The organism is Bradyrhizobium sp. USDA 4353 (assembly GCF_054063215.1).
The window spans coordinates 5,480,328-5,535,695 of the sequence record NZ_JBSSGB010000001.1; the positions used below are offsets into that span (position 1 = coordinate 5,480,328).

50 protein-coding genes (1 of these 50 cut by a window edge) are annotated in these 55,368 nt (G+C 65.7%); 25 read left to right on the forward strand and 25 right to left on the reverse strand.

Going from position 1 to position 55,368, the window contains the following annotated elements:
* Nucleotides 1-54 precede the first annotated feature (54 nt).
* From glmS to ACVILH_RS24810, 3 genes are all read left to right on the forward strand, one after another.
* The gene (glmS, locus tag ACVILH_RS24800; protein WP_456715225.1) at nucleotides 55-1,881 is read left to right on the forward strand and encodes a glutamine--fructose-6-phosphate transaminase (isomerizing); all 1,827 of its coding nucleotides are present in this window, start codon (nucleotides 55-57) and stop codon (nucleotides 1,879-1,881) included.
* Between the two features lie 410 nt (nucleotides 1,882-2,291).
* On the forward strand, nucleotides 2,292-2,906 hold the full coding sequence (locus ACVILH_RS24805; RefSeq protein ID WP_456715226.1) for a LysE family translocator: 615 nt from the start codon (nucleotides 2,292-2,294) through the stop codon (nucleotides 2,904-2,906).
* Nucleotides 2,907-3,060: 154 nt separating this feature from the next.
* Nucleotides 3,061-3,858: a DUF502 domain-containing protein gene (locus tag ACVILH_RS24810; RefSeq protein WP_456715227.1), complete on the forward strand. Its 798-nt coding sequence runs from the start codon at nucleotides 3,061-3,063 to the stop codon at nucleotides 3,856-3,858.
* A 36-nt stretch (nucleotides 3,859-3,894) separates the two neighbouring features.
* Here ACVILH_RS24810 and ACVILH_RS24815 read toward each other — a convergent pair whose 3' ends face one another.
* Entirely contained in the window at nucleotides 3,895-4,269 is a 375-nt protein-coding gene (locus tag ACVILH_RS24815; protein ID WP_456715228.1) for a VOC family protein, read from the reverse strand.
* 262 nt (nucleotides 4,270-4,531) lie between these two features.
* Between ACVILH_RS24815 and ACVILH_RS24820 the strand changes: the two genes are divergently transcribed.
* Both ACVILH_RS24820 and ACVILH_RS24825 read left to right on the forward strand, forming a co-directional pair.
* Nucleotides 4,532-6,412 carry an autotransporter domain-containing protein gene (locus ACVILH_RS24820; protein WP_456715229.1) on the forward strand — a complete coding sequence of 627 codons (1,881 nt, stop codon included), beginning with the start codon at nucleotides 4,532-4,534 and terminating at the stop codon, nucleotides 6,410-6,412.
* Nucleotides 6,413-6,567: 155 nt separating this feature from the next.
* Nucleotides 6,568-7,419, forward strand: coding sequence for a DUF1932 domain-containing protein (locus ACVILH_RS24825; RefSeq protein ID WP_456715230.1), 852 nt, complete (start codon nucleotides 6,568-6,570; stop codon nucleotides 7,417-7,419).
* Nucleotides 7,420-7,567: 148 nt separating this feature from the next.
* Here ACVILH_RS24825 and recG read toward each other — a convergent pair whose 3' ends face one another.
* Nucleotides 7,568-9,670 (reverse strand): ATP-dependent DNA helicase RecG, encoded by a 2,103-nt coding sequence (gene recG / locus ACVILH_RS24830; protein ID WP_456715231.1) that lies wholly within the window; start codon nucleotides 9,668-9,670, stop codon nucleotides 7,568-7,570.
* Nucleotides 9,671-9,867: 197 nt separating this feature from the next.
* Between recG and ACVILH_RS24835 the strand changes: the two genes are divergently transcribed.
* Genes ACVILH_RS24835 through ACVILH_RS24845 form a run of 3 tightly spaced genes read left to right on the forward strand, consistent with a single transcriptional unit; the run spans nucleotide 9,868 to nucleotide 14,076 of the window.
* Nucleotides 9,868-10,155: a succinate dehydrogenase assembly factor 2 gene (locus ACVILH_RS24835; RefSeq protein ID WP_456715232.1), complete on the forward strand. Its 288-nt coding sequence runs from the start codon at nucleotides 9,868-9,870 to the stop codon at nucleotides 10,153-10,155.
* Nucleotides 10,155-13,670 carry a transcription-repair coupling factor gene (gene mfd, locus ACVILH_RS24840; protein WP_456715233.1) on the forward strand — a complete coding sequence of 1,172 codons (3,516 nt, stop codon included), beginning with the start codon at nucleotides 10,155-10,157 and terminating at the stop codon, nucleotides 13,668-13,670. The genes ACVILH_RS24835 and mfd overlap by 1 nt, the downstream gene beginning before the upstream one ends.
* 22 nt (nucleotides 13,671-13,692) lie before the next feature.
* On the forward strand, nucleotides 13,693-14,076 hold the full coding sequence (locus tag ACVILH_RS24845) for a DUF2750 domain-containing protein (protein WP_456715234.1): 384 nt from the start codon (nucleotides 13,693-13,695) through the stop codon (nucleotides 14,074-14,076).
* Between the two features lie 538 nt (nucleotides 14,077-14,614).
* On the opposite strand, the gene ACVILH_RS24850 is transcribed toward ACVILH_RS24845, so the two are convergent.
* The 3 genes from ACVILH_RS24850 to ACVILH_RS24860 form a co-directional block, all read right to left on the reverse strand.
* On the reverse strand, nucleotides 14,615-15,847 hold the full coding sequence (locus tag ACVILH_RS24850; protein ID WP_456715235.1) for a GGDEF domain-containing protein: 1,233 nt from the start codon (nucleotides 15,845-15,847) through the stop codon (nucleotides 14,615-14,617).
* A gap of 115 nt (nucleotides 15,848-15,962) precedes the next feature.
* Nucleotides 15,963-17,471: an AMP-binding protein gene (locus ACVILH_RS24855; RefSeq protein ID WP_456715236.1), complete on the reverse strand. Its 1,509-nt coding sequence runs from the start codon at nucleotides 17,469-17,471 to the stop codon at nucleotides 15,963-15,965.
* 49 nt (nucleotides 17,472-17,520) lie between these two features.
* A complete protein-coding gene (locus ACVILH_RS24860; RefSeq protein ID WP_456717069.1) occupies nucleotides 17,521-19,344 on the reverse strand; it encodes an extracellular solute-binding protein in 1,824 nt (607 codons plus the stop codon).
* A 261-nt stretch (nucleotides 19,345-19,605) separates the two neighbouring features.
* Between ACVILH_RS24860 and ACVILH_RS24865 the strand changes: the two genes are divergently transcribed.
* Nucleotides 19,606-20,394 carry an invasion associated locus B family protein gene (locus ACVILH_RS24865; RefSeq protein ID WP_456715237.1) on the forward strand — a complete coding sequence of 263 codons (789 nt, stop codon included), beginning with the start codon at nucleotides 19,606-19,608 and terminating at the stop codon, nucleotides 20,392-20,394.
* 130 nt (nucleotides 20,395-20,524) lie between these two features.
* Here the strand turns inward: ACVILH_RS24865 and hspQ are convergent, their stop codons facing one another.
* Nucleotides 20,525-20,857, reverse strand: a complete 333-nt coding sequence (gene hspQ / locus ACVILH_RS24870; protein ID WP_456715238.1) for a heat shock protein HspQ — start codon at nucleotides 20,855-20,857, stop codon at nucleotides 20,525-20,527.
* A 130-nt stretch (nucleotides 20,858-20,987) separates the two neighbouring features.
* On the opposite strand from hspQ, the gene ACVILH_RS24875 reads away from it, so the two are divergent.
* Nucleotides 20,988-21,941, forward strand: a complete 954-nt coding sequence (locus ACVILH_RS24875) for an AEC family transporter (RefSeq protein ID WP_456715239.1) — start codon at nucleotides 20,988-20,990, stop codon at nucleotides 21,939-21,941.
* 18 nt (nucleotides 21,942-21,959) lie between these two features.
* Here ACVILH_RS24875 and ACVILH_RS24880 read toward each other — a convergent pair whose 3' ends face one another.
* Nucleotides 21,960-23,174: a UbiH/UbiF family hydroxylase gene (locus ACVILH_RS24880; protein ID WP_456715240.1), complete on the reverse strand. Its 1,215-nt coding sequence runs from the start codon at nucleotides 23,172-23,174 to the stop codon at nucleotides 21,960-21,962.
* Between the two features lie 117 nt (nucleotides 23,175-23,291).
* Here ACVILH_RS24880 and pcsA point away from each other — a divergent pair, with 117 nt between their 5' ends.
* From pcsA to ACVILH_RS24895, 3 genes are all read left to right on the forward strand, one after another.
* Complete coding sequence (gene pcsA, locus ACVILH_RS24885; RefSeq protein WP_456715241.1) at nucleotides 23,292-24,026, forward strand: phosphatidylcholine synthase; 735 nt, start codon at nucleotides 23,292-23,294, stop codon at nucleotides 24,024-24,026.
* A complete protein-coding gene (locus ACVILH_RS24890) occupies nucleotides 24,023-24,748 on the forward strand; it encodes a TerC family protein (protein ID WP_456715242.1) in 726 nt (241 codons plus the stop codon). The genes pcsA and ACVILH_RS24890 overlap by 4 nt, the downstream gene beginning before the upstream one ends.
* Before the next feature lie 163 nt (nucleotides 24,749-24,911).
* Complete coding sequence (locus tag ACVILH_RS24895) at nucleotides 24,912-25,886, forward strand: quinone oxidoreductase family protein (protein WP_456715243.1); 975 nt, start codon at nucleotides 24,912-24,914, stop codon at nucleotides 25,884-25,886.
* A gap of 6 nt (nucleotides 25,887-25,892) precedes the next feature.
* On the opposite strand, the gene ACVILH_RS24900 is transcribed toward ACVILH_RS24895, so the two are convergent.
* The 3 genes from ACVILH_RS24900 to ACVILH_RS24910 all read right to left on the reverse strand — a co-directional run bounded on the left by ACVILH_RS24900 (nucleotide 25,893) and on the right by ACVILH_RS24910 (nucleotide 28,556).
* Complete coding sequence (locus tag ACVILH_RS24900) at nucleotides 25,893-26,645, reverse strand: YkgJ family cysteine cluster protein (protein ID WP_456715244.1); 753 nt, start codon at nucleotides 26,643-26,645, stop codon at nucleotides 25,893-25,895.
* Nucleotides 26,646-26,764: 119 nt separating this feature from the next.
* Nucleotides 26,765-26,965 (reverse strand): hypothetical protein, encoded by a 201-nt coding sequence (locus tag ACVILH_RS24905; RefSeq protein ID WP_456715245.1) that lies wholly within the window; start codon nucleotides 26,963-26,965, stop codon nucleotides 26,765-26,767.
* Nucleotides 26,966-27,359: 394 nt separating this feature from the next.
* Nucleotides 27,360-28,556 (reverse strand): acetylornithine transaminase, encoded by a 1,197-nt coding sequence (locus ACVILH_RS24910; protein WP_456715246.1) that lies wholly within the window; start codon nucleotides 28,554-28,556, stop codon nucleotides 27,360-27,362.
* Between the two features lie 389 nt (nucleotides 28,557-28,945).
* Here ACVILH_RS24910 and ACVILH_RS24915 point away from each other — a divergent pair, with 389 nt between their 5' ends.
* Entirely contained in the window at nucleotides 28,946-30,073 is a 1,128-nt protein-coding gene (locus ACVILH_RS24915; protein WP_456715247.1) for a DUF2336 domain-containing protein, read from the forward strand.
* A gap of 12 nt (nucleotides 30,074-30,085) precedes the next feature.
* Here the strand turns inward: ACVILH_RS24915 and rimO are convergent, their stop codons facing one another.
* Nucleotides 30,086-31,411 (reverse strand): 30S ribosomal protein S12 methylthiotransferase RimO, encoded by a 1,326-nt coding sequence (gene rimO, locus ACVILH_RS24920; RefSeq protein ID WP_456715248.1) that lies wholly within the window; start codon nucleotides 31,409-31,411, stop codon nucleotides 30,086-30,088.
* Between the two features lie 112 nt (nucleotides 31,412-31,523).
* Here rimO and ACVILH_RS24925 point away from each other — a divergent pair, with 112 nt between their 5' ends.
* The 5 genes from ACVILH_RS24925 to ACVILH_RS24945 all read left to right on the forward strand — a co-directional run bounded on the left by ACVILH_RS24925 (nucleotide 31,524) and on the right by ACVILH_RS24945 (nucleotide 37,327).
* Nucleotides 31,524-32,114 carry an ANTAR domain-containing response regulator gene (locus ACVILH_RS24925; protein WP_008965342.1) on the forward strand — a complete coding sequence of 197 codons (591 nt, stop codon included), beginning with the start codon at nucleotides 31,524-31,526 and terminating at the stop codon, nucleotides 32,112-32,114.
* Complete coding sequence (locus ACVILH_RS24930) at nucleotides 32,111-33,265, forward strand: CmpA/NrtA family ABC transporter substrate-binding protein (RefSeq protein ID WP_456715249.1); 1,155 nt, start codon at nucleotides 32,111-32,113, stop codon at nucleotides 33,263-33,265. Before ACVILH_RS24925 ends, ACVILH_RS24930 begins: the two co-directional genes overlap by 4 nt.
* Nucleotides 33,266-33,609: 344 nt before the next feature.
* Nucleotides 33,610-35,403 (forward strand): NirA family protein, encoded by a 1,794-nt coding sequence (locus ACVILH_RS24935; protein ID WP_456715250.1) that lies wholly within the window; start codon nucleotides 33,610-33,612, stop codon nucleotides 35,401-35,403.
* Nucleotides 35,400-37,004, forward strand: a complete 1,605-nt coding sequence (locus ACVILH_RS24940; RefSeq protein ID WP_456715251.1) for a sulfite reductase subunit alpha — start codon at nucleotides 35,400-35,402, stop codon at nucleotides 37,002-37,004. Before ACVILH_RS24935 ends, ACVILH_RS24940 begins: the two co-directional genes overlap by 4 nt.
* A 173-nt stretch (nucleotides 37,005-37,177) precedes the next feature.
* Nucleotides 37,178-37,327: a hypothetical protein gene (locus ACVILH_RS24945; RefSeq protein ID WP_456715252.1), complete on the forward strand. Its 150-nt coding sequence runs from the start codon at nucleotides 37,178-37,180 to the stop codon at nucleotides 37,325-37,327.
* 14 nt (nucleotides 37,328-37,341) lie between these two features.
* On the opposite strand, the gene ACVILH_RS24950 is transcribed toward ACVILH_RS24945, so the two are convergent.
* The 3 genes from ACVILH_RS24950 to pxpB are packed head-to-tail and all read right to left on the reverse strand — an operon-like array spanning nucleotide 37,342 to nucleotide 39,929.
* On the reverse strand, nucleotides 37,342-38,115 hold the full coding sequence (locus tag ACVILH_RS24950; RefSeq protein ID WP_456715253.1) for a LamB/YcsF family protein: 774 nt from the start codon (nucleotides 38,113-38,115) through the stop codon (nucleotides 37,342-37,344).
* A 51-nt stretch (nucleotides 38,116-38,166) separates the two neighbouring features.
* Entirely contained in the window at nucleotides 38,167-39,201 is a 1,035-nt protein-coding gene (locus tag ACVILH_RS24955) for a 5-oxoprolinase subunit C family protein (RefSeq protein ID WP_456715254.1), read from the reverse strand.
* A complete protein-coding gene (gene pxpB, locus ACVILH_RS24960) occupies nucleotides 39,198-39,929 on the reverse strand; it encodes a 5-oxoprolinase subunit PxpB (protein ID WP_456715255.1) in 732 nt (243 codons plus the stop codon). Before pxpB ends, ACVILH_RS24955 begins: the two co-directional genes overlap by 4 nt.
* 248 nt (nucleotides 39,930-40,177) lie before the next feature.
* On the opposite strand from pxpB, the gene ACVILH_RS24965 reads away from it, so the two are divergent.
* Together ACVILH_RS24965 and ACVILH_RS24970 are read left to right on the forward strand one after the other, a co-directional pair.
* A complete protein-coding gene (locus ACVILH_RS24965) occupies nucleotides 40,178-40,876 on the forward strand; it encodes a ribonuclease activity regulator RraA (protein ID WP_456715256.1) in 699 nt (232 codons plus the stop codon).
* Between the two features lie 27 nt (nucleotides 40,877-40,903).
* The gene (locus ACVILH_RS24970; protein WP_456715257.1) at nucleotides 40,904-41,308 is read left to right on the forward strand and encodes a (R)-mandelonitrile lyase; all 405 of its coding nucleotides are present in this window, start codon (nucleotides 40,904-40,906) and stop codon (nucleotides 41,306-41,308) included.
* Nucleotides 41,309-41,376: 68 nt separating this feature from the next.
* Here ACVILH_RS24970 and ACVILH_RS24975 read toward each other — a convergent pair whose 3' ends face one another.
* Both ACVILH_RS24975 and ACVILH_RS24980 read right to left on the reverse strand, forming a co-directional pair.
* Entirely contained in the window at nucleotides 41,377-42,252 is an 876-nt protein-coding gene (locus ACVILH_RS24975; protein ID WP_456715258.1) for a DUF2147 domain-containing protein, read from the reverse strand.
* Nucleotides 42,253-42,343: 91 nt separating this feature from the next.
* On the reverse strand, nucleotides 42,344-42,820 hold the full coding sequence (locus ACVILH_RS24980) for an Lrp/AsnC family transcriptional regulator (protein WP_456715259.1): 477 nt from the start codon (nucleotides 42,818-42,820) through the stop codon (nucleotides 42,344-42,346).
* Nucleotides 42,821-42,964: 144 nt separating this feature from the next.
* Between ACVILH_RS24980 and ACVILH_RS24985 the strand changes: the two genes are divergently transcribed.
* A complete protein-coding gene (locus ACVILH_RS24985; protein ID WP_456715260.1) occupies nucleotides 42,965-43,984 on the forward strand; it encodes a 1-aminocyclopropane-1-carboxylate deaminase in 1,020 nt (339 codons plus the stop codon).
* Between the two features lie 806 nt (nucleotides 43,985-44,790).
* On the forward strand, nucleotides 44,791-45,759 hold the full coding sequence (locus tag ACVILH_RS24990) for an IS110 family RNA-guided transposase (protein ID WP_456715261.1): 969 nt from the start codon (nucleotides 44,791-44,793) through the stop codon (nucleotides 45,757-45,759).
* Between the two features lie 283 nt (nucleotides 45,760-46,042).
* On the opposite strand, the gene ACVILH_RS24995 is transcribed toward ACVILH_RS24990, so the two are convergent.
* Nucleotides 46,043-46,393: a hypothetical protein gene (locus ACVILH_RS24995; RefSeq protein ID WP_456715262.1), complete on the reverse strand. Its 351-nt coding sequence runs from the start codon at nucleotides 46,391-46,393 to the stop codon at nucleotides 46,043-46,045.
* A gap of 164 nt (nucleotides 46,394-46,557) precedes the next feature.
* A complete protein-coding gene (locus ACVILH_RS25000) occupies nucleotides 46,558-47,349 on the reverse strand; it encodes a transporter substrate-binding domain-containing protein (RefSeq protein WP_456715263.1) in 792 nt (263 codons plus the stop codon).
* An 84-nt stretch (nucleotides 47,350-47,433) separates the two neighbouring features.
* Here ACVILH_RS25000 and ACVILH_RS25005 point away from each other — a divergent pair, with 84 nt between their 5' ends.
* Entirely contained in the window at nucleotides 47,434-47,949 is a 516-nt protein-coding gene (locus ACVILH_RS25005; protein ID WP_456715264.1) for a DUF1993 domain-containing protein, read from the forward strand.
* A gap of 119 nt (nucleotides 47,950-48,068) precedes the next feature.
* On the opposite strand, the gene ACVILH_RS25010 is transcribed toward ACVILH_RS25005, so the two are convergent.
* The 6 genes from ACVILH_RS25010 to ACVILH_RS25035 form a co-directional block, all read right to left on the reverse strand.
* Nucleotides 48,069-48,458 (reverse strand): hypothetical protein, encoded by a 390-nt coding sequence (locus ACVILH_RS25010; protein WP_456715265.1) that lies wholly within the window; start codon nucleotides 48,456-48,458, stop codon nucleotides 48,069-48,071.
* A gap of 216 nt (nucleotides 48,459-48,674) precedes the next feature.
* Complete coding sequence (locus ACVILH_RS25015; protein ID WP_456715266.1) at nucleotides 48,675-49,673, reverse strand: hydroxyacid dehydrogenase; 999 nt, start codon at nucleotides 49,671-49,673, stop codon at nucleotides 48,675-48,677.
* Between the two features lie 28 nt (nucleotides 49,674-49,701).
* Nucleotides 49,702-50,802: an ABC transporter ATP-binding protein gene (locus ACVILH_RS25020; protein WP_456715267.1), complete on the reverse strand. Its 1,101-nt coding sequence runs from the start codon at nucleotides 50,800-50,802 to the stop codon at nucleotides 49,702-49,704.
* A 32-nt stretch (nucleotides 50,803-50,834) separates the two neighbouring features.
* Nucleotides 50,835-51,746 (reverse strand): carbohydrate ABC transporter permease, encoded by a 912-nt coding sequence (locus tag ACVILH_RS25025; RefSeq protein WP_456715268.1) that lies wholly within the window; start codon nucleotides 51,744-51,746, stop codon nucleotides 50,835-50,837.
* Entirely contained in the window at nucleotides 51,746-52,684 is a 939-nt protein-coding gene (locus ACVILH_RS25030; RefSeq protein WP_456715269.1) for a carbohydrate ABC transporter permease, read from the reverse strand. The genes ACVILH_RS25025 and ACVILH_RS25030 overlap by 1 nt, the downstream gene beginning before the upstream one ends.
* Nucleotides 52,685-52,798: 114 nt before the next feature.
* Nucleotides 52,799-54,139 carry an ABC transporter substrate-binding protein gene (locus ACVILH_RS25035; protein WP_456715270.1) on the reverse strand — a complete coding sequence of 447 codons (1,341 nt, stop codon included), beginning with the start codon at nucleotides 54,137-54,139 and terminating at the stop codon, nucleotides 52,799-52,801.
* Nucleotides 54,140-54,556: 417 nt separating this feature from the next.
* Between ACVILH_RS25035 and ACVILH_RS25040 the strand changes: the two genes are divergently transcribed.
* Complete coding sequence (locus ACVILH_RS25040; RefSeq protein WP_456715271.1) at nucleotides 54,557-55,267, forward strand: Spy/CpxP family protein refolding chaperone; 711 nt, start codon at nucleotides 54,557-54,559, stop codon at nucleotides 55,265-55,267.
* Here the strand turns inward: ACVILH_RS25040 and ACVILH_RS25045 are convergent.
* Nucleotides 55,264-55,368, reverse strand: the 3' end of a protein-coding gene (locus tag ACVILH_RS25045) for a TetR family transcriptional regulator (RefSeq protein ID WP_456717070.1). 126 nt of this gene lie beyond the right edge of the window; the window shows 105 of its 231 coding nt (coding positions 127-231); the start codon falls outside the window, past its right edge; the stop codon is at nucleotides 55,264-55,266. The two genes, ACVILH_RS25040 and ACVILH_RS25045, sit on opposite strands and share 4 nt — an antisense overlap.

Consider the following 55,368-nt stretch of genomic DNA (forward strand, 5'->3'; position numbering starts at 1 on the left):
TTAAGACAAAGCCACGCATTTGAATCTCTCTCGACGATTTGGGGACTAGCGCTGATGTGCGGAATCATCGGGATCCTGGGACGCGGGCCGGTCGCCGAGCATCTCGTCGATTCCCTGAAGCGTCTCGAATATCGCGGCTATGACTCCGCCGGTGTCGCCACGCTCGAAGGCGATCATCTCGAGCGACGGCGCGCCGAGGGCAAGCTCAAGAACCTGGAGAAACGGCTCGAGCGCGAGCCGCTGAAAGGACACGCCGGCATCGGTCACACCCGCTGGGCCACGCACGGCAAGCCGACCGAGAGCAACGCGCATCCGCATGCGACGGCCAGCGTTGCAGTCGTGCATAACGGCATCATCGAGAACTTCCGCGAGCTGCGCGCCGAGCTGGAGAAGCAGGGAGCCGAGTTCGAGTCCGAGACCGACACCGAGACAGTCGTCCATCTCGTCAACTCATATCTCTTGAAGGGCCACACGCCGCAGCAAGCGGTCGCTGCGTCGTTGCCGCAGCTAAAGGGCGCCTTCGCGCTGGCTTTCCTGTTCAAGGGCCACGGCAATCTGCTGATCGGCGCGCGCAAGGGCTCGCCGCTCGCGCTGGGTTATGGCGACGGCGAAATGTTCCTCGGCTCGGATGCGATTGCGCTGGCGCCGTTCACCGACACGATCAGCTATCTCGATGATGGCGACTGGGTCGAGATCACCCGTGACTCCGGCATCATCCATGATGCTTCGGGCGCGGTGGTGAAGCGCGACGTGCTGAAGTCGGGCGCATCGTCGTTCCTGGTCGACAAGGCCAACTACCGCCATTTCATGGCGAAGGAGATCCACGAGCAGCCCGAGGTCGTCGGCCACACGCTGGCGCGTTATGTCGACATGGGCACCGAGCGCGTCGCGTTGCCGGCGCGGCTGCCGTTCGACTTCAAGGATATCCAGCGCATCTCGATCACCGCCTGCGGCACGGCGAGCTATGCCGGTTTCGTCGCCAAATACTGGTTCGAGCGCTTTGCGCGCGTGCCGGTCGAGCTCGATGTCGCCTCGGAGTTCCGCTACCGCGAGGCGCCGCTGCGCAAGGGCGATCTCGCCATCTTCATCTCGCAGTCCGGCGAGACGGCCGACACCCTGGCGGCGCTGCGCTATGCGAAGTCGCAGGGCGTGCACACGCTGTCGGTCGTCAACGTGCCGACCTCGACCATCGCGCGCGAGAGCGAGATCGTGATGCCGACGCTCGCCGGTCCGGAGATCGGCGTCGCTTCCACCAAGGCCTTCACCTGTCAGCTGATGGTGCTGGCGGCGCTGGCGATCGCGGCCGGCCGCGGTCGCGGCGAATTGTCGGAGGCTGACGAGACCAAGTTGGTGCATGGCCTCGTCGAGGTGCCGCGCCTGATCGCAGCAGCGCTGACGACGGAGCTGCAGATCGAGAAGCTCGCCCGCGAGATCGCCAAGTCGAAGGACGTGCTGTATCTCGGCCGCGGCACCTCCTATCCGCTCGCGCTCGAAGGCGCGCTGAAGCTGAAGGAGATCTCCTACATCCACGCCGAGGGCTATGCCGCGGGCGAGCTCAAGCATGGCCCGATCGCGCTGATCGACGAAACCATGCCGGTCGTCGTCATCGCGCCCTACGATAAGGTGTTCGAGAAGACGGTGTCGAACATGCAGGAGGTCGCCGCGCGCGGCGGCAACATCATCCTGATGACCGATGCCAAGGGGGCTGAGGAGGCGACCGTGGAGTCGCTGGTGACGATCACCATGCCCGACATGGCCGCGACCTTCACGCCGATCGTCTATGCCATTCCGGTGCAGCTCTTGGCGTATCACACCGCGGTGGTGATGGGCACGGACGTCGACCAGCCGCGCAATCTCGCGAAGTCGGTGACGGTGGAGTAGAGGCGCCGCTTGCCCCCGTCCAAGGCGATGCTCTCGCATCGCCTTGAAAACAGTTCGCGTGAGTTGCGATGTGGCGTCCACAAATGAGCGTCATCCCGGCGAACGCCGGGATCCATAACCACTGTGCTTATGGCTGGAAGCGCTGGCAGCTCCAGCCTGCCTCAAACCGCCTCCTCGGAGTATGGGTCCCGGATCGGCGGCCGCCAACGCTGTCGCGTTGTCGGGCTTGTCCGGGACGACACCGGTTTTTGTTCGCGCTCATCCTTCACCTGGGCACGAGCGTGCGATCCCTGAATGATCCGGCAGCGGGGGCAAACGCGGCAGCACTTGTCATCTGATCCGTAATCCGACATCAGCGTCTGACGACGCCGCTGCAATGGTCGGCGTCCACTGCATCACGGGACCTCTCGATGGCGCTCGACACCTGGCTCTTGTTCCTGCTCACCAGCATCGGCATCTCGCTCACGCCGGGGCCGAACGGGCTTCTGGCGCTGACGCACGGGGCGCTGCATGGCGGGCGCAAGACGCTGTTCACGATCGCGGGCGGCTTGATCGGCTTCGTCCTGATCATGGCGCTGTGCATGTTCGGCATCGGCGCGCTGGTGCAATCCTCGATCACCTGGCTCGTGGTCCTGAAATGGGTCGGCGGGCTCTATCTTGCCTGGCTCGGCATCAAGCTGTGGCGATCGCCGCCGGTCGCGGTCGAGGTCGGCAGCGAGCCCGTCACCGCGAGCGGGCTGGTGCTGTTTCGCCAGGGATTCCTGACCGCGGCGACCAATCCCAAATGCCTGCTGTTCTTCAGCGCGCTGCTGCCGCAATTCATCGACCCCGCGCGCAGCCTGGCCGTGCAGTTCGCGATCGTCGCCACGACTTATACGGTCACGGAGTTCGTGACCGAGCTCGCCATTGCCAGCGCCGCCGCCCGGGTGCGCCCCTGGCTCGCGCGGACCGGACGGCGCTTCAACCAGGTCTGCGGCGGCATCTTCGTGGCCGTGGGCCTGGCGCTGCCGCTGCGGAGCGCCTGAGAGGCGACTTTGGCGCGTTCTTGAGCGGGCACCGCGGCAGGGGCCAGCCCGCCACAGCCCCGCGGCAAAGTGCGGATGTGTCGGAAAGAGGGCCTTGCCCTTCCAAAAATCTGCTAAGACCCTAGCTGAGAATTGATCCGATCCGGAAGTCCGCATGAGTTCCCGCGACGACCTGCCGCCTGAGACCGATCCCTTGGCCGATGCTCAGGCCGAGACGCCCCACCATGGGCTGATGTTCCGCTTCCGCAACTATTTCCTGACCGGCCTCGTGGTGGCCGGGCCCGTTGCCATCACGCTCTACATCACCTGGTGGTTCGTGACCTGGGTCGACGGGCTGGTGCGGCCGTTCGTGCCGCTGGTCTATCGGCCGGAAACCTATCTGCCGTTCGGCGTTCCCGGCTCCGGCCTGATCGTCGCCGTGATCGGCTTGACGCTGCTCGGCTTCCTCACCGCCAACCTGATCGGCCGCACTTTGGTCGATCTCGGCGAGCGCCTGCTGGGGCGCATTCCGGCCGTGCGCGCGATCTATCGCGGCCTCAAGCAGGTGTTCGAGACGCTGTTCTCCGGCAAGGGATCGAGCCTGCGCCGCGTCGGCCTGGTCGAGTTTCCGTCGCCCGGCATGTGGTCGATCGTGTTGATCTCGCAGCCGCCGAGCGCGGAGGTCGCGAGCCGGCTGCCGGGCGATGACGAGCAGATCTCGGTGTTCCTGCCTTGCGCTCCGAACCCGACCACCGGCTTCTTCTTCTATGTGCCGAAGAGCAAGATCATCGAGGTCGACATGAGCGCCGAGGATGCGGCGACCCTGATCATGTCCTGTGGCGTGGTGCAGCCCGGGGCGGACGCGCAGAAGAAGGCCGCCGCGCTGGCCGGCATGGCCAATGCCGCGCGCATCGCCAACACCCCGGCGCAGCCGGCCCCGCGCCTCGAGCCGGAGCCGGCCAAGGCCGACTAAACAGAACTGACCAGGCGAGGCCCGGCTGCGCCCCGGTCAGCCGGCGTCCTGCGGCACGAACACGCGCAGCCGATGCCCGTCGGGATCGAGCGCGACGAAGGTGGTGCCGAAATCCATCCGCGTCGGCTCTTGAAGGATGCGGAGGCCGCGGGCCTTCCAATCCCCGTGCAGGCCCTCGACCTCGGCGACATCGCCGACCGCGAACGCGACCTCGCCCGAACCTGGTCCGCCAGCGGCCGCTGGCTCGACCGTGTGCCGCGACCACAAGCCCAGCATAACGCCCTCGCGCAGCGGCAGCATCGCAAAGGTCGGCGATTGCTCGATGACGGGAATGCCCAGCAGGTCTGAGTAGAACGCCGCGCTGTTGGGCGGGTTGTCGACATACAGGATCAGGAAATTGAACTCGGGCATCGGCGTGTCTCCGGTGGCGGCGCCGGCATCGGCGCGTCGGCTGATCCAGTAGCGGAGCGTGCTGCCAGATTCTGTCAGCAGTGTTCGGCTGCGTGCGAGGAGCGGGCGTTCGTGCGCAGAGCGTCATTTTGCGCCGCATGATGATGCGGCCAGGGCACAGTCATTCGTCGTCCGCGGCCCTACAACCTCTAGGCGGTGGTGTCCCAATCCGCCGCCATGGAAACATTGAGCCAACAAAAGTAAGGCGTAGGGGAGGCGTGGAATGAGACGTATGAGTCAGGCGTCACTGTTGTGCGCAATGGCGCTGTCCGGAGCGTGGCTGACGCTGAGCCAACCAGTATCCGCCCAAACAACCTATACGCGCATTCAGGCCTTCGGCGACAGCTACGCCGACACGGGCAATCTCTGGACCTTCACCGGCGGCCTCGGCAAGCTGCCGCTCTACCCGACCGGGCGCTTCAGCGGCGGCACCAATTTCGTCGACACCACCTCGGCGCTGCTCGGCATTCCCCAGCTCAACTACGCGATCGGCGGCGCGACCAGCGGCACCACCAACGTCGCGGGACCCGGCATTCCCGGCTTCGTCCAGGAATGGAGCGGGTTGACGGGATTCTCCGGCAAGATCGCCTCGACCGACCTCGTGGAGATATCGATCGGCGGCAATGACGCGCGCGCCTACTACCGTGCGGGCGGCACGTTCGCGGGCGCGCCTACCGCGGCGGCCGTCACGGCGCAGCAGGCGATGGCCGGCGTCAATGCTCTGGTCGGCGCCGGCGCGCGCAGCATCGTGTTCACGGCCGGCGATGTCAGCACCTTGCCGGAGGCGGTCGGCAACGCCAATGCGGCGACCGGCAAGCTCTACAGCACGACCTATAACAACCTGATGCAGGCCTCGCTCGCGAATGTCGCGCGCAACGGCGTGCGCGTCGAATATGTCGATACGAGCCTGATCGGCTCGCTGATCCAGGCCAATCCGCAGCGCTACGGCTTTAGCAATGTCGGCGCCTGTCCAGTCGCCTGCATCGGCAATCCGGCGCTGCAGAACCAGTATCTGTTCTATGTCGACGGCGTGCACCTGACCTCGCATGGCTTCGAGGTGCTCGGCCAATACATCGTCAACCGCCTCAATGCGCCGCTGACCTTCGCGCCGCAGGGCGACGTCGCCTCGATCACCGCGATGGGCTTTGCCTCGACCTTGTTCGGCAAGCTCGATCAGTTCCGCGAGACCGCGGGCTTCGCGCCGTCCGCGATGAACGCCTATGGGGCCGTCACCAAGGCGCCTTACATGAAGGCGCCGCCCTTGGCCGCGGTCAATCCGTGGTCGTTCTACATGCAGGGCAATGGCGGGATCAGCGACCGCCAGGGCACTGTCGCGGCGAACGGATTCAATCTCGACAGCGTCGGCGGCACCATCGGGGTCGAGTACCGGCTGTCGGCGAACGCCATGATCGGCACGGCGTTCGACTATTCCAATCCGAAGGCGCGGCTGTTCAACAATGCCGGCACCACGGACGCGAACTCGTATCAGTTCGGCCTCTACGGCGCCTGGGCGAGCAGCAATCTGTTTGCGCAAGCGCTCGCCACGATCGGCCATCAGGACTATCGCAACACGCGGCCGGGCGTGGTCGACACCATCACCTCGAACCCGGGCGGCACGACCTTCGTCGTCGCCGGCAAGGCCGGCTATCTGTTCGATGCCGGCACCGCCAAGCTCGGTCCGATCGGCGGTCTGACCTATGCCCGTGCGCGCGTCGACGGCTTCACCGAGGCCGGCGATCCCGCGCTGACGCTGACGGTCGGCTCGCAGACCGCGGAGACCCTGGTCGGCAGCGTCGGCGTGCAGCTGCGCACGCCGTTCCAGGTGCAGGGCGCGACGATCAATCCGTATCTGAACCTGACGCTCGATGACGACATCATCGGCAATGGCCGCCTGATCCAGTACAGCGCCACGTCTGCGCCGGTCATCGTCAACAATTGGAACGTCCCGAACGCGACCTCGCACAATGTCTACGGCCGTATCACCGCTGGCGTGGTGGCGCCGTTCTGGAGCAACGTGGCGTTGACGGCCAACGTGTCGCGGACGATCGGGCGCACCGGTGGCGACGACTTCTATGGCAGCGGCGGGTTGAAGATCTCGTTCTGAGTTCGGTCGGAGCAGCAGGCGCTGGGGGGCGCGGCTGCCGCTACGGCCAGGAGAGGGGCAGTCCGGAAGGGCTGCCCCTCCGTTTTCGCGTGTTCCGTTTCGTCATCGAACCCGGTTAGTCTTTCGGGAGTTACGTCGGAAGCGGAGTTGTTCTCATGCCCCCCAGCATTGCCGTCATCGCGCCCGGCGCCATGGGCAGCGCCATTGCTGCTCGCCTGTCTGAGCATGGCTGCAAGGTGCTGACCTCGCTGGAAGGCCGCAGCGCCGCGACGCAGGCGAGGGCGGCAGCGGCCGGGATGACGCACGCCAGCGAGGCCGAGATCGCGGCGGCGGACATCATCCTGTCGATCGTGCCGCCGGGCGAGGCAGTGGCACTGGCCGAGCAGCTCGCCACGATCATCAATCGGAGTGCGAAGAAGCCGGTCATCGTCGACTGCAACGCCGTCAACGTCGAGACCATCCGGCGGATCGAGGACATCGTGCTGTCCTCGGGCGCCCGCCTGGTCGATGCGGCCATCATCGGCCTGCCGCCGAAGCCGGGCACGAAGGGGCCGGCGGTCTATGTCAGCGGTGAGGCTGCGGCGGATGTGGCCGTGCTGGGCGAGCTCGGGCTCGACCTGCGCGTGATCCAGGGGCCGATCGGCGCGGCGTCGGCGCTGAAGATGTCCTATGCCGGCATCAACAAGGGCCTGACCGGGCTCGGCGCCGCGATGGTGCTGGCCGCCACCCGCGCGGGCGCTGCGGACGCGCTGCGCGACGAGCTCGCGCTCAGCCTGCCGCACGTCCAGGCGCGGCTCGCCAACGCGCTGCCGGACATGCTGCCCAAGGCCTATCGCTGGGTCGCCGAAATGCGCGAGATCGGGGGCTTCCTCGGCGAGGATCATCCGGCCACGCTGATCTACGAGGGCTTTGCGCGGCTGTTCGAGCACATCGCGGCCGATGTGCAGGGCGAGGGCGCCGAGGCCGCGCAGCTGGTGGCATTTGCCGAGAGCTGCAAGGCGAAGTAGGCGTCATAGAAGCGTAGGGTGGGCAAAGGCGCGCCCATCTCGTTGTTGGAGTCCGGCTATTTCACGCGCCGTGCCCACCGCCCACGATCGCTGGCGCCGATGGTGGGCACGCGTCGCCTTCGGCGCCGCTTTGCCCACCCTACGAATGTTATCCCGCCGTCAGCAGCGGGATCGCCTCGTCGCGCTCGTACAAATACAACAAACAACGTAGGGCCTCGCTGCGCGGGCCCTTCAGCTTGGGATCCTCCTTCAAGATCCGCAGCGCCTCGTCGCGGGCCTGCGTGATCAGCTGCGCATGCACCTCGGGCCGCGCGATGCGATAGCCGGGCAGGCCGCTCTGGCGGATGCCGAGCACGTCGCCTTCGCCGCGCAGCTTGAGATCCTCCTCGGCGATGCGGAAGCCATCGGTGGTCTCTCTGATGACCGCGAGCCGGGCCTTCGACATTTGCCCGAGCGGCTCGTGATACAGCAGGATGCAGGTCGAGGCCTCCGAGCCGCGGCCGATGCGGCCGCGCAGCTGGTGCAATTGGGCCAGCCCAAAGCGCTCGGCATTCTCGATCACCATGATGGTCGCGGCGGGCACGTCGACGCCGACCTCCACCACCGTCGTGGCCACCAGCAGCCGCAGCTCATGCGCCGCGAAGCGGCCCATGACGTCGTCCTTCTCGCTGCCCTTCATCTTGCCGTGGACCAGGCCGACGCGCTCGCCGAAGCGCTCGCGCAGGCTGTCATAGCGATCGGTCGCGTTGGTGAGATGATCGATGCCCTCGGCCTCGGATTCCTCGACCAGCGGGCAGATCCAGTACACCAGCTTGCCGGCGTCGAGCGCGCGGCCGACGGCGTCGATGACCTCGATGCGTCGGGTGTCGGCCACGGCGCGGGTGTCGATCGGCTGGCGGCCGGCCGGTTTTTCGCGCAGCTCGGAAATGTCCATGTCGCCGAAATAGGTCAGCACCAAGGTGCGCGGGATCGGCGTCGCCGACAGCACGAGCACGTCGACGGCCGCGCCCTTCGAGGTCAGCGCCAGCCGCTCGCGGACGCCGAAGCGATGCTGCTCGTCGACGATCGCGAGCGCCAGTGACTTGAAGATGACGTCGTCCTGAATCAGCGCGTGGGTGCCGACGAGGAGGTCGATCTCGCCGGCCTCGAGCCGGGCGAGGATGTCGCGGCGCTCCTTGCCCTTCTCGCGGCCGGTGAGAATGGCAACGTTCATGCCCGCGCGCTCGGCCAACGGCGTAATGGTCTTGGCGTGCTGCCGCGCCAGGATTTCGGTCGGCGCCATTAGGGCGGCCTGCTTGCCGGCCTCCGCCACGGCCGCCGCGGCGAGCAGCGCCACCACCGTCTTGCCGGAGCCGACGTCGCCTTGCAGCAGCCGGAGCATGCGCACCGGCTTTTCGAGATCGGCCGCGATCGCCTCGATCGCCTGTGCTTGCGAGTTGGTCAGCGCATAGGGCAGGGCGTCGATGATCTTGCGGCGGAGACGGCCGTCGCCGGCATGACGGTTGCCCGCGGGACGGCGCAGCTGCGCCCGCACCAGCGCCAGCGCCAATTGGCCGGCGAGCAGCTCGTCGAAGGCAAGGCGCGACCAGAACGGATGTTCGGGAAGGATATCCGTCAGCTCCTGCGGTATATGCACCCGCGTCAGCGCTTCCCTCAGCGACGGGAAGTTGCAGCGGCTGAGCACCTCCGGGCTGATCCATTCCGGCAGGTCCGGCAGCCTGGTTAGCGCCGCCGCGATCGCCCGCCGCAGCGAGCCGAGTGCCAGCCCCTCGGTCAGCGGATAGACCGGGTCGATTCCTGACAATTTGGCAAAACCGGCCTCGTCCAATATGCGGTCGGGGTGCACGATCTGCGGGATGCCGTCGTACATCTGCACGGTGCCGGAGACGTAGCGCTTGGCGCCGACGGGAAGGATCTTCTCGATATAGTCGCCCTTCGGCCGGAAGAAGGTCAGCACGACATCGCCGGTCTCGTCGCTAGCGTAAACCAGATACGGCGCGCGGGCGTTACGCGACGGACGATGGCGATCGACCGTCACCTCCAGGGTCACCACCGTGCCGACCTCGACGTCGCGCACCTTCGGACGGTTCCGGCGATCGATCACGCTGGCCGGCAGATGCAGCAGCAGGTCGACCAGCCGCGGCGTCTCGCTAGAGCTCAGCAGGTAGCGCAGCAGCTTGTCCTGCTTCGGCCCGACACCCGACAGGGTCGTGACCGGGGCAAACAGCGGATTGAGGATGGCAGGGCGCATGAACCGAACACTTAAATCCGTTTGGGAGCGGGAATAGCGGTGTATGCCGAGACATCCACCTCTTTTTTCTTCGGTTTCAGGCGCCCAGGCATGCCGGTTCTGCACCCCGGGAGGGCTGACAGGGGCGCCCCGCGCCGCTATATGAACCGCGCCCGGCACCGTCCGGGCTTTTGGCGTTGTCCTGCAGGAAGATCGCGATGACCGGAACGACCCGTTCGAGCCAAGGCCTAGACGACCGTCGCAAGCGGCTGCTGTTCCGCTGCTGGCATCGCGGCACCCGTGAGATGGATTTGATCCTCGGCCGCTTCGCCGACGCCGAGATCGGCACGCTGACCGAGAGCGAGCTGAACCAGCTCGAGCAGCTCCTGGAGGTCTCCGACCCCGATTTCTACGCCGCGATCACCGGCGCCCGGCCGCTGCCGCCGGAGCAGACGCCGGCGCTGTTCGAACGCATCAAGGCCTTCCGCGCGGTGGACGCCGATTGATGAAGAGTCCGGTCAAGTCGCCCGCCGAGCATCTCGCGCCGGGACGCGCGCTCACGCTCGCCAATGTCGCCGAGGGCGCCGAGGGTCTCGTCGTCTCCGATCTGGCGCGCGCGATCGCCGCCAGGCCGAAGCCGCCAGCGGTCAGCCTTGCCGTGGTCTGCCGCGACGGCAACCGGATGCAGCAGCTGGCGCGGGCGCTCGACTTCTTCGCGCCGGACCTCCCGGTGATGCAGTTCCCGGCCTGGGACTGTCAGCCTTATGATCGCGTCTCACCGCATGGCGGCATCCTCGCCCAGCGCGTGACCACGCTCGCGCGGCTGTCGCGACTTGCCGGCAGCGACAAGCCGCTGATCGTGCTGACCACCGTCAACGCCATCGTGCAGCGCGTGCCGTCGCGCGATACCATGGCCGGCCAAGCGCTGTCAGTGGCGCCGGGCCATGTCGTACCGATGGATTCCGTGGTCGCGTGGCTGGAGCACAATGGTTACGTCCGGGCCTCCACCGTGCGCGAGAGCGGTGAGTACGCCGTGCGCGGCGGCATTCTCGACCTGTTTCCGGCCGGCCTCGACCAGCCCGTGCGGTTCGACTATTTCGGCGACAGCCTGGAATCGATCCGCACCTTCGACGCCGAGACGCAGCGCACCTTGCTCGACATGCGTTCGCTCGATCTCGTGCCGGTCTCCGAATTCCAGCTCGTCACAGACACCATCCGCCGCTTCCGCATGGGCTATGTCGCCGAGTTCGGCGCGCCCGAGCGCGACGACGCGCTGTATGAGGCCGTCAGCGAAGGCCGCCGCTATCCCGGCATGGAGCATTGGCTGCCGCTGTTCCACGACAAGATGGAGACGCTGTTCGACTATCTGCCGAACACGCCGATCGTGATCGAGCCGCAAGGCGAGGATGCGGCACGGGAGCGCTTCAAGCAGATCATCGACTATTACGACGCGCGCCGCGAGGCGATGGAGCATCCCGGCGGCGGCGCGATCTACAAGCCGCTGACCGTTGACCGTCTGTATCTGACGTCGACGGAGTGGGCTGAGAGGCTCGCCGCTGCTCCGCTTGCGAAGGTCACGCCGTTCGCCGTGCCGGAAGGGGCGGGGGTCGTGGACATCGGCGCCCGGGCTGGTCGCAACTTCGCGCCGGAGCGCAACGACGCTGCGGTCAACGTGTTCGAGGCCGTCGTCGCGCATGTGCAGGCGCTGCAGTCGGTTCGCAAGAAGGTCGTGATCGCGCTGTGGAGCGAAGGCTCGCGCGACCGCATGGCCTCGATGTTGAAGGACCACAAGCTGATCCACGTCACCAGCGTCAACACCTGGCGCATGGTGCAGGCGACTCCGCGCAACGAGACCATGCTCGCGGTGCTCGGCCTCGAGACCGGCTTCGAGACCGACCAGATCGCCGTCATCTCCGAGCAGGACATTCTCGGCGACCGCCTGGTGCGGCCGCGCCGTGCCAGCCGCAAGCTCGACAATTTCATCTCGGAGGTGACGAGCCTCGCCATCGGCGACATCGTCGTCCACGTCGATCACGGCATCGGCCGCTTCGTCGGCCTGCAGACGCTCGAAGTCGCCGGCGCTCCGCATGATTGTCTCGAGCTGCGCTATGCCGGCGAGACCAAGCTGTATCTGCCGGTCGAGAACATCGAGCTGTTGTCGCGCTACGGCTCCGACCAGACCAATGTCGAGCTCGACAAGCTCGGCGGCCAGGGCTGGCAGACGCGCAAGGCGAAGCTGAAGAACCGCATCCGCGAGATGGCGGGCGAGCTGATCAAGATCGCCGCCGAGCGCATGCTGCACGAAGCGCCGAAGATGCCGGTGCAGGCCGGGCTCTATGACGAGTTCTGCGCGCGCTTCCCCTACGACGAGACCGAGGACCAGCTCGCGGCGATCCAGGCGACGCTCGGCGATCTCGAAGCGGGGCGGCCGATGGATCGTCTCGTCTGCGGCGACGTCGGCTTCGGCAAGACCGAGGTGGCGCTGCGCGCCGCGTTTGCTGTCGCGCTCGACGGCAAGCAGGTCGCCGTCGTCGTACCGACCACCTTGCTCGCGCGCCAGCACGCAAGAACATTCACGGAGCGCTTCAAGGGCTTTCCGGTCAACGTCGCCCAGGCCTCGCGGCTCGTCTCGACCAAGGAGCTCAACCAGGTCAAGAAGGGGCTCACCGACGGCTCGGTCGACATCGTCGTCGGCACCCACGCGCTGCTCGGCAAGACCGTGAAGTTCCGCGACCTCGGCCTCGTCATCGTCGACGAGGAGCAGCATTTTGGCGTCAGCCACAAGGAGCGGCTGAAGCAGCTGCGCGCCGAGGTCCACGTGCTGACCTTGTCGGCAACGCCGATCCCGCGCACCTTGCAGCTGGCGCTGACGGGCGTGCGCGAGCTGTCGATCATTGCCTCGCCGCCGGTCGATCGTCTCGCCGTGCGCACCTTCGTCGCCCCGCATGATCCCGTGATGATCCGCGAGGCGCTGCTGCGCGAGCGTTATCGCGGCGGCCAGGCGTTCTACGTCGTGCCGCGCATCGACGATCTCGCCGAGGTCAAGGAGTTCCTCGACAAGACCGTGCCGGAGATGAAGGTCGCGGTCGCGCATGGCCAGATGGCGCCGACCGTGATCGAGGACATCATCTCGGCGTTCTACGACGGCAAGTTCGACATCCTGCTGTCGACCACCATCGTCGAGTCCGGCCTCGACATTCCCCGCGCCAACACGCTGATCGTGCACCGCGCCGACATGTTCGGCCTCGCCCAGCTCTATCAGTTGCGCGGCCGCGTCGGCCGTTCCAAGCTGCGCGCCTATGCGCTGTTCACTCTGCCGTCGACGCACAAGGTCAGTACGCAGGCGGAGAAGCGGCTCGGCGTGCTGCAATCGCTGGAGACGCTGGGCGCGGGCTTCCAGCTCGCCAGCCACGACCTCGATATCCGCGGCGCCGGCAACCTGCTCGGCGACGAGCAGTCCGGCCACATCAAGGAGGTCGGCTTCGAGCTCTATCAGTCCATGCTGGAGGAGGCGATCGAGAACCTCAAGGCCGGCATCACCGAGCCGACCGTCGACCGCTGGTCGCCGCAGATCACCATCGGTATGCCCGTGCTGATCCCGGAGGACTACGTCTCCGATCTGTCAGTGCGGCTGTCGCTGTACCGCCGGCTCGCAGATCTCGAAACCGACGAGGAGATCGAGAATTTTGCCGCCGAGCTGCGCGACCGCTTCGGCAAGCTGCCGGACGAGACGCGCTATTTGTTCAAGGTCGCTGCGATCAAGAACTACTGCCGGAGAGCCAATGTCGAGAAGGTCGACGCCGGCCCGAAGGGCGCCGTCATCGCCTTCCGCGACAACAGCTTTGCCTATCCCGACCGCCTCGTCGCCTTCATCAAGCGCCACGGCCAGGCCGCCAAGGTGCGGCCCGACATGAAGGTGGTGTTCCTGCAGGTGTGGGAGACGCCGGAGGAGCGCCTCGAAGGCACGACGGATATTCTAAAGGAGCTGGCAGAGCTTGCGGAGAAGAAGAAGGCGGCGTGAGACTCCGTCTGGAGAGGGCTGCATGAAGATCTCCGATAAACAGTTGCAAGCAGTTCTGGCGCTGCCGGCTGCCGCGCGTTTCGCGCACTTCGTCAAAGCCGTCGCGGATTCGGAGCGGGTGTGGGGTCTCTATGCCGACGGATGGGCTCTCTCATCCGATGATGACGGCTGCACTGTGTTTCCGCTCTGGCCGGCACCGGACTATGCGAAGCTCTGTGCGCTCGGCGAATGGAGCAGCTACGAGCCGCGGCCGATCGAAATCGATGAGTTGTTGGATATCCTGCTGCCTCGGCTGCAGCGGGATGGCGTTCTGCCTGGAATATTCGTCACGCCTCTGGGCAAAGGCATGACGCCTTCAGTCGAAGAGTTGACACTGGCGATCAAGACAGAGCTGCAGAAGTACTGATTTGCTCCATCAATCTGTTTCTCTGTATCCTCACCGAAGCTGCCAGCCGAAGTGCAAGGAAAGGCTGGCGATCAGGAACACCGCGACGATGGCCACGACGGCGACCCAATCGGTCTCCTCGCGAGATTGCCGGTTTTGCATGACGCAGTGCTCCGTTCGTCAGATGACCCCCGAGTCGAGCCAGGATTCCACCAGAGGAGTGGGGCAAATGCGCGATCTCAACATGCACGTGTTTGGATCAGATCGTGACGGTCCGTAGGGTGCGCAAAGCGGCCGCCGAAGGCGGCAGCGTGCCCACCGTCGGCCGACATACTTAGCGGTGAGATGGTGGGCACGGCGCTATCTGATAGCTCGCATGTGGCGCGACCTTGCTTGCGCCTTTGCCCACCCTATGGACCGGTGTTGGGACTTCGAATGAGACGGGAGCTGATAGTTGACTGCGTCATTGCGAGCGCAGCGAAGCAATCCAGAGTCGCGGTCGACGCCCTGGATTGTTTCGCTGCGCTCGCAATGACGTGGGACTAGCTGTGCTTCTATCTCACGACGCGGCGCGTTGGGCCTCGCCGTAGACGCGTGCCAGCAGCGTGCGCGCGGTGTCGTTCGGCTGCAGCGCGGCGACCGTGATCGATGGCTCCGAGCGCGTGTCGCGCTTGCCGTGGGAGGTGTGGCGCATCACGCTGGCGAGGCGGCGGGCGATGGCGTGGGCGGAGCGCAAATCGGTCTCGGCGAACACGACGACGACGGAGCCGTTGTCCTCGTGGGTGCCGAAATCCATCCGGCGCATCAGCCGGCTGATGATGCGGGCGCCGTCATATTGCGCGCGCGGGTTGACCGGATCGAAGGCGAAGCGGGCGACGGCGAGGCCGCCGCCGCTCTTCTGGGTCTGGCTGACCGCGGTGGCGAAGTCGCGCGCGAACGCGCTCCTGGTGAGAAGGCCGGTCGAGGGATCGAGCATGCCGCCGGCTTCGATCGCGCGCAGGGTGCGGTTGAGGCGGCTCTCGAACGCATGCTGCCGGATTAGCGGCAGCGCGTGGGCTGCGATGCGCTGCGGCTCGCCGGCGATGATCTCGAGATTGGCGAGCTCCTGCAGCGGTGCCGGCTGGTTGGCGGTGACGACCACGCCGAGATTGCGGAAGCGGGTGTCCTCGGCCAGCACGGCGAGAAAGGCATCCACCACGCGCGGCGAAAAGCCTTCGCCGAGCACGATGCCGTCGATGTCGCGGCTCGACAGATGCTTCGCCGCGGCCTCGATGCTGAGCGCGCCGACCACCGCCATGCGCTCGCCGAGCGCGACCGACAGGCCCGGCATCGACGTGCCGCGGCCGAGCAGCAGCACCGTCGCATCGTGCAGCGGGTCAGAATCGGGCAGCGTCGCGTCCGGCGTCTTCTTCTCGTCGAGACGGCGCAGCACCGTGGTGTGTAGCGTCCGCACGCGGAGCGCGGCCCGCAGCCGTGCGAGCAGGCGGTCGTGATTGTCGCTGCCGTGCAGGGGAATGGCATTGTCGGGCAGGATGGTGTCGCCCGGATCGATCGCGATCATCGGGATGTAGGGCTTGCGCGCGCTGACATGGCGCGACAGTGCGGCGATCTCAGTCTCGTCGGCGCCGTCGATCACGGCGAGCACGGCTGCCGGTTGAACCCGGGAGACCGCGCCGGCCGCATCGGCCCAGCGGGTTTCGGTCGTCGGGAGAATTTGCGCCGCTGCGAGAGCCGCCGTCAGCGAAGGCCGCGTGGACGTGGAGACGATGAGAAGCGGGCCTTGTTGGGACATTCAGGGAAACTCAGGATACGCTGACGGTACGTCGCGATCCTAGGTTTCTCCCGTTAACGCGGCGTCAACACTGTTCCGAGCACGCAAGCGCTCCGCAGTCGCCCGGACGGCAGCTTCAGCCGCCTGAGCTCGCACGGTCGCGGAAAGCCTCGACCATCAGCGGATTGAGCCCGAGCTCGGCCAGCGCCTCGCGGGCGCGGGCGTTGTCCATCGCGCGTCCCGCCAACCGATGTCCGCTGAGACGATCGGGCAGGGCCGTCAGCAGCGCGCCTTGGCCGAGCCGGCGCGACCATTCGTGCAGGTCCTGCGCGAGGAAGCGGTAGCCGCCCACGGCCATGACCCCCGCGGGCGGCGCGGTGATCGAGATGGTGTCGTGGGCGCGGTCGAGCCGCACCGCATATTCGGTGTCGACGAAATCGCGCGGCGGCGCCGGCATCAGCGAGTCGCTCGGGGGCGCCGGCGGCGCATAGGCAGCCAGGACGACCATGGGGCCGCGCAGGCCGAGCGTGCCTTTGGGCGTGACCAGGATCTCACCAGCGATCGACGATCCCGGCTGCTCGCGCGGTACGCCCTGGCGCCCCGGCTTGACCGGGCCAGGGCTGCCGTCGGCCGCGGTGCGGCGCACGGCGAACAGGCCGGCTTCGCCGAACAGATAGACGTCGGTGAGCTCGATGTCGCGCGTCTTCCACGCCGGGCTCGAGGCCACCTGTTCCGGCGCGCGCCACATGCCGACGATATAGCGCAGGTTCGGCAGCCGTGATGCGAGGTCGCCTTCATCGAGGCGCAAGGCAAGCTGGGCGGGAGCGACCAGCGTGTCGCAGGCGAGCTCCGCGAGCTGCTGCTCCAGCGCATCGGCGTCGAACGGGTGATGCAGCGCCAGCGTGCCGCCGGACAGCAGCCAGGTCACGACGGAGGCGGCGAGACCGGCAAAGGACGACGGCAGGAAGGCCGACATCATGTTCACGCCTTGCGGCAGATCGCTTTCCAGCGAGATGGCGAGCCCGCCCGCGATCAGGCTCAGATGGGTGCGCGGCACGGCACGGAAGCCGTCGGCGGTCACGTCGAACGAGACGATCGCCGCCTTGCGACCATCGGGCATGATCCCGCGCGTCGAGCGCGAGGGCTTGGCGATCGACTGGTCGAGCGAATACATGCCCTCCGGCAGGTCGGAGCCGAAGCCGCAGACATGGCGGATCGAGAACGCCTCGGCCGCGGCGTTCATCGCCAGATCGGAATGGATCACGCCGTCGATCTTCGACATCGTGACGATGGCCCGCGCGCTGGTGCGGTTCAGCGCCGCCACCAGCTCCGACTGGCGCCACAACAGCGGGAATACGGCGACGACCAGGCCGGCGCGATGCGCGGCCAGCACCGTCAGGACGAACTCGATCGTGTTGGGCAGCTGGACGGCGATGACCGAATGGGCGGGCAGGCCGGCGTCGATGAAATGTGCTGCCAGCGCCGAGATCACGCGATCGGCTTCGGCATAGGTCAGGCGCATCGGAGGGCGGCCGGTGACGCGCTGCTTGTTGATCGGATCGAGCAGCGCAACCGCATCCGGCTTGCGCGCCAGGATGCGTTGAAACAACGCGTCGAGCGTCGGCGACGTATTGGCCTGATTCACCTGTTGCCCCGTACTTTCACGGATCCGGCCGACCAACTGCCCCGGTTGGTCATTTCGCCGGCTCCGGCCGCTGCCACCAGCTCTCCGGGAGCGCTCCCGTCAAAGCTGTCCTCTTGGGCCGTTCTATCCGATTCCACCGAGCGATCCATTCCTCGGCGGCATTGAGCACTGGAATAGCGTAGAACCCCGCCATCAGGGTACGGTCCAATGCGCGAACGGTCGAGATAAATTCCTGCCTGTCGCGGGCCCGCAACAGCGCGGCGATCATGGCGTCGATCGCCGGGTCCTTGGCGCCCATGTAGTTCCGCGTTCCGGTCCGGTCGGCCGCCTCGCTGCCCCAGTAGAAGGCCTGCTCATTGCCTGGAGACAGCGACTGGTCCCAGCGGTTCTGGATCATGTCGAACTCGAAGGAGAGGCGACGCTGGTCGAACTGCACGGGATCAACGACCCTGATCGCCGCATTGATGCCGGCCCGCTTGAGGCTCCCCGCATAGGCCAGCGCGATGCGCTCCTGGTCGCGCGTCGTGACCAGAATCTCGAACGCCAGCGACGCGTGCGTCGTCCGGTGTCGCAACACCGTGCCGTCGAGGCCGTAGCCGGCCTCGGCAAGCAGATCGAGCGCGGCCTTGAGCGCAATGCGATCGCGCCCGGAGCCATCGGTGATCGGAAGACGATAGCTGCCGTCCATGATGTCGGCAGGGATCTGCGCGGCAAATGGCTTGAGCAGCTCACGCTCCGCCGCATCGGCGGCGCGGCCATAGGCCGACAGCTCGGAGCCGGCGAAATAACCGCCGCTGCGGCGGTACAGGCCGAAGAAGTAGTTGCGGTTGATCCATTCGAAATCGAACAGCAAGGTCAGCGCCTGGCGCACCTTGATGTCGGCGAACACCGGGCGACGGGTGTTGAACACCAGGAACTGCGACGGCTGCGGCATGCCCGAGGTGAAGCTGTCGCGGATGACCTCGCCACTGCGCGCCACGGGGAAGTCGTAGCCGTCGTGCCAGCGCAGCGGCTCGGTCTCGACGCGGAAGTCGTAGAGCCCGCGCTTGAAGGCCTCGAACTGGCCGTTGGACTCGCGGTAATAATCCAGCCTGACCTCGTCGAAGTTCCACAATCCGCGGTTGATGGGGAGGTCGCGCCCCCAATAATCGGGATTGCGGGTGAGGGTGACGCTCGCGCCCGGCCGCACCGCGGTGACACGATAGGGGCCGGAGCCGAGCGGGGCGAAAAGCGTGGTGTCCTCGAAGGTCGCGACGTCAGTGGCGTGCTTCGGGAGGATCGGCATTAGGCCGAGAATGAGCGGCAGCTCGCGATCCTCAGCGCCGCCGAAATCGAACCGGATGGTGAGGGGATCGAGCACCTCGGCCGTGGCGACCTTGCCGTAGAACTGCCGGTGGTTGGGCCGGCCGTGATCGCGCAGCAGCGCGAAGGAGAAGGCGACGTCCTCGGCCTGGACCGGATGACCATCGGCGAAGCGGGCGCGGGGATCCAGGCGGAAGGTGACATAGGTTCGCCGGTCGTCGGTCTCGACGCTGCGGGCCAGCAGGCCATACAGCGTGAAAGCCTCATCATTGCCGCGCGCGAGCAGGCTTTCCACGACATAGCCGCGGATTTGCTGCACTGCCACGCCGCGCACGATGAACGGATTGAGGCTATCGAAGGTGCCGAGCAGTCCCCATACGATGCGGCCGCCCTTGGGCGCCTGCGGATTCACGTAAGGCATGTGGTCGAAGTCCGCAGGCAGGGCGGGACTGCCGTGCATCGCGATTGCCGCAGTTTCGGCAGCAATTGCACCCGGAGTGTAGATCGGCTGCAACAGCGCCGGGATCGCGAAGCCCCATCCCGCCACCACGCGCAACATGCGCTGCAGCATCAGCATCGGGGCGCAAGCATTTGATTCGGAACAGGCCACGAAGGGCTTTTACCACAGGCTCGCCCGCGCTAGACCGCGGCCCGGACACGGTCCCGCGGCATTGATTCTTCCGCGCACCGCGTTATGAAAGCGGGCGATTGAGTTACGGCGGCAACGCCTGTCACTTAACCGCCTCATTTCCTGAGGAGACAGCCGCTTCGACGGCTTGGTGTGGCGCCTTTGGCGGTCTCGGGCGCTGCCGTTCAGAAAGGGTTTTCCGCAATGAATTTCCGTGACTTGGCCTCGTCGGTTGGGCCGCGTGGGCGGCTCGTCGCCCTGCTGGCGGTCACCGCGCTGGCCGTTTCCTTTGCTTCGGAGGCGCAGGCGCAGGCTCAGCCGCCCGCAGCGCCGAAGGCAAAGGCTCCGGCTGCTGCCCCCAAAGCTCCCGCTCCCGCCGCACCTGCGGCTGGCGCTCCTCCGGCCGCCGGCCAGCAGGCCCAGGCCCAGCCGGCAGAGATGCCGCAGCTGATCTACGCGCCCTGGACCAAGTTCTGCCTCAAGGGCCAGGATGCCAACGCCAAGCAGGTCTGCTTCATCGGCAAGGACGGACGCATCGAGTCCGGTCAGCCGGTGGTTGCCGCCGTGATCATCGAGCCCGAAGGCGAGCCGAAGAAGATCCTGCGCGTGACCTTGCCGCTCGGCATGCAGCTGCAGCCCGGCACCCGCATTGTCGTCGACAGCAACCAGGCGCTGCAGAGCCCTTACGTGATCTGCTTCCAGAACGGCTGCATGTCCGACTATGAAGCGACCCCGGACTTCCTTGCCAGCCTGAAGAAGGGCCAGAACCTCTACGTGCAGGCGATCAACTCGAACGGCACGGCGCTGACCCTGCCGCTGCCGCTGCAGGAAGGCGCCAGCAGCTTCGCGAAGGCGTATGACGGCCCGCCGACCGATCCGAAGGAGTTCGAGAAGACCCAGCAAAAGCTGCAGGAAGAGCTGCAGAAGCGCGCCGAGGAGCAGCGCAAGAAGCTGGAGCAGACGCAAGGCGGCCAACCGCAGGCGAAGCAGTAAGGCCTGTCTGGTCTCGCGACAAAAGCAAAAGGCGCTCCGGTCGGAGCGCCTTTTTTGTTGGATCGGCAGACACGTCAAAAGGGGTCGGCTGGAGCGAGCGAAGGTGAGGGCGCGTCGCTGTGGGCCGCCCTCAGTTCAGTAGCGGATTGCGCGGACGATAGCCGCCGGACTTGTCCTTGATGAAGATCTCGGCAACCTGGGAGTGCCGGATCGGCTCGCCAGACTCGTCGGGCACGAGGTTCTGTTCCGAGACATAGGCGACGTATTCGGAATCCGCGTTCTCGGCCAGCAAATGATAGAACGGCTGGTCCTTGTGCGGCCGAACCTCTTCAGGGATCGAGAGCCACCATTCCTCGGTGTTATTGAACTCAGGGTCGATGTCGAAGATCACGCCCCGGAACGAGAACACCCGATGCCGGACGATCTGGCCGATCTGAAACTTGGCTGTTCGCGCTTTGATCATCAGAGTCGAATAGACCAGGATTGAGGCCGATGCTAGTGCCCGAGGGGCGGATTTCATCTAGACAGTGCCGAATCGCGCGGTGCCGCGCGCTCCCGCAGCCCGGCCCGCAACGGGTCATTCACAAGCACCCATGCTCGACATTCTCAATCTGGCCTTGCCGTATTTCGGCGTCGTTTTCATAGGGTTCGCCTGCGGTAAATGGAAGAAGCTGCCCGAGGCCGGGCTGGCCTGGATGAACTTCTTCCTGCTCTACGTGTCGCTGCCGGCCTTGATGTTCAATCTCATCGCCCGCACGCCTTTTGCCGAGCTGAGCAACCCTCCCTTCCTGGTTGCAACGACGCTCGCGACGATGCTGACGTTCACGCTCGCGCTCATGCTCGGCAAGGTGATCGGCCGGCTGTCGCTGCGCGAGGCGACGATGGCGGGGCTTGCGGGCGGCTATGGCAATATCGGCTATATGGGCCCGGGGCTCGCTCTGTCCGTGCTCGGCGCCAAGGCGGCAGCGCCGACCGCGCTGATCTTCTGCTGCGACAGCATCTTCCTGTTCTCGATCGTTCCATTGCTGGTGGAGTTGACCGAGCGCGATCATGCATCGCTGGCGCATGCGCTGCGCACGGTGCTGCGGCAGATCCTGCGTAATCCGCTCATCATGGCCACCGCCGCCGGCATCGTTGCGGCAGCGTTGCAGTTCCATCCGCCGACCGTGCTCGATCGCACCTTGCAGTTCCTGCAGAATGCCGCGGCGCCGACGGCGCTGTTCGCGCTGGGCGTGACGGTCGCGCTGCGGCCGTTCGAGCGGCTGCCGTGGGAGGTGCCGGTGCTCACGGTGGTGAAGCTCGTGATCCATCCGCTGATCTCCTTCGGCCTGATGCTGCTGTTCGGACCGTTCGCGCAGCCATGGGCTGCCACCGCGGTGCTGATGGCGGCGTTGCCGCCCGCGCTCAATGTGTTCGTGATCGCGCGCCAGCACGACAGCTGGATCGAGCCCGCGTCATCGGCGGTGCTGATCGGCACCTTTGCCTCGGTGGTGACGCTGACCAGCGTGATGTGGCTGATCCAGAGCGGCCGGCTGGTGTTCCCGTGAGATCGGCTCAGGCTTGCATCAACCCGCCTTGCGGGACGTCTGCCAGGACGGCGACAGGCCTTCGCGCATCGCCAGCCGCCTGAGCGGGCCAATGCCGCCGATCAGATGCATGCCGACAGCGCGCAACGATTGCATCGGCAGGAGATCGCTGAGCAGCGAGCGGTTGGCGAGGTCGATGACGAAGGTGCGGCTCAGGATGTCGGCCCGGCGGGCCGCGCCGTAGCGGGCGATGATCTGGGGCGCGCCGAGATCCTCGCCGGCCGCCTTGGCCTTGCGAACGAGATCGGCCACGTCGATGCCGTCGCGCAGGCCGAGGTTCAGTCCCTGCGCGCCGATCGGCGGCACGACATGGGCGGCCTCGCCGATCAGCACGATGCGGTTCTGCGCGTAAGCTTGCGGCCGCTCGATCGCGAGCGGGAACACGTGACGGCCCGGCTCGACATGCACACGGCCAAAGATCGAGTGCGACTGCCGCTCGGCGGCCGCCGACAGGGCTTCATCATCGAGTGCATAAAGACGCTCGGCTTCCTTGGGCGCAGCGACCCAGACGACGCTGCAGCGGTCGCCCGGCAGCGGCACGAACACGCACGGGCCGTGCGGAGTGTGGAATTCCGTCGAGACGTTGTGGTGCGGCCGCGCGTGGGTGATGTTGAAGGTGAGCGCGGATTGCTGCAGCGTGCGACGGCTGACGCCGATCCCCGCCGCCTCGCGGCACAGCGAATGCCGGCCATCGGCGCCGACGACGAGTTGCGCGGTCAGCACGCGGCCTGATCCGGTGGTGACGGTCACCACCTCTGCATCGCTGTGAACACTCTCGGCGTCTTCGGCAATCCGCGTCAGCACGGCGATCTCGCCGGCGCGCCGTTCCAGCGCCTCGACCAGAACTGCATTGGCGATGTTGTAGCCGAACACCTCGAGCCCGATCTCGTCGGCGACGAAGCGCACCTCGGGCGCCCGGATCAGCCGGCCGGTGTCGTCAACCAGCCGCATCGTCTTCAAGCCCGCGGCGCGATCGCGGCACGACGACCACACCCCGATCTCGTCGAGGAAATCGACGGAGCCGCCGAGCAGGGCGGTGGTGCGGTTGTCGGCATAGGGCGCCTGCCGGGCGACCAGAGCCGTCCGGGCGCCGGTCTGCGCAAGCGCAATGGCGGCCGCGAGCCCTGCCGGGCCGCCGCCGACGACGATGACATCGAAGTGGGTGCCTTCGAGGCGGGTGTCTGCGTGGGTCATGCCGGAACATTTGACGTTCCCGCCGGCATTTTCAAGAGTGATCCGCGCGCCTGCGCGGCGCATCGCCGCAAGCGACGATATGCAATTCGCTCCGATTCCTGATAGCAGTGAGCCAGAATGGATCAGTTGAAACCAGAGAGCGTGGTAGCAGCCACGCCGACGCATCGCGCCGCGGCGTTCTCGGTGCACGTCTTCACCGCGCTCGGCGCGGGCGTGGCTCTGCTGGCGATGCTGGAGGCCGTGCGCGAGCATTGGACGGCGATGTTCTGGTGGCTCGGCGTGGCGCTGATCATCGACGGGATCGACGGACCGCTGGCGCGCTGGCTCGACGTCATCCATGTGCAGCCCGACTGGTCCGGCGACGTGCTCGATCTCGTCGTCGACTTCACGACCTATGTATTCGTGCCGGCCTATGCGATCACCGCGAGCGGGATGCTGCTGCCGCTGGCCGCGCCGGTGATCGGCGTCGGCATCGCGGTGACCGGCGCGCTGTATTTCGCCGATCGGCGTATGAAGAGCGACGACAATCATTTCCGGGGCTTTCCAGGCCTGTGGAATATCGCGGCGTTCTATCTGTTCCTGCTGCGGCCGACGCCGCTGCTCGCCACGCTTGGGCTGGCGCTGCTGATTGCGCTCACCTTCGTGCCGTTTCACGTCATCCATCCCGTGCGCGTGAAACGGCTGCGCTGGCTGACGCTGCCGCTCGTGGTGCTCTGGGGCGTGCTCGTGATCCACGCGCTCAGCCAGAATTTTGCAGCCGGGCCGATCGTGACCTCGCTTCTGTGCGCGATCGGCCTCTACATCGTCGCGAGTGACTCCGCGATCCGCCTGTTGAGATCCTTGAAAGCATGATCGACCTTCTGACCAGTCCCGAAGCCTGGGCCGCGTTGCTGACGCTGACCGCGCTCGAAATCGTCCTCGGCATTGACAACGTGATCTTCCTGTCGGTGATCACGGCGCGCATCCCCGAGCCGCAATCGACGCGCGCCCGGCAGGTCGGTCTCGCCCTGGCGCTGATCTTCCGCATCATGCTGCTGAGCGTGCTGGTCTGGCTGATCGGGCTGACCCAGCCGGTGTTCTCGATCGGCAAGCTCGGCTTCTCCTGGCGCGACATCATCCTGATCGGCGGCGGTCTGTTCCTGATCGCCAAGGCGACGCATGAGATTCATGCCGAGGTCGAGGCGCGCGAGGGCGAGGGACCGCAGGCCGGCGGTCGCAGCAGCTTCTTCTGGGTGATCGCGCAGATCATCGTCATCGACCTGGTGTTCTCGCTGGACTCGATCATCACAGCCATCGGCATGGCGCAGGATCTGGAGATCATGATCGCCGCCGTGATCATCGCGGTGATCATCATGTACGTCTCGTCCGGACCGGTGGCGCGTTTCGTGGCCAATCATCCGACCACCAAGATGCTGGCGCTCGCCTTCCTGGTGCTGATCGGCGTCGCGCTGGTTGCCGATGGCTTCGAGTTCCACATCCCGCGCGGCTACATCTACTTCGCAATCGCCTTCGCGCTTGCGGTCGAGGCCTTCAACGTGATGGCCTCGCGCAATCGCCGAAAGCGCGCCGGCTGACGCCCGAGTTGACAAGCCCGCCATGATCGCCTTCGCTTTCGAAGCGGCGTGCGATGCGGCGGTCAGACGAGCCGGAGCTCGGACGAGAATCAGGTAATTGTCTGGGACTGTTGGATCGGGTTCTCAACTCCGGCCATGAGAGTTCTGCAGGGAGGGTGGCCACATGGCCAAGGCGGTGCGCGTGCACAAGGTGGGAGGCCCCGAGGCGCTGGTCTATGAGCCGGTCGATCTTGCCGCCCCTGGCCCCGGCGAGGTCCGCATCCGCCAGCACGCGATCGGGCTGAACTTCATCGACGTGTATTTTCGCACCGGGCTGTACAAAGCGCCCGGCCTGCCGTTCATCGCCGGCAACGAGGCCGCCGGCGAGGTGGTCGCGGTCGGCCCCGGCGTGACGCATTTCCATCCCGGCGACCGCGTGGCCTATTACGAGACCCTCGGCGGCTACGCCACCGAGCGCAACATCGGCTGGCAGCGCCTGGTCAAGCTGCCCGACCAAATCACCTACGAGCAGGGCGCGGTGCTGATGCTCAAGGGATTGACCGTGTGGTACCTCTTGCACAAGACCTTCAAGGTCGAGCCGCATCATCGCGTGCTGATCCATGCCGCCGCCGGCGGCATCGGCCTGCTCGCCTGCCAATGGGCTCGCGCGCTCGGCGCGCATGTCATCGGCACCGTCGGCTCGAAAGCCAAGGCGGATCTCGCGCTCGCCAATGGCTGTGATCACGTCATCCTCTACAACGAGGAGGACTTCGTCGCCCGCGTGAAGCAGATCAGCCGTGGAGAAGGCTGCGATGTCGTCTACGACGGTGTCGGCAAGTCGACCTTCCCGGGCTCATTGTCCTGCCTCAGGCCGCGCGGCCTGTTCGTCAGCTTCGGCAATGCCTCGGGCCCGGTGCCCCCATTCTCGATCGCCGAGCTGAACAGCCACGGCTCGTTGTTCGCAACCCGGCCGAAGCTCAACGACTACATCGGCAAGCGCTCGGAGCTGCTGGAGGGCGCCGACACGCTGTTCTCGGCCGTCATCAGCGGCAAGCTGCACGTGCCGATCAATCACGCTTACGCGCTGAAGGATGCGGGCCGGGCACACGCCGATCTGGAGAGCCGCGCGACCACGGGGGCGTCGATCCTCAAGCCGTGACGCGTGCTAACTCTGGTTCCCGGTGATCGCTGCGCCATCCGCGGCACAGCTCCACAGCATCGCATTCGGCTGGCCCGTCGCAGGCGTTTCGATCCGAGCGGGCGCCAGACTGTCCTTGCCGGCAAGCCAGGCGCGTTCGCGCTCGGGAGCCTCAAAGGCCAGTGCGAGACCCTGGTTGAGCTCGTAGAGGTGAGCTGCAAGACCAGCTTCGGCGAGGGCCGACCTCAACGCATCCTGGATCAATCCACGCAGGGCGACGTGAGGCGCCGAGATCGGAACCTCCACGTCGCGTCCAGCCATCGCCTGGGCGCAGGCGCGCCGGTCGAATGAGGCGTGGCCACGGCAGGCCAGCGGTCGCGCAGGATGGATGATGCAGCCGCCGCGCACCACGAAGGGGCAGGGCTGGCGCAGCTTCATGCGCTCGGTCTCGCTCAAGCCCCGCGTCGCGCGGTTGGCGAGCTTCACCCGGCGCGACAGCAGGCCGAGGGCCGTCGCCGGCATCCGCTCATCGATATGGCGGATGTAGCGGGCGAGCAGAAAGATCTCCGGCGCTGTCGCAGTGACTCGCAGCGCGCAGCAGGAAGGACAGCCCTTTTCGCATGCGAGCGCTGGCAGATGTGCCGTCTGCGCGCCGATATTGGCCTCGAACAGATTGAACGCTTGATCGGCCAGTGCTTCGACGGCGATCCCTGATCCCGGGCAATTGGAGAGAAGGGCACGAAAGCCCTGCTGCAAATCTCCGAACACCGATTGCGCCACTGCCGTTCTCCCATGCGGCCGAAGACATCACGGTCGACCGCGGCGGACCCGGCCCACCGCGGTCGACAGGGGACGCGACAGAGAGGACGCTCACTGCCTCGTCCAAACGGAGTTCGATGTCAGGCGGCAACGTCCTTCAGGATCGCCTCGAAGCAGGGGCGGGGAATGCGGAAGAAGCCGCGGCCGCCGGCAAAGGTCTGATAGTGCGGACGCGCGACGTCGAGCAGCCGCTCATACCATTGGTTGGCGGTGAGGCCGGCGGGCTTCTCGCCGATCATGTTGATATCCGAGTTCGGGAAGAAGCGGACGTGGATCAACACCTCTTCTGTCGCGGCAGCCGGGGGCGATGTGGCTGCGCGTGTCCTCGACGGGCAGAACCCGAGCCAGATTGTCTCTCGCCATACTTGCATCTCCTTCTTGCGTGCCGACCTCGTTGTCGGCGGAATGATCATCAGCTTGGTCCCGGCAAGCCTCGCTCCTGACGAGCTGATCACATCCCGTACGACGCTGTATCCCGAGAGATACAAAGTCATGCATCGGATCGCAGGTGTTTGGCCCCGCCAAGATCGTTTTTCCGGAGGCAGACTGTCTTTGATTTAGGTCAACCGAAGCAGCGCCTGCACGTCGTGTTTGTTGCCTGATCCGTAGGCACAGAGCGGACTCCGGAGACGCAGGCCCCCCACGTAGGAGCCTGCGCCTCGATGCCACGATCGATCAGGCCACGCAGCGCGCGGCGCCGGCTTTGGTCAGAATGCCATCGAGCGTGTCGATCATGGCTGCGATCTCCTCGCGCGTCACGTTGAGCGCAGGCATGAAGCGCAGCGCATCCGGCCGCGGCGCGTTCAGGAGCAGGCCGAGCTCGAACGCGTGAGCGACGATCGACGGCGCGATCGGCCTGACCATATCGAGCGCCAGCAACAGGCCGCGGCCGCGGACCTCGCCAAGGCCATGCCGCGCCGAGAGGCGTTGTAGCTCGCTTTCGAGATAAAGGCCGTTGTCGGCGACCGCCTTGAGAAACTCCGGCTTCTCGATCACGTCGAGCATGGCGAGCCCCGCCGCGCACATCAGCGGATTGCCGTTGAACGTGCCGCCTTGGTCGCCATGCTCGAAGCAAGACGCGTCGTCCGTCGCGAGCAGGGCGCCGAGCGGCACGCCGCCGCCGATGCCCTTGCCCAGCGTCATAATGTCCGGGAGGACGTCGGCATGCTCATAGCCGAACAGCTTGCCGGTCCGTCCCATGCCGGTCTGGATCTCGTCGACGATCAGCAGCAGCCCATGCTGCGTCGTGAGCGTCTGCAATTGCTGCAGGAACTTGTCCGTCGCGGGCCAGACGCCGGCCTCACCCTGGATCGGCTCCAGCATGATTGCCACCGTCTTGTCGGAGATCAGCGCTTCGACCGAGGCAATGTCGTTCAGGCGCGCCTTGGGAAAGCCGGGCACCTTCGGCTCGAACAGCGGCTCGAACGCCTTCTTGCCGGACGCCGACATCGTCGCCAGCGTGCGGCCGTGGAAGCCGCCCTCGAAGGTGATGATCTCATAGGCGCCGTTCTTGCGCAGCGCGCCGTATTTGCGCGCCAGCTTGATCGCGCCCTCATTAGCTTCCGCACCGGAGCTGGTGAAGAACACCTGATCGAAGCAGGATCGCTCGGTGAGCGCCTTGGCCAATTGGAGGCTCGTGTCGTTGAAATAGGCCGGGCTCGGCGTGATCAGCCGCGTCGCCTGATCGGCGAGCGCCTTCGCGAGCTCGGACGGGGCATGGCCGAGCGCGTTCACCGCCCAGCCCTGGATGAAATCCAGATAGCGCTTGCCGCTGTCGTCCCACAGCCAGGAGCCTTTGCCCTGCACGAAGACGGCGCGCGGACGCGCCGTGATCTCCATCAGGGCGTCGTATGGATGCGGGGCGGTCAGCATGTGCAGTCTCCTGTGTTCGAGGGGCGAAAACGACGGGCCGAAAAGCGAGAAGGCCGCTCCTTGCGGGAGCGGCCTTCTCGAAAACCTGGAGCTGATGAGTTGGACTGATCAGCAACGTCTTCGGACACGGCGCGCCCCGGCATCGTCACGGCGGTGACGACGGCAAACGGCGGCGCGGCGGTTGGTCCGGTTGAAGATCATGCGGCGGGCCATACAGGCAGATCGCGAGACCTGTCAAGAGCGGTCGTGACGGTCGAAACTGAGGTCCGGCCGGAATCTCCCCGTGAAAGCGCCCGGCGCAGAACTGTTTAGTTCAAATTTTACCAAACGTTTAGCGGCAACATTTACCGTGCCGGCGAGCTTCAAATTGCAAGCGCTCAGGACGAGCGATGTCGAATCCGCATTTTACGATCGCCGACGAGGTCCAGGAGGCGATTGCCACCGGCTCGGCCGAGCGCTGCTCCGGCGTCGCCGAGCGCGTGGCATCGCTGTTCATTGCGTCGGCCCGCAGCCTGGATGTCGAGCAATATGCCCTGTTCGCCGACGTCTTCGAGCGCCTCGTCAACACGATCGAGCTGCGCGCGCTGGCCGATGTCGGCGCCCGGATCGCACTCGCCGAGCTGAGCGCCCAGCTGGCGCCGATCCCGCAAACGCCGGTGACCGTGATCCGCCGTCTTGCCAATCACGACGACATCGCCGTCGCCGGCCCGGTGCTCTCGGAGTCGCCGCGGCTGAGCACCGAGGATCTGATCGAGATCGCGACGACGAGGGGCGAGCAGCACCTGATCGCGATCGCCGGTCGCTGGTGGCTGCAGGAGGTCGTGACCGATGCGCTGCTGGTCCGCCGCTTCCCGAGCGTCAGCCGCAAGCTGATGAAAAATCCCGGCGCCCGGATCTCGGCGGCGGGCTTTTCGATCATCCTGTCTCAGGCCCTCGGCGATCCCGAATTGGCCATTGCGACCGGCATTCGTGCCGACCTGCCGTCGCCGCTGCGCCGCACGCTGCTACAGGGCGCGACCGAGACAGTCAAAGCCAGGCTGCTCGCCTCGGCGCCACCCCATCTCTACGAGGAAATCCGTAGCGCCATTGCAGCGGCGACGGCGGATGCGGAGCGGGGCATGTCGCGGTCGCGCGACTTCGGCGGCGCCAAGGCCTCCGTCGCGCAGCTCAAGCAGACCGGCAAGCTCAACGAGGCCATGCTGCTCGATTTCGCCCGCCAGCGTCGCTACGCCGAAACCATCGCGGCCATCGCGGAGCTTGCGAAGTGCAGCATCGAGCTGGTGCGGCCGCTGATGCAGAGCCTGCGCAGCGACGGCATTCTCATCCCCTGCAAGGTCGCCGGGCTGAGCTGGAGCACGGTCGCCGCGATCCTCGACAGCCGCTTCGTCTCAGGCGCGACGAAGCCGGACGAGTTGATCAAGCTCAAGACCAAATATCTCGAGCTGACACCGGACGACGCCGGACGGCTGCTGAAACTCTGGAACGTTCGAGCCGGATCTTCCGCAATCGCGAACTGATCCGCGTCCTCGTCAGAACCCGGCCACCGAGCCGTGCAGATCATATTCGTCGGCCCGCTCGATCTTGGCGGTGACGATCTCACCGACCCGAAGCGGCCGCCGGCTGGAGACATAGACGGCGCCGTCGATCTCCGGCGCGTCGGCCTTGGAGCGTCCCTTGGCGACGGTCGGCCCAACCTCGTCGATGATGACCTGCTGCCGCGTACCGACCTTGCGCTTCAGCCGCCGCGCGGAGATCTTCTGCTGGCGCGCCATCAGGGCGTTCCAGCGTTCCTGCTTGACCTCGTCCGGCACCTGGCCGGGCAGGGCGTTAGAGGTCGCACCGGCCACCGGCTCGTATTTGAAGCAGCCCAGCCGATCGATCTCGGCCTCATCCAGCCAGTCGAGCAGGTAGGCGAAGTCCTCGTCGGTCTCGCCGGGGAAGCCGACGATGAAGGTCGAGCGCAGCGCCAGATCCGGGCACACCGCGCGCCAGCCCTTGATGCGGTCGAGCGTCTTGTCCTGCGCCGCAGGCCGCCGCATCGCCTTGAGCACGTTCGGGCTCGCATGCTGGAACGGGATGTCCAGGTAAGGCAGCACCTTGCCCTCGGCCATCAGGCCGATGACCTCGTCGACATGCGGGTAGGGGTAGACGTAGTGCAACCGCACCCAGGCGCCGAGATCGCCGAGCTCGCGGGCCAGATCGAGGAAGCGTGCCCGGACGCTGCGATCCTTCCACGGACTCTCCGCGTATTTGATGTCCAGCCCGTAGGCGGACGTATCCTGGGAGATGACCAGGAGCTCCTTGACACCGGCGGCGACCAGCCGTTCGGCCTCGCGCAGCACATCGGCCGCCGGCCGGGACACCAGATCGCCACGCAGCTTCGGGATGATGCAGAAGGTGCAGCGGTTGTTGCAGCCTTCGGAAATTTTCAAATAGGCGTAGTGGCGCGGGGTCAGCTTGATTCCCTGCGGAGGAACCAGGTCGAGATGCGGATTGTGCACCGGCGGCGAGGCGCGGTGAACGGCGTCCAGAACGCTCTCATATTGCTGCGGACCGGTGATCGACAGCACGCCGGGATAGGCCTGCTCGATCTGCTCCGGCTCGGCGCCCATGCAGCCGGTGACGATAACCTTGCCGTTCTCGGCCATGGCCGAGCCGATCGCCGACAGCGATTCCTGCTTGGCGCTGTCCAGGAAGCCGCAGGTGTTGACGATGACCAAGTCGGCGCCGTCATGCTTGCGGGCGAGCTCGTAGCCTTCGGCCCGCAGCCGCGTGATGATGCGCTCGGAATCAACCAGCGCCTTGGGGCACCCGAGCGAAACGAAGCTGATCTTGGGCGCGGAACCCTGCTGCATCTTGGAACTGCCTGATGGGATACGCGTCAGCTAGTCCGAATTACTCAGAAAGACAAGGCTTTGAGCCGGTCGCGTCCATGCTATGGATGACAGCCCGGACAACTGGTGAACGATGAGCGCCGAGCAGTCGCCAAAAATCGTGATCGTCGACGAAAGCCCGATCCGCGCCGCCATCCTGGAGGAGGGCCTGCGGGAGGCGGGTTTTACCGGCGTGGTGCATGTCAGCGAGATGCAGGGCCTGCTGGCGCGGATCTATGCCCTGGACCCGGATGTCATCGTCATCGACCTGGAGAACCCGAGCCGCGACGTGCTGGAGCAGATGTTCCAGGTCAGCCGCGCCGTGCGCCGGCCGATCGCGATGTTCGTCGACCAGAGCGATGCCGCGTCGATCCAGGCCTCGGTGGAGGCGGGGGTCTCCGCCTACATCGTCGACGGCCTGAAGAAGGAGCGGATCAAGCCGATCCTCGATCTCTGCATCTCCCGCTTCAATGCCTTCTCCAAGCTGCAGGACGAGCTGGAGCGCACCAAATCGGCGCTCGAGGACCGCAAGGTGATCGACCGCGCCAAGGGCATTCTGATGAAGATGAAGGGCTTCACCGAGGAGGAGGCCTACGTTCTGCTGCGCTCCACGGCGATGCGCGAGAAGAAGAAGATCGGCGAGATCGCGCAGTCGATCCTGACCGCCTCGGAGATGCTGAAATGACCGGCTCGCTTCGCATTGGCTTCATTCCGCTGGTCGATGCCGCGGCGCTGATCGTCGCGGTCGACAAGGGGTTTACCGCCGCCGAGGGGCTCGACGTCACCTTGGTGCGCGAGGTCTCCTGGTCGAACGTCCGCGACAAGCTCAACATCGGCCTGTTCGACGCCGCGCATCTGCTGGCGCCGGTGGCGATCGCCTCCAGCCTCGGCATCGGCCATGTGAAGGTCCCGATCGTGGCGCCGTTCAGTCTCGGCGTGAACGGCAATGCGATCACGGTGACGCCGGCGCTGCATGCCGAGCTGATGGCGCATCTGGACGGCGACCGGTTCGATCCGATGGCGACCGCGCTGGCGTTGTCGCGGGTCGTGGCGGCCCGCCGCAAGGCCGGCGCCGAGCCGCTGACCTTCGGCATGACCTTCCCATTCTCGACCCACAACTACCAGCTCCGGTTCTGGATGGCCGCGGGCGGCGTCGATCCCGACGAGGATGTTCGCCTGGTGGTGCTGCCGCCGCCCTATATGGTGGACAGCATCGCCAATGGCCTCGTCGACGCCTTTTGCGTCGGCGCGCCCTGGAATTCGATCGCGGTCGATCTCGGCATCGGCCACATCCTTCATTTCGTCTCGGACGTCCTGGTACGGGCCGCCGAGAAGGTGCTGGCCGTCCGACAGAGCTGGGCCGACAAGAACCCCGACACATTGGCTGCCTTGGTCAAGGCTTGCGCCCGCGCTGCCGATTTCATCGAGCAGAATCACGACGACGCGGCGCGCATCTTGGCGCAGCCCGAACGCATCGGCGTCGATGCCGAGGTGCTCAAGCGCACATTGGACGGCCGGCTGAAGATCTCACCGGACGGCACCTTCCGCGAGAGCCCCCGCTACCTGCTGGTGGGGCGCGAGGGGGCGGCTCGTCCAGAAAAGATTCAGGCGGCCTGGCTTTATGCGCAGATGGTCCGCTGGGGGCAGACGCCGCTCAGCCGTGATGCGCTGAGCACGGCGATGGGCGTGTTCCGGCCTGATATCTACGACGCCGCACTGGGCACCCGCGGTCGGGCCGAGGATGCCGCGATTGGCGCGTTCGCCGGCCCGCCGTTCGCGGCCGACGACGTTTTGGGCCACCTGAAGGCCTTCAAGATCGGCCGCTGGACGGCCTGATCGGTCGTCCGAATAGAATTCGGGCATCTCGCGCCGCCGATCAAAATTTGGGCGAAGTGCTCGCATTTCGAGACTTGAGGCTGTCACCGGGGCTTCGCCGATTCTTTAAGCCCTTTGAACTCGCTCGTCTTTCCTCAACTCCGCGGCTGGCACGCAACTTGAATGTTGCAGTGCAGTCAGCCGCCACAGATGCCGCTGGCTGCAATCCGTGTCGGATTTCCGCAGCAACGAAGCTGGTCGGAGCGCTCTCCTGAAAGATGCCAACGCTGGCGGTTCGGGCGACGCGATCCTCATCCCATCCCCGAACGCCACTCGCCCTGGCCGCTGGAGCTTCGTCCGCCATCATGAAAATCGAACAATTGTCTGTCGACTTCAACGACGAGCAGAAGCGCTACCTCGAGGGGCTGGCGGCTGGCCTCAAGGTGTCTCTCGCTGGCCGTGGCGCAGCTAGCACGACGACAGCGGCAACTGAGCCGACCGGCCCGGACGCCATCCACATCAAGGCGCAGGACAAGGTGATTGCGGCGGGGCGCAAGCTCGCCGACCAGGAGAAGATCAAGCGCGAGCTGCATCCGTTCGATGCCTATGAGCGCTTGAAGGAGCAGGCCCGCAGCAATGCCGCGCCGTCGGCGGCCGACAATTTCCGCTGGCGCTATCACGGCCTGTTTCATGTGGCCCCGGCGCAGGACTCCTACATGTGCCGGCTGCGCATTCCCAACGGCATCATGAAGCATCGGCAGCTCGCGGGGCTTGCCGATCTCGCCGACCAGCTTTGCGGCGCTTACAGTCACGTCACGACGCGCGCCAATCTGCAGTTGCGGGAGATCCCGCCCAAGCACGCGGTGATGCTGCTGGAGGGGTTGTCCGATCTCGGCCTCACCGCGCGCGGCTCCGGCGCCGACAACATCCGCAACGTCACGGGCACGCCGACCGCCGGCATCGACCCGCAGGAGCTCTTGGACACGCGGCCTTACGCGCGCGAATGGCACTTCCACATCCTCAACGACCGCTCGCTGTACGGCCTGCCGCGCAAGTTCAACGTCGCCTTCGACGGCGCCGGCCGCATAGCGGCGCTCGAGGACACCAACGACATCGCGTTCTCGGCGGTCGAGGTGAAGGACGGTTTTGGCGTGACGCCGGGCGTGTGGTTCAGGCTCGGCCTCGGCGGCATCACCGGGCACAAGGACTTTGCCAAGCCGACCGGGATCATCGTCGAGCCGGAGCGGGCGACCGAAGTGGCCGATGCGATCGTGCGGCTGTTCATCGAGACTGGCGATCGCACCAATCGGCTCAAGGCGCGGCTGAAGTACGTGCTCGACAGCATGGGCCACGACAAGTTCATGGAGGCCGTCGAGGCGCGGCTCGGCCGCAAGCTCGCACGTGTGCCGGACGAGGCGCTTGCGCCGCGGCCAGAAGCCGATCGCATGGCGCATATCGGCGTGCATCCGCAGAAGCAGCAGGGGCTGAACTGGATCGGGGTGGTGCTGCCGCTCGGCAAGCTGACCACCGATCAAATGCGATCGCTGGCGAAGATCTCGGCTGATCTCGGCGACGGCGAGATCCGGCTGACCGTCTGGCAGAACCTGCTGATCCCCGGAGTGCACGACGACAACGTGGCACGGGCCTGCGCCGCGATCGAGCAGATCGGGCTCTCGACAACAGCCTCGCACGTCCGCGCCGGGCTGATCGCCTGCACCGGCAATGCCGGCTGCAAATTCGCGGCGGCCAACACCAAGAAGCATGCCGCCGAGATCGCCGACTGGTGCGAGAGCAGGGTAAATGTCGACACGCCGCTGAACATCCATCTCACCGGCTGCCACCACTCCTGTGCCCAGCACTACATCAGCGACATCGGCATGATCGCAGCCAAGGTGCCGGTCGGCGACGGCGACGACACCGTCGAGGGCTATCATCTGTTCGCCGGCGGCGGCTTCGGCCCGCAGGCCGATATCGGCCGCGAGGTGTATCGCGACCTCAAGGCCGTTGACGCGCCTGCGACTGTCGAGAAGCTGCTCAAGGCCTATCTCGCCCATCGTGCCTCGCCGGAAGAAACGTTCCTGTCCTTCGCCCGCCGGCATGATGGCGACGCCCTGCGCCAGCTTGCCGAAGCCCAGACCGCGTCCGAGGTGTCAGCATGAACCAGATCACCCCCATGCCGAAGATCGAGATCATCCCTTCGACCGCGCCGTTCTCCGAGGCGCAGCGCTCCTGGCTGAACGGCTTCCTCGCTGGCGCGCTCGGCCTCGACGGTTCGACGCCATTGTCGCCGGCGCAGAACGGAGCTGTGATCGCGCCCGCCGGCGACGCTGACTACGGCGAGGCGCCGTGGCACGACCAGACCATGCCGATCGCCGATCGCATGAAGCTCGCCGAAGGGCGCCCGCTGCGCCGGCGCATGATGGCTGCGATGGCGCAGCAGGATTGCGGGCAGTGCGGCTATAATTGCAGCGATTATTCGGATGCGATCGCCGATCGCAGCGAGGCGCGCCTCAATTTGTGCGTCCCGGGCGGCAAAGAAACCGCGCGGATGCTGAAGGCGCTGTATGAGGAGATCGACAAGGCGCCTGCGGCGGCCAAGCCAGCCGCCGCCGCAACGCCCGCCACCGTCTCGGTCGTCGTCTGCGAGCCCGGCCGCTCGCGCGACAATCCGGTCGAGGCCACGTTCCTGTCGCGCCGTCTGCTCAACAAGCCCGGCTCCGAGAAGGAGACCTGGCACATCGAGTTCGATCTCGCCGAAGCAGGGCTCGACTATGTCGTCGGCGATTCCTTCGGCATCTTCGCCAAGAACGATCTCGGCCTCGTCGATCAGATCATCGCGCTGCTCGGCGCCTCGCACATGACCGAGGTGCACGGCAAGCCGCTGCGGCAGTGCCTGCTCGAGGACGTCTCGCTGTCGCCGGCCCCGGACTCGCTGTTCGAGCTGATCTCCTTCATCACCGGCGGCGCCACCCGCGAGAAGGCGCGGCGGCTGGCGCAGGGGGAGGATCCCGATGGCGATGCGGCGACGCTCGACGTGATGGCTGTGCTGCAGAAGTTCTCCGGCGTGCGGCCGCATCCGGAGGCCTTCGTCGAGGCGCTGGAGCCGCTGCAACCGCGGCTGTACTCGATCTCCTCGTCGCACAACGCCACGCCGGGCAAGCTCTCGCTCACGGTCGACTGCGTCCGCTACGTCGTCGGCAAGCGCAAGCGCCTTGGGCTGGCCTCGACGTTCCTCGCCGAGCGCATCAATCCCGGCGACAAGCTCCGCGTCTACGTCCAGAAGGCGCATGGCTTTGCGCTGCCCGCCGATCCGAAGACGCCGATCATCATGGTCGGCCCGGGCACCGGCATCGCGCCGTTCCGCGCCTTCCTGCATGATCGCAGGGCGACGGGCGCACCGGGCAAGAACTGGCTGTTCTTCGGTCACCAGCGCAGCGACTGCGACTTCTTCTATGCCGACGAGCTCAATGCGATGAAGACCGCCGGCTTGTTGACGCGGCTGTCGCTGGCGTGGTCGCGCGACGGCGACAAGAAATTCTACGTCCAGGACCGCATGCGCGAGGTCGGCCGCGAGGTGTGGACCTGGCTCACCGAGGGCGCGCATGTCTACATCTGCGGCGATGCCAAGCGCATGGCCAAGGACGTCGAGCGGGCGCTGGTCGACATCGTTGCCCAGTTCGGCGCCCGCTCCACCGACGAGGCGGTCAGCTTCGTGGCGGACCTCAAGAAGAAGGGCCGGTTCCAGCTCGACGTCTATTGACGCGTCGGGGCGGGTCGGAACCCGGCGGATAAAAATTCTCGGCCGGAACCCCGGCCGAGAATGTTTTGGTTCCCCGCGGACCCGAAACAGGGGGCTTGTCGTTATTTGCCCGGTTACCTTGCATCGGCCTGTGAGAACGCTTTTCTCATGGCCGGAACTTCAGGAGACCGGCCATGCAGACTGTTACGACGACGCTGCGTCAGATGCCCCAGGCCCGCGCCATGCGCGAGCGGAGCACGACGGCGGCGCTGGTCGCCTTCTACGGGGCGGTGGCCCTGATCGCAGCGATCACGCTGGGCATGCCCTTCACCCATCCGTTCTGATCAGACTCCTTCGGTCACGGCGCCGTCTTGAACGGCGCCACCTTGATGCCGGCCCCGTCGAGCGCCTTGCGCACTTGGCGGGCGATCTCTACCGCACCCGCCGTGTCACCGTGGATGCAGACGGTGTCGGTCCGCATCTTCATCACCTTGCCGGTCACCGAGATAACGGCGCCGTCCTGCACCATGTGCACGACGCGATCGGCAATCTCTTTGGGATCATGCAGCACTGCGCCCGGCTTGCTGCGCGAGACGAGCAGGCCGTTGTCGTCATAGGCGCGATCGGCAAACACCTCGTGCGCCATCGACAGGTTCGCCTTCTCGCCGGCGGTCACCAGCTTCGAGTTGGCGAGCACGACGAAGATCAGGCTGGGATCGACCGCCTTGATCGCCTTGGCGATCGCGTTCGCCGTCATGTCGTCCTCGCAGGCGACGTTGGACAGCGCGCCATGTGCCTTCACATGGGTGACCTTGTGGCCGGCCGCGGTGGCGATCGCCTGCAGCGCGCCGATCTGATAGGCGACGAGGTTCTCGATCTCCGATGATTTCAGTCCCGGCACCGGGCGACGGCCGAAGCCGTGCAGGTCGCGATAGCCGGGATGCGCGCCGACGCTGACGCCCTTGACCTTCGCCATCTCGACCGTCCGACGCATGATGTCGGCGTCACCGGCATGGAAGCCGCAGGCGACGTTCACGGACGTCGCGAGCTCGATCATCGCGGCGTCGTTGCCCATCTCCCACGGGCCAAAGCTTTCTCCGAGGTCGCAGTTCAGGTCGACGGTGCTGGTCATGTCAGGGCTCCGCGCATTGAAGGGTCGGAAGCAGCGTTAGCGGCGATCGGGTTAATCGGGCGTCACTCCGGGCCAGGTGGTGACGTCGGTTGCGCTGATCGCATGGCCGGCCACATTCGCCGTGAACAGCGCATCCACGTTGAACTCACTGCTCGCAAGCTCGCTGACGCGGTCGGGCAGGCTGCGCAGCAGATCCTTGTAGCGGCGCAGCTCGGCCTGCGCCTCGGCCAGGGTGACGGCCTTGAAGCGGAACGGCGTTCCGGCCGGCGTCTGCGCCAAGCGTCCGTAGTCGGCCGTGATGATGGTCGCGATCTTGGGATAGCCGCCGCTGGTGCCGCGGTCCGACATCAGCACGATCGGCGAGCCGTTGCCGGGCACCTGGATGCTGCCCTCGACGGTGCCGTCGGAGACGATGTTGTGGCCGTGCAAGTGACGAATGGCAGGACCTTCGAGGCGGTAGCCCATGCGGTCGCTGGTGGCGGACACCGTCCAGTCGCTGCCGAGGAACAGCGCCTTCATCTCGTCGCTGAACTCATCGTCCTGCGGGCCCATGACCACGCGGATCGCGCCGCTCGTCTTCGGCAGCTCGATCTGCATCTCCGGCGCTTGGCTCGCAGATGCGACCTCGAACTCATCGCCCGACTGCAGCGGCCGAGGGTAGGGGCTGCCCAATCCCGCACGCGCATTGACGGAGAGACTGTTGAACACCGGCTCGCCGGCAATGCCGCCTTCGATCGCGAGATAGCTGAATGAGCCGCCGCGTGCAAAACCGAGCGTGAGCTTCTCGCCCTCGTTCAGCGTCACTGATGTATTCATCTCGACCGGGCGCTTGGCGATGTCAGCGGGGCGCGGCGCGCCAGACAATGCCACGCGCACGGCGCCGTCCTTTGCGGTGAACGCCGCGCCGAACGGACCGATCTCGATCGCCGCCGCCATCAGCGCGTTGCCGACAAGGCTGTTGGCCGCCGCGAGCGACAGCTTGTCCATCGCTCCAGATGGCGTCAGCCCGTAGCGCTGCGCGCCGAAGCGGCCGCCGTCTTGGACGGAGCTCGCCGGACTGATCTGTGAGACGACGAGCGTGCTCATGCCGCGATCCGCTCTGCGATCAGCTCGCCGCCCTCGGCGGCGCGCTCCTGCTCGGCGAACGTCTTCTCGTCGACGGCGGTGAAGCTCACCTCATCACCCGGTTCGAGCAGAAAAGTCGGCGTGCGATGCAGTTGGAAGGTGCGCATCGCGGTGCGCCCGAGCAGGTGCCAACCACAGGGACCAGCGAGGCACTGGATGCCGGTCTGGATGCCGCCGATCGCGATGATGCCGGCCGGCGTCGCCAGCCGCGGATTCTGCCGGCGCGACATCTGCAAGCGTGGATCGAGTCCCGAGAGATAGGACCAACCGGGCGTGAAGCCGATCATCGCGACACGGTAGGTGCCGGCGACGTGGCGCGCGACGACCTCGTCCGGCGTGAGGTTCAGGGCCTTCGCGACATCCTCGAGGTCGATGCCGTTCTCGCCGCCATAGCACACCGGAACCCGCCAACGCCTGATGTCGCTCTCCGGCGCGAGCGAGCCGGCCGACAGCGCGAGCAGCTGACTGCTGAGCGCGGCATGATCGATGACGCCGGGATCATAGTGCACCAGCAGCGAGCGATAGGTCGGCACTGTCTCGGTGATACCCGCGATCCGGGCCGTCGCCAGCGCGTGATCGAGCGCGAGCACGCGCCGGTTCGCGGTCTCGTCGATGGTCCGGCTGAACTCGACGGTGACGGCGCTATCGCCGCTGGGCAGCAGGCGAGGGGGTGGAAAAGGATCGGCCATGAGTCCGAAATGATCCGCGTTCGTGATCCCTGATCTAGCCGGTTTCGATGCTGAGTGGAATTGGGTCAATGGCAAAAAGTCTCGACAATTCAATAAATTAATCGAGCGCCTTGCGATAAGAGAACTTTATCGGGCCGGGCGCAACCCCGCATGCGCTGCGCGCACGCGCATGCTTCTTGACGCAGCGACCGTCGCTCGCAAGATGCGCCATCTTTTTCCGCCAGCCAGTTTGGAGCGCCAGTCTCACAATGTCCCTCACCCCCGAAGCCATCGCCACCCTCTCGCAAGTCACCACTGCGACCATCACGACGGTCCTGCTGAAGAAGGGGTTGCGCAATGTCTGGCTGCGCGGCGCCAAGCCGCTGCGCCCGGGACAGAAGCGGCTGGTCGGCCCCGCCTTCACCCTGCGCTTCGTGCCGGCACGCGAGGATCTGGCAACGCCGGAATCCTGGTCGTCGCCGATCTCGACCCGTACCGCGATCGAGGCCATGCCCGAAGGCTGCATCGCCGTCGTGGATGCGATGGGCGTCAAGGACGCCGGCATCTTCGGCGACATTCTCTGCGCACGCATGGTGAAGCGCGGCGTGACCGCGCTGATCACCGACGGCGTGGTGCGTGACCTCGAAGGCGTGATGGGCACCGGCCTTCCCGTGTGGTGCGACGGCTATGCCGCGCCGCCGTCGGTCGCCGGCCTGACCTTCGTCGGCTGGGGCGAGGCGATCGGCTGCGGCGGCGTCGCGGTGTTCCCGAACGACGTCATGGTCGCCGACCAGGACGGCGCCGTGCTGATCCCGCAGGCGATGCTCGACCACGTGCTCGCCGAAGGCCCGGAGCAGGAGCGCATGGAGGCCTGGATCGTCGACGAGGTGAACAAGGGCGCGGTGCTGCCGGGCCTTTATCCGATGAATGCCGAGACCAAGGCGCGCTACGCCGCGTCGAAGAAGTAAGCTCGAACAGCCGCAGAAAGGCTCATCATGGATTTTCATCCCGCAGGCTCGCGCGCGACGCGCAAGGCTCCGCCGGAGTACTTCACCGGCAACGTGCTGCAGGACCCGCTGATCATGGCGCCGGCGCCGGCGCGCCTCAACGCCTCGCGCGTCTCGTTCGCGCCGGGCGCGCGCACCGCCTGGCACACCCATCCGCTCGGGCAGACGCTCTACGTCATCTCCGGCATCGGCCGCATTCAGGCCAAGGGCGGTCCGGTGCGCGAGATCCGGCCGGGCGACGTGATCTTCATCCCGCCCGGCGAGAAGCACTGGCACGGCGCGTCGCCGGACAACGAGATGACGCACATCGCCATGCAGGAGGCGCTCGATGGCGTCTACTCGAACTGGATGGAGCACGTCACCGACGAGGAATACGCGACACCGGTCGGTTGATCCGAGACTAACGAGATGTCGAGCGCGCGGTCGCAAGGCCGCGCGCTTTTGTTTTGAGAGAGCCGCGCTCAGTTCACCCGTGTCCAGGTCTGGCCGCCGCAGAACATGCCGCCGAACGCGCAGCCCTGCACGCGCAGACTGTCCGGGCCTTTCAGATCGATCGTGGAATCGTAGGTGCTGCCACTGTTGGGATCGTAGATGCGGCCGCTCCACTTCTTGTCCTGCGCCTTGTCGCTCGGACGCATGTTGATCAGGATCTGCTCGCCGTTCTGATTGGTCTTGGTGTTCACAGCGTAACCGCAGAGGTTGGTCCCGCACGGCTCGATGCGGATCTTGCCTTCCTTCTCCTCGGTCAACCAGATGCCGACCGGAGAATTCGGATCGCGAGCCGCGGTCGCGGCCGGCGGGACCGCTGCGGTTGTCACGGACGCGGGGGCTTGCGCTGGTCGGGTCGGTGGCTGCACGGCGGCAGGAGCGGTTGGGGCAGCAGGCGGCGTCACAGCCGCCGGCGGCGTGATCATGGCCGGGGCTGAGGGCGCCGGCGGCGGAGGCACCGGAGCAGGCGGGGCGGCGGCCTGGACTGGCGCAGGCGCGGCAGGCGTCGCCGGCGGGGTCGCGGGGGCTGCGGTCGTCGGCGCAGGCGGAACAGGGGCAGGGGCCGGTGTTGCCGGGGCGGCCTGCGCGGGCGGAGAAGGCGTGACGGCCGCCTCGGCAGGCGCCGGGGGAGGCTTGTCCGCGCCTGGCTGCGGCTTGGCCGTCGTATCCTGCTCGCGCTTGCTGCGCTTGGTCTTCTTCTGCTCGGTGTTGTCGTAGACGCCGGGGATCTGCACGGTGCCGCGATCGGGATCGATGCGGATGGTCTTGCCGCCATATTCGATCACATACTGCGCCTGGGCGACACTGCTGGCCAGAACCACGGCAGCAACGGCCAACAGCCTCTTCATCAGGATCTCCGCGATGTCGGTTGCTGAGGTGAGCGAGCTCACGCGCAATTAGGTCGCCGATGCGGCACGATCGGTTCAATGCCCGCACCGCTCAGAAATCCAGCGGTGCATTGTCGACGACCTCCTTCATCACGAAGAAGGTGCGCGTCTGGCGCACGCCCGGCAGCGAGATCAGCTGATCGCCGTGCATGCGGTTGAAGTCGTTCATGTCGCGGACGCGGATCTTCAGGAAGTAGTCGAAGTCGCCTGCGACGAGATGGCAGTCGAGCACGAATTTCAGCTTGCGGATGGCCGCCTCGAAGGTGCGAAAACTCTCGGGCGTCGAGCGGTCGAGCACCACGCCGACCAATACCAGCGCGCTGCGCTCGATCTTCTCGGGCGCGATCTGCGCGCGCACGCTTCTGATGTAGCCGTCCTCGAACAGCCGCTGGGTGCGGCGATGGCAGGTCGCCGCGCTGACATGCACGGCCGCGGCTAGCTCGGCGTTGCTCATCCTTCCGTCCTCCTGCAGCAGCTGCAGGATTTGGCGATCGACGCGGTCAAGATCAGTGTCGGAAGCTTCTTTCATAAAAAACCATCGAGTGAGAGAATCAGCCGCTATATCGGCTCTGAGCGGACGTAAGCATGGAAAAGACGCGCGATAAAGAGAGCACCTTTCGCAAGGTTTCTCGTATGTTTCGGCCGACCTATCCCACCATCCACGGAGAGACCCGTGCTTCGGCTCGACAAGTTCAAGAAGTATCCGCTCACCTTCGGCACCACCCCGATCGAACATTTGCCGCGCCTGACTGAGGCGCTCGGCGGCAAGGTACAGATCTACGCCAAGCGCGACGACTGCAACTCCGGCCTCGCGATGGGCGGCAACAAGCTGCGCAAGCTCGAATACATCGTGCCGGACGCGATCGAGTCGAACGCTGACACTTTGGTCTCGATCGGCGGCGTGCAGTCGAACCACACCCGCATGGTGGCGGCGACCGCGGCCAAGATCGGCATGAAGTGCGTCGTGGTGCAGGAGAGCTGGGTGCCGCACGAGGACGCCGTCTATGACCGCGTCGGCAACATCCTGATGACCCGCCTGATGGGCGCCGACAGCCGCATCGTCGAGGACGGCTTCGACATCGGCATCCGCAAGAGCTGGGAGAACGCGATCCAGTCGGTCAAGGATGCAGGCGGCAAGCCCTACGGCATTCCGGCCGGCGCCTCCGTGCACAAATTCGGCGGTCTCGGCTATGTCGGCTTCGCCGAGGAGGTGAGGGCGCAGGAAGCCGAGATGGGCATCAAGTTCGACTACATCATCGTCTGCGTCGTCACCGGCTCGACGCAAGGAGGCATGATCGTCGGCTTCGCCGCGGACGGCCGCGCCGACCGCGTCATCGGCATCGACGCCTCCGGCACGCCGGAGCAGACCCGTGCCCAGGTGCGGAAAATCGTCGACAACACCGCGGAGCTGGTCGAGCTCGGCCGCAAGGTGCGCGACGACGAGATCGTCATCCTCAACGACTACGCCTATCCGGCCTATGGCGTGCCGAGCGCCGAGACCAACGAAGCCATCCGCTTGGCCGCCCGCACCGAGGCGATGATCACCGACCCCGTCTACGAGGGCAAGTCGATGCAGGGCATGATCGACCTGGTCAAGAAGGGCTACTTCCCGGAAGGCTCCAAGGTGCTCTACGCCCATCTCGGCGGCGCCCCCGCGATCAACGGCTACAGCTACACCTACCGCAACGGCTGAGGCCGGCTGCGGCTGCCTCGTCGCGATGAGCCGAGGTACATCAACACACACGACTGTCGTCCCGGCCTCCGAGCCGGGACCGATAACCACCGCCTGTAGTGTTGTAGAGCACTGCATCTCCGTGCCTGCCACAAACAACGGCCTGTGAGTCTGGGTCCCGGCTCGGAGGCCGGGACGACACTGAATTTGTCGCGCGAGCGATCCACTAATTACGACGCGACACCGCGTTCTCGCGACGCATGACGTCCGAGTGATCATCAGTCGAACCCTCCGTCAAATGAGAGGGCGCAGGGAATGCCGGGCGCTGGCCGCAACCCATGGCCCGCCTGCAGAAAGAAAAGCAGGCGGCAGTCACCACAGGTTCAGCCGAACTCCGGCATTCCCTGCGCGATGGTCTTAACACTTATACGCAGTCTCCCTGGTGCGCCGGCTGTCTGGCCACCATTGCCCGGGTCATGCGAAGCATGGCCACGAGCGTGACACCAGCATCGGGGTGTCAGGACGCTTGCGACTTCGTGTCCGCAATCCGCCGTTCGTCAGCGTGCAAGCACGCTTCCGGCATCTTACGGCCATCGCCTCCCCACCTCGCGTGTCGTGACGATCGCGCGCAACGCCCCTTGTGTTCAGAAATTCTGTCAGAATGTGCGAACGGGCGGTTCTCGCAAAACCGCCCGTCGCTGGATCTGAGCCCGTAACGCCCCAAACGCGGCAGAGCCTGTATCAGAGCGAGGGACAGCTCCGGTGATCTTCCTCAACCCGAACAGTTGCAAGGGCTTCGAGCCCATACAAGGCAAGGAAGGGAGTGGATGATGACACAGATCGCAAATGGTGTCGCTGGTATCGATGTGGCCAAGGACAAGGTGGACGGCTGCATTCGGAAACTCGGAGTACGGCAGACATTCCCGAGCAGTTCGCTTGGGCATCGCCAGTTGGTGGCCTTGCTTCGCAAGCACAAGGTGACCAAGGCCGTCATGGAGGCCAGCGGCGGCTATGAGCGCGAATGGGCCAAGGCGCTGCGCGAGGCCGGGATAGAGGTGCGGATCGTTGATCCCAAACGGGTTCGCAGCTTCGCCTTGTCGGCGGGTCGACTGGCGAAGAACGACACGATAGACGCAGAGATGATCGCCTGGTTCGCCGAGACGTTCGACGAGGCACCGAGCCAGATCTACGATGCTGCACGCGAGGAACTGGCGGGGCTGGTGAAAGCGCGCAAGAATCTGATGGATCTGAAAACCCGTTTGCAGAACCAGACCGAGCATGTTGTGCCGGGATTGGCGCAGAAGGCCCATTCCCAGGTGTTGAAGACGCTCGCGGCTCAGATTGTGAAGCTCGAGGCTGCGATCTTCGCCAGGGTCAAGGCGACGCCGGAATTTGCCGAGCGCGCCGAGATCATTGAAAGTGTGCCGGGGCTTGCCGTCATGACCTCCGCGCTCCTCATCGCAGGAGCGCCGGAACTCGGCAAGGTGAGTGATAGGATCGCCGCTGCCCTGATCGGTGTTGCCCCTTACGACGACGACAGCGGCAAGCGCCGAGGCGAGCGCCACATCAAGGGAGGTCGGCGCTGGGTGAGAAACGGCCTGTTCCTTCCCTGCCTCGGAGCAGCGACGCAGCATAATCCGGTGCTCAAGACCTACTATGAACACCTCATCGCCAAGGGCAAAGAGCCGAAAGTTGCCCTCATCGCCTGTATGCGCAAGCTGATCATCATCCTCAACACGATGATCGCCCGCGGCGAAAAATGGAATCCCAAGCAGCCGCGCGTTGCGATGAGCTGATCGAGCGCCACATGCGCTCGGTTCACGACCGAGCGCATGCCAAGCCAACAGGACGGCGAGCGGACGGGGTCAAGGCCTTCAGCCGCCGAAGGCGGGGGCGCGTCTCGCGCCAGCCTTGAGGCCGGCCGTTCGCCGGCCTACCTCAAAAGCACAGTTGCTCGTTGAGGCGGGATGGCGGTAGTGAACCATAAATTTCGGAAAAACGCAACAGCAATATCTGCGCACCTGACCTGACGATGGTCTTCCGGTTGGAATGGCTCAGAAATATTCGGTTTTGGCCAGATCAGACCGGCGGCTTTTCGAGCCGCGCCCGGTGCTTGGCGAGAATGGCACGAGCGAACGGCGTTGCCCAGAACTGCTGTTCCGGGTCGTTGAAGTCCTCGGCGTCGAGCACGGACCGATACCAGACCGTATGAGCATGGAGATCGATGTTCCGGTCGAGGATGTCGACGACGCGTTGCCACCGTTCATCAGGATCAGGATGATTGCCGAGCCGTTGCAGGTCCTCGAACGACTGAATGATCGTTTCCATCAGCACGAAGCGCTCGTCTTCGCTGAGTTCGCCACTCTCATATGCAGAGAGAAACTCATCGATCCTGGTGGGATCTGCCACTTCCCACTCCCAGTCCTGCATACCCGGCTCGTTAGGAAAGCCAAACCGACGGCAAAGCGAATTCACTGCTTCCCTCGTGGGATGTCGCCAGAGATGCTCCGGTATGTTGGACATGATCATCCTCTCTGGATCGCGCGCCGTCGTCGAGGGGAGGGTGCTTGAAGCAGCGCCGCTCCCGCCGTCGGTCAGTCGAACCAGCTCTTGTAGATCGCCTGGTAGCTGCCGTTCTCGGTCGAGATGTGCAGCCACTGGTCGACGAAGGCCTTGAGCGCGACGTCGCGCTGCAGCCAATAGGCCTTCTCGGAGAAGTCGAACGGCTTGTCCGGATGGACGGCGCAGAGTACGCCGGGATGCAGCTTCTGCTGATAGCGGGTCTCCGAGGCGTCGGTCATCATCAGGTCGGCCGCGCCTTGCGCGATCTCCTCGAAGATGGTGATGTTGTCGGGGTGGACGCGGATGTCGGCGGCCTTGATGTTGGCGCGGGCGAAGCGCTCGTTGGTGCCGCCGGGATTGACCACGACGCGGGTGCCCGGCTTGTCGATGTCGGCGAGCGTCTGGTACTTCGAGGTGTCGCTGCAACGCGCGATCGGGGTCTTGCCCTCGCGCATGATCGGCGTCGAGAAATAGCCCTTCTTCTGGCGGTCGAGCGTGATCGAGACGCCGCCCATCGCGACGTCGAACTTGTCGGCCTCGAAATCCTTCATCAGCTGCGGCCAGCTGGTCGGCACGTACTCCACCTTCACGCCCAGCGCCTTGCCGAGCGCCTCGGCCATGTCGACATCGAAGCCGGAAAACTTGCCGGTCGCCTTGTCGAGAGAGGTGAACGGCTTGTAGTCGCCGGTCATGCCGACCCGCAGGCTGCCGCGCTGCACGATCTCGTCGAGGCGCGAGGGCTGGTCGGCGAGCGCGGCAGTGGCGAGACCGCAGGCCAGCACGGCTGCAGTCAAGGCGGCGACGGTCCGGTTGAAAAGTCCCATATTGAATTACCTCGCATAATGTGGCCGCGCTAGTCATAGCGGAGGTCGCCGCGCGCGACGAGGGGCAAGCGGGACAGGTGGTTGATGAGCATTTCGGTACGACAGGCGTCGGTCGAGGTGTTCGTGCCTTATCTTCACAACCTCTCTGGGCTGCTCGACAAGGCCGCGGCCTTTGCTGAAGCGCGCGGCATCGATCCCGCGGAGCTGCTGCAGGCCCGGCTCGCGCCCGACATGTACAATCTGGTCCGGCAGGTCTGCGAAGCCAACCGCCACGCCACCATCGCGTGTGCGCTGCTCGCCGGCCGTGCGCAGCCGACCGTTGCGGAGGGGGATGCCGACCTGGCCGGGCTGAAGCAGCGGATCGCGACCGCGATCGCGTATATCAGCAGCGTGCCCGGCGCGGCGATCGAAGAGGGCGCGGCGCGGGAGACCGTCTTCACCTTCCGGAACGGCGCGACGCGGCGCTTCGAGGACGGGCGCTCAATGCTGCTGACTTTCAGCCTGCCGCAGTTCTTCTTTCACGTCACCACCGCCTACGACATCCTGCGTCACGCCGGCGTGCCGCTGGCGAAGCCGGATTATCTGGGCGTGCGGAGATAGGCGCTTCCGCGGGACGGCCGCGAAGGTCCACAAAATACGAATGGCCATGACGGAGCCTGGCCATAGGGGACACATTGCAGTGGGGCGTGCGCCGGGACATGGGTCCTGGTGCCGGTATGCTACCGCTCGCTCGGCGCAACCGGACCCTTGCCGGTCATCTCTTTCTTCAGCGCCTCGAAGCGCTCGATCGCCTCGCGCGCACGGGCGTCGACGGTCTTGACCGCGGCCTCGGCGGTCATCGGTCCGCTGCTGACGGCAATCGAGGTCGGCCCGACGGTCTCGTCGACATAGTAGCCGTCCTCGCCGCGCCGCGCCGTCCAGCGGAAGCGGATCGCGGAAATCGGACCCGGTCCCACCTTGGTGTAGCCATCAGCCTGATCGAACGAGACGACGGTGGCAGCGGCCTTCTTCGGGGGCGGAGTCACCTTGTCGGTCTCCGTCTTGAGAGCTTCAGGCTGATCCAAAATGCTCGCTATCGTTGCGAGCGCATGCTCCGTCGCAACACTCATCGCCGCCTCTGTTCCTACTGGCGCGCGTAAAGGCCGGCGCCAATAGTCACAGTTGTAGCCAAATTTGGGCGAATTGCAATAATACGGTCAAATTCGGGCAACAAAGCGGTGGAGAAAGATCCTGACATCCGCGTGATGAGACTTGGATGCAGGACCTAGGCTACGGGACCTTGGCTACAGGACCTTGGCTACAGGACCATCGCACCGGCGGCGCGACTACAAGACGTCGGGATTGATGACGTTCTGCCGAATCGGATCGCCATCCAGCACGCTGAGAATGTTGCGCGCGGTCTGCTCGCTCATGCGGTCGACGGCCTCGCGGGTGACGCCGGCGACGTGCGGGGCCATGATCACATTGGGCAGCGCATGCAGGGCGTGGCCGACCGGCGGCGGCTCCTGCTCGAACACGTCGAGGCCTGCGCCCGCCAGCCGTCCGGACGACAGCGCATCGTACAGCGCCGCCTCGTCGATCAGCCCGCCGCGCGCGGTGTTGATCAGATAGGCCGCAGGCTTCATCAGCCTGAGACGCACGGCGTTGAACATCCCGATCGTCTCCGGCGACTTCGGGCAGTGGATGCTGACGAAATCGGCGCGCGGCAGCGCCGCGTCGAGGTCGGCGACCGCTTCGCAACCGGCGGCAGTGATGTCGGCGGCGGGCTTGTAGGGATCGTAGACGAGGACCTGCATCTCCATCGCCAGGCAGCGCTTGGCGGTGCGGGTGCCGATGCGGCCGAAGCCGATGATCAGCACGGTCTTACCGTAGAGATCGAACGGCAGCACGCCGAGCCGCGTCGCCCAGGTGCCGTCCCGGACCATCGCATGCATCTCGTTGGCGCGCTTGGCGAGCGTCAGCATCATGAACAGCGCCTGCTCGGCAACCGAGGGCGAGTTCGCGGTGCCCGCCACCATCAGCGGCACCTTGTGCTTGCTAAGTGCGGGCACGTCGACCGCATCGAAGCCGACGCCGATGCGCGTCACGACCTTCATGTCGCCGGCGGCGATGAGCTCCGGCTCGCCGAAGCGCGTGGCGCCGAGCGCGACGCCATGCACCGGCGCGTGAGACTTCAGCAGCGCCGAGAAATCCGCGGCCGAGATCATGTTGGGGAATTCGATCATCTCGACATCGTCGCGCGCCGCAAGCAGCGCGCGTCCCTTGGCCGAGAAGGATTCGGTGACGAGGATCTTGTTCTTGTTGGTTGCCGTCCTGGTGGTCATGTCCTGCCCTTGAAGCGTCTTGTGCTCGTCAGATGACGAGGCCGGTCGCTTCATTTAACAGGTGCATGTTGTTGAGGTCCATTGCCATGCGCAGGGGGCTGCCATCCCGCGCGCCGGCATTGGGGCTGACGCGCCCGCACACCGGCGTGTCGTCGAGGCTGAAGTAGACCAGGGTCTCCATGCCCATCGGCTCGGTGACGTCGAGCATCGCCTCGAACGGCTCGATGCCGGGCTCCGCATGCGGCCTGTTGTCCATGATGTGCTCCGGCCGGATGCCGAGCAGCAGCCGGTCATTCCGCGACACGGATTGATAGCGCGCGGTGCGCGCCGGCGGCAGCGGGAAGCTGATTCGATCGGTCAGGCGGATGTGCAGCCGGCCGTTGGCGTCTTCCAGCCGGCACGGCACGAAGTTCATGGCGGGCGAGCCGATGAAGCCGGCGACGAAGCGCGTGGCGGGGTTGTGATACAGCTCGGTCGGCGTGCCGATCTGCTCGATGCGGCCCTTGTTCATGACGACGACGCGATCGGCGAGCGTCATGGCCTCGACCTGGTCGTGGGTGACGTAGACGGTGGTGGTACGGACCTTCTGGTGCACCTTCTTGATCTCGATGCGCATCTGCACACGGAGCTTGGCGTCGAGATTGGACAGCGGCTCGTCGAACAGGAACACCTTCGGATTGCGCACGATGGCGCGGCCCATCGCGACGCGCTGGCGCTGGCCGCCGGAGAGCTGCTTGGGCTTGCGGTCGATGAGATCGGCGATATCCAGCATGCGCGCGGCCTCCGCCACGCGGCTCTTGATCTCGGCCTTCGGATAGTGCTTCAGGCGCAGCCCGAACGACATGTTCTCGGCGACCGTCATGTGCGGATAGAGCGCGTAGTTCTGGAACACCATCGCGATGTCGCGATCCTTCGGCGGCACGTCGTTGACGACGTCGCCGCCGATCGCGATGTCGCCGTCGGAGATGTCCTCGAGCCCCGCGATCATCCGCAACGTCGTCGACTTGCCGCAGCCGGACGGGCCGACCAGCACGACGAATTCGTGATCGGCGATGTCCAGATCGATGCCGCGGACAGCCTCGACGTCGTCGTAACGCTTCACGACCTTGCGCAAGCTCACTTCAGCCATGTCAGATCAACCCCCGTCATCAACTTGCTTCATCAGCCTTTGGTCGCGCCGGCGGTGAGGCCGGCGATGTAGTAGTCCATCAGGAATGCGTAGATGATCAGCGGCGGCGCAGCGCCCAGCAGCGCGCCGGTCATGATCTGTCCCCAGTTGAAGACGTCGCCCTTGATCAGGGTGGTGACGATGCCAACCGGCAGCACCAGCTGGTCGGCCGAGGTGGTGAACACCAGCGGATACAGGAACTGCGCCCAGGACACGGTGAAGGCGAAGATCGTCGCCGCGATCAGGCCGGGCAGGGCGACGGGAATGAAGATTCGCGTCAAGGTCTGCAGCCAGGAGGCGCCATCGATGATCGCGGCCTCGTCCAGCTCCTTCGGGATCGAGGCGAAGTAGCCAATCATGATCCAGGTGCAGAACGGCACCGTCAAGGTCGGATAGATGAACAGCAGCACGTACCAGCGGTTGATGAGCTGGATGCCGGTGACGTCGCCGATCAGCGCGAACATCTTGAACAGCGGAATGAACAGCAGACTGTCGGGGATCAGGTAGGTCAGGAACACGCCGGTGGCGAGCGTCGCCGAGCCCCAGAACTTCATCCGCGACAGCGCGAATGCCGCGGGAATGCTGATCAGCATGGTGATGATCACGACGACGATCGAGACCATGGCGGAGTTGAAGAAGAAGCGCAGGAACTGGTTCGAGCTCAGCAGCGCGGCGTAGTTCTCGAGGGTGGGGTTGAACACCCACCACGGATTGGTCGCGGCGGAAATCTCGGCGCTGCCCTTCAACGACGTGATCAGCATGTAGAACGGCGGCACCAGCGAGAAGATCGCGAACAGCACGAGGAAGAAATAGGACCAGCGCAGCGCCCAGGCGCGGTCGCGGCTCATGGAGCCGTATTTCACGGTGCGGGTCGGGCCGGCCTTGTCGACGGTCATCGTGCTCATCAGGATTCGTTCCCCCGCTTGTTGACGTCGCGCAGGATGAAGATGGCGGCGACCGCCAGGATCGGCACCATGAACAGCGAGACGCTGGCGCCGAGCGGGATGTCGCTGCCCTCGATGCCGACGCGGAACGCCCAGGTCGCGAAGATGTGGGTCTTGTCGAGCGGGCCGCCGGCGGTGAGGATGCGGACGATGTCGAAATTCGCGAAGGTGACGATCAGCGAGAACAGCGTGGTGATGGCGATGATGTTGCGCATCATCGGCAGGGTCACGTACCAGATCCGCTGCCACCAATTGGCGCCGTCGATCGCCGCGGCCTCGTAGAGCTGGTCCGGCACCGATTTCAGCGCCGCCAGATACATGATCATGAAGAACGGCGCGCCGTACCAGACATTGACCAGGATCACGGAGAACCGCGCCCAGGCGGCATCGCCCGTCCACGGGATCGGACCGATGCCGAAGAACGACAGCGTGTAGTTGAAGGCGCTGTAGGACGGGTCGAACAGCCACAGCCAGGCCAGCGTGCTCATCGCCGGCGGGATCACCCAGGGCACGAGCAGCATGCCGCGCCATTTGCGCTGGCCCTTGGCCGGGATGTTGTGGACGAAATGCGCGACGATGAAGCCGATCAGCGCCTTGAACAGCACGGCGGAGATCGCGAAGATGCAGGACTGCTTGACGACCAGCCAGAACGTGTCGCGCTTGAACAGGAACTCGAAATTGCCGAAGCCGACGAAGCGCTGCATCGACTTGTTCAGCGTTGCCAGATGCACCGAATAGAACGCGGGATAGACGACGAGCAGGACGATCAGCAGGATCAGTGGCAGCGTCATCAGGAAGGCGACGGTTGATTTCCGCTTCAGGGCCTTGCGCAGACCGCTGCGGCCGACCGCGGGGCGGGGACGCGCCACCGCGTTTTCGCCGAATGCAGCATCGACCATGACGACAAGCTCCTTGGCTTGGCCGGCGGACGCCGGCGTTCACGAGGCAGGGGACGCGGGCGGCGGCTCACGATGGCGGCTGGACGAGCCGCCATCGCGGGACCGGCGGTCGGCTCAGCTGCGCAGGAAGCCCTCGCACTCGCCCTCGGCCCAGGAGAGCGTCTTCTCCATGCTCTCGCCCTGGGCATAGCGCAGGGCCATCTTGGTCTGCGTGGCCTGGAAATAGATCTGCTGCGCGACCTTGGGCGGCGCGGGCGAGGCCGCGATCGACAGCACCTGTTGCTGATACGGATCGGGATAGTGGAAGATCGTCCCCTTCGGCGGTCCCTGCTCGGCCCAGACCTTCAACTTGGTGAGCTTGTCGAAGGCCGGCAGATCGTAGCCGCCGCTGGCATCGACCATCTTCTCGATCGACGACGGCTTGGAGAGATGCACGAGCAGGCTCTTGGCGGCCGGCTTGTTCTTGGAGAAGGTCCAGATCGACCAGAAATAGGGGAGGAACGGTGCGAAGCGGCCCTTCGGCCCGGCCGGGAAGCCGTGCGTCCAGCACTGCTCGGCCACCTGCGGGGCATCGCGCTTGGCCACCGCCCAGGCGCTCGGCGGGTTCATGATTAGCGCGCCCTTGCCCGCGATCAGCCATTTATTGTTCGAGGCATCGTCCCAGGCGCCGACATCCGGCGGCAGGAAGGCGATCAGCTTCTTGTAGAACTCGAGCACCTGGCGCACCGCATCGGTCTTGACGGTGAGGTTGCCCTTGGCATCGACGAGCTCAGCGCCGAACGCCTTGAAGAACGCGCCGGCGGTGTCGACGCTGTCCGAGGTTTCGCCCAGCCCGATGCCGAAGGGAACGCCGGCCTTGTGGCAGGCCTCGGCGGCCTTGAGGAAGGTGTCGGTGGTCCAGCTCTCGGCCTTCGGCGGTCCGCCGGCCGGGTACAGCTCCTGGACATCGATGCCGGCATGCTTCTTCATCAGGTCGATGCGCGAGCAGGGGCCCTTGATCTGGCTGCCGACACAGGCCGGCACGCCCATCCATTTGCCGTCGAGAACGCCGAGATACTTGACGGTGTCGTTGACCGCGCCGTTCTCCTGGATGATCGGCTCCATGATGTCGTTCACGGGCTCGAGCAGATCGGAGTTCGAGTGACACCACCAGGTCGGCATCTGGAAGATGTCATGGCCCGATTTGGCCTGCGCCTCCGCGGCGATGGTGACGAGGTTCTTGTTGCCCTGGCTGGTGATGTAGTCGACCTGGAGGTCGACCTTCTCCTTGGCCGCCCATTCCTTGCAGAGCTCCATGGAGGCGTTGTTGGCATCTGGTACCCAATGGTCCCAGAACCCGATCGACAGCTTTCCGGCGGCGTACGCGCCGCGCACATAGGGCGCGGCGATCATGACCGCCGAGGTGGCAGCGGTCGCAGCAACGAATTGTCGGCGGTTCAGATTCCTCCGTGACATGGCGTTCCCTCCCTGGTGAGCCAAGCATTCGGTTTGCAGCGAATCCTGTTTGTTAGTTATTGCGTCGCGTCACGCGCGCGCGTGGATTTCGCTTGAATGCAATCAGATCAGAATTGCGCGCGGCTGTCGAGAAAGCAGGTGCGGCGAAACTTAGAACTCATGACGTGCACAATTCGACGCAGGTGCGCAGGTGATTGCAACGCAATGATGAGCGCTGCAACGCACAGCGTGCCGAACTGCGCTCGCGCGAGATAGCCTGAGTGCGATGCGCCACGCCGTGCGGCGGATGGACTTACGCGTTGCGGCAACGCTAGAATTTCTGCCGACTCACGGGGGATCGCCGGCATCGCTGCTGCGGTCTTTGCTGTCTTGGAGAGGGAGTTCGAGCTGATGACGATCGGCCAATGGGGGAGGCGGATGCGCCGTCGTCTCTGCAGCGCAGCAGCCGTGCTGCTGATGCTGGGCGCCGCCGCGGCGCTGCCGCGTCAGGTTGCCGCGCAGGGCCTGTTCAAAGGCGTCGAGCAGGGCGCCCGCGAAGGCAACAAGGCGGCAGGGCCGGTCGGCGGCGTGCTGGGTGGCGCGATCGGCGGCGTCGTCGGCGTGGTCACGGGCGTCACCGGCGTGCTGACGGGAACCGACGGGCAGCCGAGCGCCCAGCCCGCGCCGGCGGCGCCTGCTCCGGAGGGCAAGAAGGCGAAGTCAGCCAAGACGCCGAAAGCCAGCAAGGTCGCGAAGGCCGCGCCGATGCTGACGCAGCCGGGCGTCCCTGAGCTCACTGCCGAGCAGATCGTCGCCAACAGCGACGCCAATGTCGAGCGTCTGAAGACCGGACTGAACCTGACCGAGGAGCAGGCCAAGAAGTGGGGCCCATTCGCCAACGCGATGCACGCCCTCGGCCGCAACGGCGCCGATCGCCTCAATTTGCGCATCGCCAGGGCGAAGCGCGATCCGCCCGACGACATCGTCGAGCAGATGCGCAACGAGGCCCAGTTCCTGGTCGACCGCGCCGCCGACCAGCGCGCCGTCGCCGACGCCTCCGAGCCGCTGTTCACCAGCCTCGACGACAAGCAGAAGCAGATTTTTATCGACGAGATGGTGAGGCTGAGCAGGGAGAGGGGGCTCGACTAACTCGCGAACGGCGCGATCCATGCCTCGGTGACCGCCCTCGCGACGCGATCCTGGATCACGGCAAGGTTCAGGTCATGCTTGAGCGGGAAATGATGGGCCAT

Excerpts from the sequence above, each read along its gene's own strand:
- glmS (WP_456715225.1), top strand. The coding sequence starts at position 55 with ATGTGCGGAATCATCGGGATCCTGGGACGCGGGCCGGTCGCCGAGCAT.
- ACVILH_RS24805 (WP_456715226.1), top strand. The coding sequence starts at position 2,292 with ATGGCGCTCGACACCTGGCTCTTGTTCCTGCTCACCAGCATCGGCATC.
- ACVILH_RS24810 (WP_456715227.1), top strand. The coding sequence starts at position 3,061 with ATGAGTTCCCGCGACGACCTGCCGCCTGAGACCGATCCCTTGGCCGAT.
- ACVILH_RS24815 (WP_456715228.1), bottom strand. The coding sequence starts at position 4,269 with ATGCCCGAGTTCAATTTCCTGATCCTGTATGTCGACAACCCGCCCAAC.
- ACVILH_RS24820 (WP_456715229.1), top strand. The coding sequence starts at position 4,532 with ATGAGACGTATGAGTCAGGCGTCACTGTTGTGCGCAATGGCGCTGTCC.
- ACVILH_RS24825 (WP_456715230.1), top strand. The coding sequence starts at position 6,568 with ATGCCCCCCAGCATTGCCGTCATCGCGCCCGGCGCCATGGGCAGCGCC.
- recG (WP_456715231.1), bottom strand. The coding sequence starts at position 9,670 with ATGCGCCCTGCCATCCTCAATCCGCTGTTTGCCCCGGTCACGACCCTG.
- ACVILH_RS24835 (WP_456715232.1), top strand. The coding sequence starts at position 9,868 with ATGACCGGAACGACCCGTTCGAGCCAAGGCCTAGACGACCGTCGCAAG.
- mfd (WP_456715233.1), top strand. The coding sequence starts at position 10,155 with ATGAAGAGTCCGGTCAAGTCGCCCGCCGAGCATCTCGCGCCGGGACGC.
- ACVILH_RS24845 (WP_456715234.1), top strand. The coding sequence starts at position 13,693 with ATGAAGATCTCCGATAAACAGTTGCAAGCAGTTCTGGCGCTGCCGGCT.
- ACVILH_RS24850 (WP_456715235.1), bottom strand. The coding sequence starts at position 15,847 with ATGTCCCAACAAGGCCCGCTTCTCATCGTCTCCACGTCCACGCGGCCT.
- ACVILH_RS24860 (WP_456717069.1), bottom strand. The coding sequence starts at position 19,344 with ATGCTGCAGCGCATGTTGCGCGTGGTGGCGGGATGGGGCTTCGCGATC.
- ACVILH_RS24865 (WP_456715237.1), top strand. The coding sequence starts at position 19,606 with ATGAATTTCCGTGACTTGGCCTCGTCGGTTGGGCCGCGTGGGCGGCTC.
- hspQ (WP_456715238.1), bottom strand. The coding sequence starts at position 20,857 with ATGATCAAAGCGCGAACAGCCAAGTTTCAGATCGGCCAGATCGTCCGG.
- ACVILH_RS24875 (WP_456715239.1), top strand. The coding sequence starts at position 20,988 with ATGCTCGACATTCTCAATCTGGCCTTGCCGTATTTCGGCGTCGTTTTC.
- ACVILH_RS24880 (WP_456715240.1), bottom strand. The coding sequence starts at position 23,174 with ATGACCCACGCAGACACCCGCCTCGAAGGCACCCACTTCGATGTCATC.
- pcsA (WP_456715241.1), top strand. The coding sequence starts at position 23,292 with ATGGATCAGTTGAAACCAGAGAGCGTGGTAGCAGCCACGCCGACGCAT.
- ACVILH_RS24890 (WP_456715242.1), top strand. The coding sequence starts at position 24,023 with ATGATCGACCTTCTGACCAGTCCCGAAGCCTGGGCCGCGTTGCTGACG.
- ACVILH_RS24895 (WP_456715243.1), top strand. The coding sequence starts at position 24,912 with ATGGCCAAGGCGGTGCGCGTGCACAAGGTGGGAGGCCCCGAGGCGCTG.
- ACVILH_RS24910 (WP_456715246.1), bottom strand. The coding sequence starts at position 28,556 with ATGCTGACCGCCCCGCATCCATACGACGCCCTGATGGAGATCACGGCG.
- ACVILH_RS24915 (WP_456715247.1), top strand. The coding sequence starts at position 28,946 with ATGTCGAATCCGCATTTTACGATCGCCGACGAGGTCCAGGAGGCGATT.
- rimO (WP_456715248.1), bottom strand. The coding sequence starts at position 31,411 with ATGCAGCAGGGTTCCGCGCCCAAGATCAGCTTCGTTTCGCTCGGGTGC.
- ACVILH_RS24925 (WP_008965342.1), top strand. The coding sequence starts at position 31,524 with ATGAGCGCCGAGCAGTCGCCAAAAATCGTGATCGTCGACGAAAGCCCG.
- ACVILH_RS24930 (WP_456715249.1), top strand. The coding sequence starts at position 32,111 with ATGACCGGCTCGCTTCGCATTGGCTTCATTCCGCTGGTCGATGCCGCG.
- ACVILH_RS24935 (WP_456715250.1), top strand. The coding sequence starts at position 33,610 with ATGAAAATCGAACAATTGTCTGTCGACTTCAACGACGAGCAGAAGCGC.
- ACVILH_RS24940 (WP_456715251.1), top strand. The coding sequence starts at position 35,400 with ATGAACCAGATCACCCCCATGCCGAAGATCGAGATCATCCCTTCGACC.
- ACVILH_RS24945 (WP_456715252.1), top strand. The coding sequence starts at position 37,178 with ATGCAGACTGTTACGACGACGCTGCGTCAGATGCCCCAGGCCCGCGCC.
- ACVILH_RS24950 (WP_456715253.1), bottom strand. The coding sequence starts at position 38,115 with ATGACCAGCACCGTCGACCTGAACTGCGACCTCGGAGAAAGCTTTGGC.
- ACVILH_RS24955 (WP_456715254.1), bottom strand. The coding sequence starts at position 39,201 with ATGAGCACGCTCGTCGTCTCACAGATCAGTCCGGCGAGCTCCGTCCAA.
- pxpB (WP_456715255.1), bottom strand. The coding sequence starts at position 39,929 with ATGGCCGATCCTTTTCCACCCCCTCGCCTGCTGCCCAGCGGCGATAGC.
- ACVILH_RS24965 (WP_456715256.1), top strand. The coding sequence starts at position 40,178 with ATGTCCCTCACCCCCGAAGCCATCGCCACCCTCTCGCAAGTCACCACT.
- ACVILH_RS24970 (WP_456715257.1), top strand. The coding sequence starts at position 40,904 with ATGGATTTTCATCCCGCAGGCTCGCGCGCGACGCGCAAGGCTCCGCCG.
- ACVILH_RS24975 (WP_456715258.1), bottom strand. The coding sequence starts at position 42,252 with ATGAAGAGGCTGTTGGCCGTTGCTGCCGTGGTTCTGGCCAGCAGTGTC.
- ACVILH_RS24980 (WP_456715259.1), bottom strand. The coding sequence starts at position 42,820 with ATGAAAGAAGCTTCCGACACTGATCTTGACCGCGTCGATCGCCAAATC.
- ACVILH_RS24990 (WP_456715261.1), top strand. The coding sequence starts at position 44,791 with ATGATGACACAGATCGCAAATGGTGTCGCTGGTATCGATGTGGCCAAG.
- ACVILH_RS24995 (WP_456715262.1), bottom strand. The coding sequence starts at position 46,393 with ATGCAGGACTGGGAGTGGGAAGTGGCAGATCCCACCAGGATCGATGAG.
- ACVILH_RS25000 (WP_456715263.1), bottom strand. The coding sequence starts at position 47,349 with ATGGGACTTTTCAACCGGACCGTCGCCGCCTTGACTGCAGCCGTGCTG.
- ACVILH_RS25005 (WP_456715264.1), top strand. The coding sequence starts at position 47,434 with ATGAGCATTTCGGTACGACAGGCGTCGGTCGAGGTGTTCGTGCCTTAT.
- ACVILH_RS25010 (WP_456715265.1), bottom strand. The coding sequence starts at position 48,458 with ATGAGTGTTGCGACGGAGCATGCGCTCGCAACGATAGCGAGCATTTTG.
- ACVILH_RS25015 (WP_456715266.1), bottom strand. The coding sequence starts at position 49,673 with ATGACCACCAGGACGGCAACCAACAAGAACAAGATCCTCGTCACCGAA.
- ACVILH_RS25020 (WP_456715267.1), bottom strand. The coding sequence starts at position 50,802 with ATGGCTGAAGTGAGCTTGCGCAAGGTCGTGAAGCGTTACGACGACGTC.
- ACVILH_RS25025 (WP_456715268.1), bottom strand. The coding sequence starts at position 51,746 with ATGAGCACGATGACCGTCGACAAGGCCGGCCCGACCCGCACCGTGAAA.
- ACVILH_RS25030 (WP_456715269.1), bottom strand. The coding sequence starts at position 52,684 with ATGGTCGATGCTGCATTCGGCGAAAACGCGGTGGCGCGTCCCCGCCCC.
- ACVILH_RS25035 (WP_456715270.1), bottom strand. The coding sequence starts at position 54,139 with ATGTCACGGAGGAATCTGAACCGCCGACAATTCGTTGCTGCGACCGCT.
- ACVILH_RS25040 (WP_456715271.1), top strand. The coding sequence starts at position 54,557 with ATGCGCCGTCGTCTCTGCAGCGCAGCAGCCGTGCTGCTGATGCTGGGC.